This is a genomic window from uncultured Allobosea sp. (genome assembly GCF_945957345.1).
In the GTDB taxonomy this organism is placed as follows: Bacteria; Pseudomonadota; Alphaproteobacteria; order Rhizobiales; family Beijerinckiaceae; genus Allobosea.
Window position 1 is genome coordinate 1 of the sequence record NZ_CAMFKW010000046.1, and the last position, 43,794, is coordinate 43,794.

45 protein-coding genes are annotated in these 43,794 nt (G+C 66.3%); 25 read left to right on the forward strand and 20 right to left on the reverse strand.

The annotated features are described in order from the left end of the window. The first annotated feature begins 270 nt into the window (after window positions 1-270). From ffh to trmD, 5 genes are all read left to right on the forward strand, one after another. Entirely contained in the window at window positions 271-1,845 is a 1,575-nt protein-coding gene (gene ffh / locus Q0Q36_RS19630; RefSeq protein WP_293800613.1) for a signal recognition particle protein, read from the forward strand. A 48-nt stretch (window positions 1,846-1,893) separates the two neighbouring features. Further along, window positions 1,894-2,262, forward strand: coding sequence for a 30S ribosomal protein S16 (rpsP, locus tag Q0Q36_RS19635; protein WP_293800615.1), 369 nt, complete (start codon window positions 1,894-1,896; stop codon window positions 2,260-2,262). 99 nt (window positions 2,263-2,361) lie between these two features. After that, window positions 2,362-2,883, forward strand: coding sequence for a ribosome maturation factor RimM (gene rimM / locus Q0Q36_RS19640; protein ID WP_293800617.1), 522 nt, complete (start codon window positions 2,362-2,364; stop codon window positions 2,881-2,883). Further along, window positions 2,870-3,541: an HAD family phosphatase gene (locus Q0Q36_RS19645; protein WP_293800619.1), complete on the forward strand. Its 672-nt coding sequence runs from the start codon at window positions 2,870-2,872 to the stop codon at window positions 3,539-3,541. Before rimM ends, Q0Q36_RS19645 begins: the two co-directional genes overlap by 14 nt. Before the next feature lie 4 nt (window positions 3,542-3,545). Further along, window positions 3,546-4,277: a tRNA (guanosine(37)-N1)-methyltransferase TrmD gene (trmD, locus tag Q0Q36_RS19650; protein WP_293800621.1), complete on the forward strand. Its 732-nt coding sequence runs from the start codon at window positions 3,546-3,548 to the stop codon at window positions 4,275-4,277. A gap of 65 nt (window positions 4,278-4,342) precedes the next feature. On the opposite strand, the gene Q0Q36_RS19655 is transcribed toward trmD, so the two are convergent. After that, window positions 4,343-4,765 (reverse strand): rhodanese-like domain-containing protein, encoded by a 423-nt coding sequence (locus tag Q0Q36_RS19655; RefSeq protein WP_293800623.1) that lies wholly within the window; start codon window positions 4,763-4,765, stop codon window positions 4,343-4,345. 5 nt (window positions 4,766-4,770) lie between these two features. Beyond that, window positions 4,771-5,973 carry a pyridoxal phosphate-dependent aminotransferase gene (locus Q0Q36_RS19660; protein WP_293800625.1) on the reverse strand — a complete coding sequence of 401 codons (1,203 nt, stop codon included), beginning with the start codon at window positions 5,971-5,973 and terminating at the stop codon, window positions 4,771-4,773. A gap of 165 nt (window positions 5,974-6,138) precedes the next feature. On the opposite strand from Q0Q36_RS19660, the gene Q0Q36_RS19665 reads away from it, so the two are divergent. The 4 genes from Q0Q36_RS19665 to Q0Q36_RS19680 all read left to right on the forward strand — a co-directional run bounded on the left by Q0Q36_RS19665 (window position 6,139) and on the right by Q0Q36_RS19680 (window position 10,361). Beyond that, entirely contained in the window at window positions 6,139-6,618 is a 480-nt protein-coding gene (locus Q0Q36_RS19665; protein WP_293800627.1) for a YaiI/YqxD family protein, read from the forward strand. Window positions 6,619-6,784: 166 nt separating this feature from the next. After that, the gene (locus tag Q0Q36_RS19670; RefSeq protein WP_293800629.1) at window positions 6,785-7,759 is read left to right on the forward strand and encodes a tripartite tricarboxylate transporter substrate binding protein; all 975 of its coding nucleotides are present in this window, start codon (window positions 6,785-6,787) and stop codon (window positions 7,757-7,759) included. Between the two features lie 106 nt (window positions 7,760-7,865). Next, window positions 7,866-9,170 (forward strand): SAF domain-containing protein, encoded by a 1,305-nt coding sequence (locus tag Q0Q36_RS19675; protein WP_293800631.1) that lies wholly within the window; start codon window positions 7,866-7,868, stop codon window positions 9,168-9,170. Between the two features lie 57 nt (window positions 9,171-9,227). Further along, on the forward strand, window positions 9,228-10,361 hold the full coding sequence (locus tag Q0Q36_RS19680) for a PQQ-dependent sugar dehydrogenase (protein ID WP_293800633.1): 1,134 nt from the start codon (window positions 9,228-9,230) through the stop codon (window positions 10,359-10,361). Window positions 10,362-10,368: 7 nt separating this feature from the next. Here Q0Q36_RS19680 and Q0Q36_RS19685 read toward each other — a convergent pair whose 3' ends face one another. Together Q0Q36_RS19685 and Q0Q36_RS19690 are read right to left on the reverse strand one after the other, a co-directional pair. Continuing rightward, entirely contained in the window at window positions 10,369-10,671 is a 303-nt protein-coding gene (locus Q0Q36_RS19685; RefSeq protein WP_293800635.1) for a hypothetical protein, read from the reverse strand. A gap of 79 nt (window positions 10,672-10,750) precedes the next feature. Beyond that, a complete protein-coding gene (locus tag Q0Q36_RS19690; RefSeq protein ID WP_293800637.1) occupies window positions 10,751-11,008 on the reverse strand; it encodes a SemiSWEET family sugar transporter in 258 nt (85 codons plus the stop codon). A 126-nt stretch (window positions 11,009-11,134) separates the two neighbouring features. On the opposite strand from Q0Q36_RS19690, the gene Q0Q36_RS19695 reads away from it, so the two are divergent. The 7 genes from Q0Q36_RS19695 (at window position 11,135) to Q0Q36_RS19725 (ending at window position 18,217) form a co-directional block, all read left to right on the forward strand. After that, window positions 11,135-12,319, forward strand: coding sequence for a lytic murein transglycosylase (locus Q0Q36_RS19695; protein ID WP_293800639.1), 1,185 nt, complete (start codon window positions 11,135-11,137; stop codon window positions 12,317-12,319). Between the two features lie 77 nt (window positions 12,320-12,396). After that, window positions 12,397-12,786, forward strand: a complete 390-nt coding sequence (locus Q0Q36_RS19700) for a RidA family protein (RefSeq protein ID WP_293800641.1) — start codon at window positions 12,397-12,399, stop codon at window positions 12,784-12,786. A 91-nt stretch (window positions 12,787-12,877) separates the two neighbouring features. After that, the gene (locus Q0Q36_RS19705) at window positions 12,878-14,467 is read left to right on the forward strand and encodes an ABC transporter substrate-binding protein (RefSeq protein WP_293800643.1); all 1,590 of its coding nucleotides are present in this window, start codon (window positions 12,878-12,880) and stop codon (window positions 14,465-14,467) included. Window positions 14,468-14,611: 144 nt separating this feature from the next. Then, window positions 14,612-15,721 carry a 3-isopropylmalate dehydrogenase gene (leuB, locus tag Q0Q36_RS19710; RefSeq protein ID WP_293800645.1) on the forward strand — a complete coding sequence of 370 codons (1,110 nt, stop codon included), beginning with the start codon at window positions 14,612-14,614 and terminating at the stop codon, window positions 15,719-15,721. Between the two features lie 196 nt (window positions 15,722-15,917). Next, window positions 15,918-16,874: a protein-methionine-sulfoxide reductase catalytic subunit MsrP gene (gene msrP / locus Q0Q36_RS19715; protein ID WP_293800646.1), complete on the forward strand. Its 957-nt coding sequence runs from the start codon at window positions 15,918-15,920 to the stop codon at window positions 16,872-16,874. Between the two features lie 92 nt (window positions 16,875-16,966). Continuing rightward, entirely contained in the window at window positions 16,967-17,542 is a 576-nt protein-coding gene (locus Q0Q36_RS19720) for a methylated-DNA--[protein]-cysteine S-methyltransferase (RefSeq protein WP_293800648.1), read from the forward strand. Window positions 17,543-17,665: 123 nt separating this feature from the next. Continuing rightward, window positions 17,666-18,217, forward strand: a complete 552-nt coding sequence (locus Q0Q36_RS19725; protein ID WP_293800650.1) for an NADPH-dependent FMN reductase — start codon at window positions 17,666-17,668, stop codon at window positions 18,215-18,217. 566 nt (window positions 18,218-18,783) lie between these two features. Here the strand turns inward: Q0Q36_RS19725 and Q0Q36_RS19730 are convergent. The 3 genes from Q0Q36_RS19730 to Q0Q36_RS19740 form a co-directional block, all read right to left on the reverse strand. Next, on the reverse strand, window positions 18,784-19,674 hold the full coding sequence (locus tag Q0Q36_RS19730; RefSeq protein WP_079591033.1) for a LysR family transcriptional regulator: 891 nt from the start codon (window positions 19,672-19,674) through the stop codon (window positions 18,784-18,786). Window positions 19,675-19,818: 144 nt separating this feature from the next. Then, on the reverse strand, window positions 19,819-20,784 hold the full coding sequence (trxB, locus tag Q0Q36_RS19735) for a thioredoxin-disulfide reductase (RefSeq protein ID WP_293800652.1): 966 nt from the start codon (window positions 20,782-20,784) through the stop codon (window positions 19,819-19,821). Window positions 20,785-20,844: 60 nt separating this feature from the next. Next, the gene (locus Q0Q36_RS19740) at window positions 20,845-21,861 is read right to left on the reverse strand and encodes a mitochondrial fission ELM1 family protein (RefSeq protein WP_293800654.1); all 1,017 of its coding nucleotides are present in this window, start codon (window positions 21,859-21,861) and stop codon (window positions 20,845-20,847) included. Window positions 21,862-21,942: 81 nt separating this feature from the next. Between Q0Q36_RS19740 and Q0Q36_RS19745 the strand changes: the two genes are divergently transcribed. Further along, entirely contained in the window at window positions 21,943-22,407 is a 465-nt protein-coding gene (locus Q0Q36_RS19745; protein ID WP_293800656.1) for an Lrp/AsnC family transcriptional regulator, read from the forward strand. A 4-nt stretch (window positions 22,408-22,411) separates the two neighbouring features. On the opposite strand, the gene Q0Q36_RS19750 is transcribed toward Q0Q36_RS19745, so the two are convergent. From Q0Q36_RS19750 to Q0Q36_RS19770, 5 genes are all read right to left on the reverse strand, one after another. Continuing rightward, window positions 22,412-22,927, reverse strand: coding sequence for a hypothetical protein (locus tag Q0Q36_RS19750; RefSeq protein WP_293800658.1), 516 nt, complete (start codon window positions 22,925-22,927; stop codon window positions 22,412-22,414). Window positions 22,928-23,002: 75 nt separating this feature from the next. Beyond that, complete coding sequence (gene greA, locus Q0Q36_RS19755; RefSeq protein ID WP_047579718.1) at window positions 23,003-23,479, reverse strand: transcription elongation factor GreA; 477 nt, start codon at window positions 23,477-23,479, stop codon at window positions 23,003-23,005. Between the two features lie 101 nt (window positions 23,480-23,580). Then, entirely contained in the window at window positions 23,581-26,898 is a 3,318-nt protein-coding gene (gene carB, locus Q0Q36_RS19760) for a carbamoyl-phosphate synthase large subunit (RefSeq protein ID WP_293800661.1), read from the reverse strand. Window positions 26,899-27,041: 143 nt separating this feature from the next. Continuing rightward, a complete protein-coding gene (locus tag Q0Q36_RS19765; protein WP_293800663.1) occupies window positions 27,042-27,356 on the reverse strand; it encodes a hypothetical protein in 315 nt (104 codons plus the stop codon). An 81-nt stretch (window positions 27,357-27,437) separates the two neighbouring features. Next, the gene (locus tag Q0Q36_RS19770) at window positions 27,438-28,256 is read right to left on the reverse strand and encodes an MFS transporter (RefSeq protein WP_293800665.1); all 819 of its coding nucleotides are present in this window, start codon (window positions 28,254-28,256) and stop codon (window positions 27,438-27,440) included. 151 nt (window positions 28,257-28,407) lie between these two features. On the opposite strand from Q0Q36_RS19770, the gene Q0Q36_RS19775 reads away from it, so the two are divergent. The 3 genes from Q0Q36_RS19775 (at window position 28,408) to Q0Q36_RS19785 (ending at window position 30,458) form a co-directional block, all read left to right on the forward strand. Further along, a complete protein-coding gene (locus tag Q0Q36_RS19775; protein WP_293800667.1) occupies window positions 28,408-28,776 on the forward strand; it encodes a transcriptional regulator in 369 nt (122 codons plus the stop codon). A gap of 118 nt (window positions 28,777-28,894) precedes the next feature. Then, a complete protein-coding gene (locus Q0Q36_RS19780; RefSeq protein WP_293800669.1) occupies window positions 28,895-29,956 on the forward strand; it encodes a class I SAM-dependent methyltransferase in 1,062 nt (353 codons plus the stop codon). Between the two features lie 79 nt (window positions 29,957-30,035). Then, window positions 30,036-30,458, forward strand: coding sequence for a GtrA family protein (locus Q0Q36_RS19785; RefSeq protein WP_293800671.1), 423 nt, complete (start codon window positions 30,036-30,038; stop codon window positions 30,456-30,458). 30 nt (window positions 30,459-30,488) lie between these two features. On the opposite strand, the gene Q0Q36_RS19790 is transcribed toward Q0Q36_RS19785, so the two are convergent. The 3 genes from Q0Q36_RS19790 to Q0Q36_RS19800 form a co-directional block, all read right to left on the reverse strand. After that, complete coding sequence (locus tag Q0Q36_RS19790) at window positions 30,489-30,959, reverse strand: hypothetical protein (RefSeq protein WP_293800673.1); 471 nt, start codon at window positions 30,957-30,959, stop codon at window positions 30,489-30,491. 4 nt (window positions 30,960-30,963) lie between these two features. Beyond that, window positions 30,964-31,758, reverse strand: a complete 795-nt coding sequence (locus Q0Q36_RS19795) for a hypothetical protein (protein WP_293800675.1) — start codon at window positions 31,756-31,758, stop codon at window positions 30,964-30,966. Between the two features lie 133 nt (window positions 31,759-31,891). After that, window positions 31,892-32,587, reverse strand: a complete 696-nt coding sequence (locus Q0Q36_RS19800; RefSeq protein WP_293800677.1) for a class I SAM-dependent methyltransferase — start codon at window positions 32,585-32,587, stop codon at window positions 31,892-31,894. A 149-nt stretch (window positions 32,588-32,736) separates the two neighbouring features. On the opposite strand from Q0Q36_RS19800, the gene Q0Q36_RS19805 reads away from it, so the two are divergent. Then, window positions 32,737-33,990 (forward strand): cyclopropane-fatty-acyl-phospholipid synthase family protein, encoded by a 1,254-nt coding sequence (locus Q0Q36_RS19805; RefSeq protein WP_293800679.1) that lies wholly within the window; start codon window positions 32,737-32,739, stop codon window positions 33,988-33,990. Here the strand turns inward: Q0Q36_RS19805 and Q0Q36_RS19810 are convergent, their stop codons facing one another. Further along, window positions 33,991-34,899, reverse strand: coding sequence for an EamA family transporter (locus tag Q0Q36_RS19810; RefSeq protein WP_293800681.1), 909 nt, complete (start codon window positions 34,897-34,899; stop codon window positions 33,991-33,993). Between the two features lie 91 nt (window positions 34,900-34,990). Between Q0Q36_RS19810 and Q0Q36_RS19815 the strand changes: the two genes are divergently transcribed. Continuing rightward, a complete protein-coding gene (locus tag Q0Q36_RS19815) occupies window positions 34,991-35,923 on the forward strand; it encodes a LysR family transcriptional regulator (protein WP_293800683.1) in 933 nt (310 codons plus the stop codon). Between the two features lie 115 nt (window positions 35,924-36,038). On the opposite strand, the gene Q0Q36_RS19820 is transcribed toward Q0Q36_RS19815, so the two are convergent. From Q0Q36_RS19820 to carA, 4 genes are all read right to left on the reverse strand, one after another. After that, window positions 36,039-36,464 (reverse strand): group III truncated hemoglobin, encoded by a 426-nt coding sequence (locus Q0Q36_RS19820; protein WP_293800685.1) that lies wholly within the window; start codon window positions 36,462-36,464, stop codon window positions 36,039-36,041. Between the two features lie 50 nt (window positions 36,465-36,514). Next, complete coding sequence (locus tag Q0Q36_RS19825) at window positions 36,515-37,330, reverse strand: prephenate dehydrogenase (RefSeq protein WP_293800687.1); 816 nt, start codon at window positions 37,328-37,330, stop codon at window positions 36,515-36,517. A 171-nt stretch (window positions 37,331-37,501) separates the two neighbouring features. After that, entirely contained in the window at window positions 37,502-37,831 is a 330-nt protein-coding gene (locus tag Q0Q36_RS19830) for an NIPSNAP family protein (RefSeq protein WP_293800689.1), read from the reverse strand. A gap of 21 nt (window positions 37,832-37,852) precedes the next feature. Beyond that, the gene (carA, locus tag Q0Q36_RS19835) at window positions 37,853-39,061 is read right to left on the reverse strand and encodes a glutamine-hydrolyzing carbamoyl-phosphate synthase small subunit (protein WP_293800691.1); all 1,209 of its coding nucleotides are present in this window, start codon (window positions 39,059-39,061) and stop codon (window positions 37,853-37,855) included. 167 nt (window positions 39,062-39,228) lie between these two features. Between carA and Q0Q36_RS19840 the strand changes: the two genes are divergently transcribed. From Q0Q36_RS19840 to rpoD, 3 genes are all read left to right on the forward strand, one after another. Further along, window positions 39,229-39,690 carry a GatB/YqeY domain-containing protein gene (locus Q0Q36_RS19840; RefSeq protein ID WP_293800693.1) on the forward strand — a complete coding sequence of 154 codons (462 nt, stop codon included), beginning with the start codon at window positions 39,229-39,231 and terminating at the stop codon, window positions 39,688-39,690. 116 nt (window positions 39,691-39,806) lie between these two features. Next, the gene (gene dnaG, locus Q0Q36_RS19845; protein ID WP_293800695.1) at window positions 39,807-41,705 is read left to right on the forward strand and encodes a DNA primase; all 1,899 of its coding nucleotides are present in this window, start codon (window positions 39,807-39,809) and stop codon (window positions 41,703-41,705) included. A gap of 195 nt (window positions 41,706-41,900) precedes the next feature. Continuing rightward, on the forward strand, window positions 41,901-43,794 hold a 1,894-nt coding region (gene rpoD / locus Q0Q36_RS19850), incomplete at its 3' end, for an RNA polymerase sigma factor RpoD (protein ID WP_293800697.1).

Below are 43,794 nucleotides of genomic sequence, written 5' to 3' on the forward strand. Positions count from 1 at the left end.
CGTTTCGCCGACATCGCCGAAACCACATCCGCCGACCGGGCCGCGCAAGCCGCTTTCATGAGCCCGGAGGTCAACGCCCGACAGCGCGATTGCGCCCTCGGGCGCGAAACCGCTTGGCGATGAGGTTGTGGCGCTGAAGGCTCACGGATCACCGCGCGTCCGGGAGGACGCGGTCACGGTGGTCCATCCGATCGTTGGAGCATCGGATTCGCCCGAAAAGTGGTTTCCACTTTTCGGTCCGATGCTCCGGAGGCAAGCAGGCAGGTCCGCATGTTCGGCACGCTGAGCGACAGGCTCTCCGGCATCCTCTCGGGGCTGACCCGCAGGGGTTCGCTGACCGAGGAGGACGTCAACGCGGCTCTCCGCGAGGTTCGCCGCGCGCTCCTCGAGGCCGACGTCGCGCTCGAGGTCGTCCGGTCCTTCACCGACAAGGTGCGCGAGCGCGCCGTCGGCGCCGAGGTGCTGAAGTCGGTCACGCCCGGCCAGCAGGTCATCAAGATCGTCAACGACGTCCTGATCGAGACGCTGGGTGGCGAGGGCGAGGGCATCAATTTCGATGCCGTGCCGCCGGTTCCGGTGTTGATGGTCGGCCTTCAGGGCTCCGGTAAGACGACCTCGACGGCGAAGATCGCCAAGCGCCTGACCGAGCGCCACAAGAAGAAGGTGCTGATGGCGTCGCTCGATACGCGACGCCCGGCCGCCATGGAACAGCTCGCCATCCTCGGCAGCCAGGTCGGCGTGCAGACGCTGCCGATCGTCGCCGGCCAGTCGGCCGTGCAGATCGCGAAGCGCGCGGTCGAAGCTGCCCGTCTCGGCGGTTTCGACGTCGTGATGCTCGACACCGCCGGCCGCGTGACGCTCGACGACACGCTGATGGCCGAGGTCGCCGAGGTGAAGGCCGCGACCAATCCTCATGAGGTGCTGCTCGTCGCCGACGCGCTGACCGGTCAGGACGCGGTCAATACGGCGCGTGCCTTCGATGCCCGCGTCGGTCTCACCGGCATCGTCCTGACCCGTATGGACGGCGACTCACGCGGCGGCGCGGCGCTCTCGATGCGCGCCGTCACCGGCAAGCCGATCAAGCTCGTCGGCATCGGCGAAAAGGTCGACGAGCTCGACGAGTTCCATCCCTCGCGCGTCGCCAACCGTATTCTCGGCATGGGCGATATCGTTTCGCTGGTCGAGAGGGCGGCGCAGACGATCGATGCCGCGCAGGCGCAGGCCACCGCGCAGCGCATGGCCAAGGGCCAGTTCGACCTCTCCGACATGCGCGCGCAGCTCCAGCAGATGGAGAAGATGGGCGGCATCGGCGGCGTGATGGGCATGCTGCCCGGCATGAAGCAGGCGCAGTCGCAGCTCGCCAGCGCGGGCGTCGGCGACAAGATGTTCAAGAGCATGATCGCCGCGATCGACTCGATGACGGCGGCCGAGCGCAGGAATCCCGACCTGCTCAAGAACAGCCGCAAGAAGCGCATCGCGGCAGGCTCCGGCACCACGGCCGAGCAGATCAACAAGCTGCTGAAGATGCATCGCGGCATGGCCGACGCCATGAAGATGATGGCCAAGCAGAAGGGCGGCATGCTCGGCAAGCTCGGCTCGATGTTCGGGCTCGGCGGCGGCCTGCCGGCCGGCATGCCCGATCCCTCGAAGATGGATCCGGCGCAGCTGGCGGAATTGCAGAAGCAGCTTGGCGCTGGCGGCGGCCTGCCGTCGATGCCGCCGGGCGGTTTCCCGGGATTGCCGAAGGGCGTCACCCCGCCGGCCGGGATGATGCCGAAGCTGCCGGGCCTCGGCGGCGGCGGTCTGCCCGGTCTGGGCGGCAACCCGTTCGGCAAGAAGAAATAGCCTTCACCATTCAACCGACGTCACAGTCAAACCAAAGGAAGAAGACCCATGTCCCTCAAGATCCGCCTGACCCGCGGCGGCGCCAAGAAGCGCCCCTACTACCGCATCGTCGTCGCCGACTCGCGCTCGCCGCGCGATGGCCGCTTCATCGAGAAGATCGGCTCCTATGATCCGATGAAGGCCAAGGACGCCGCCGACCGCGTCGTGCTCGACATCGAGAAGGTCCAGGTCTGGCTCGCCAAGGGCGCCCAGCCGACCGATCGCGTCCTGCGCTTCCTCGACGCCGCCGGCCTCGTCAAGCGTGCCGCCCGCAACAACCCGAACAAGGCTGTTCCCGGCGAGAAGGCCAAGGAGCGCGCCGAGAAGAAGGCCGAGAAGGCCGCTGCTCCGGCTGCCGAAGAAGCCGCCGAGGCGTGAGCCTGATCGTCCGCACGTCGTTCTCGGGCGGAGCACTGCTTCTGCCCGAGCGTTTTCTCAAGGAGATGTCCGGCTCAAGGCCGGGCATGGCGTGCTGACATGAGCGACCTTATCCTGCTCGGTATCGTCGGCGCGCCGCATGGCGTGCGTGGCGAGGTCAGGATCAAGACCTTCACCGGCGATCCGCTCGGGATCGCCGATTACGGCCCGCTGACCGACAGCAAGGGCCGCAGCTACGAGATCACCGATATCCGCCCGGCCAAGGAAGTGGTCGTCGCCCGGCTCGAGGGCGTGACGACACGCGAGCAGGCCGAGGCGCTGAACGGGACGGAACTCTTCGTCGCCCGCGACAAGCTCTCGGCAGACGCTGACGAGGACGAGTTCCTGCATGCTGACCTGATCGGCTGCAGTGTGGCCGGACCGGACGGTGTCGTGCTCGGCACCGTCATCGGGGTCGAGAATTACGGGGCCGGCGACCTGCTCGATATCAAGACGCCGGACGGGCGCTTCGTCCTGATGCCCTTCACCAAGGCCTTCGCGCCGCGCATCGACATGGCCGCGCGCCGGATTGAGGCCGAGCCGCCATTGGGATTGTTCGAGCCTGACGATGACAAGCGATAAGCCTGCCCGCGCGCTGATCTTCGACATGGACGGCACCATCGTCGACAACATGCGCTTCCATGACGATGCCTGGGAGAGCTGGCATGTCAGCAACAGCCTCCCGTTCGACCGCAATACCTTCGCGGCGCGTACTGCCGGCATGGCCGGCAACGAGATCATTTCGTCCTATTTCCCGCAGGCAGCGGTGGCCGAGCTCGACGCGATGAGCGATGCCAAGGAGGCGCTCTATCGGGAGGCCTATCTGCCGCACGTCGCCGCGACACCCGGCTTCCTAGAGCTGATCGCGCGCGCCGAGAAGGCGGGCGTGCCGATGGCTGTCGGGACGGCGGCGCCCCCGGCCAATATCGAGGTCGTGCTCGATACGCTCGGCCTGCGCCAGCGCTTCGCGACGATCGTCTCGCCGAGCCAGGGTTTCCGTGGCAAGCCGCATCCGGACATGTTCCTGGCTGCGGCCGAGCGGATGAAGGTCGATCCGGCCGACTGCATCGTTTTCGAGGATGCGCCGCTCGGCGTCGAGGCGGCACGTCGTGCCGGCATGCGGGCCGTGGCGCTGTTGACCATGCTCGGGCCAGAGGGCTTCGCTGGCTACGACAACCTGATCGCCTCGGCCCGCGACTTCACCGCTCTGGACGGGTTGCCAGCGCTGCGCTTTGCTTGAAGGCATGTCCTTCCGCGCCTCGATCCTGACGCTCTATCCGGAGATGTTCCCGGGACCGCTCGGCATCTCGCTGGCGGGTGAGGGGCTGCGTAAAGGGCTGTGGTCGCTCGACACCCACCAGATCCGTGAGCACGGCATCGGCCGCCACCGCAATGTCGACGATAATCCGGCCGGCGGCGGCGCCGGCATGGTGCTGCGCTGCGACGTGCTGGCGGCGGCGATCGACGCGGCCGTGCCGGCAGACGATGCACGCCCGCGCCTGCTGATGTCGCCGCGCGGACGCCCGCTCAAGCAAGAGCAGGTGCGCGACTGGGCGGAGGGGCCCGGCCTCGTGATCGTCTGCGGGCGCTTCGAGGGCGTCGACGAACGGGTGATCGAGGGGCGCAACCTGATCGAGGTCTCGATCGGCGACTACATCCTCTCCGGCGGCGAGATGGCGGCGCTGACGCTGCTCGATGCCTGCGTGCGTTTGATCCCCGGTGTGATGGGCAAGGTCGCGTCCGGCGAGGACGAGAGCTTCGAGAACGGCCTGCTCGAATACCCGCATTACACCCGCCCGCGCGAATGGGAGGGCAGGGGCCTGCCCGAGGCGCTTCTCTCCGGCGACCACGCCCGCATCGCGAAATGGCGGCGCGAGCAGGCGGAGCTGATCACGCGGGAGCGGCGGCCTGACCTTCTTTCCCTTCTCCCCTCGGGGGAGAAGGTGTCTGCGAAGCAGACGGATGAGGGCCGTTAGCGTCAGTCTTCCCTCATTCGTTAGCGCTTCGCGCTGCCACCCTCGCCCCGAGGGGAGAAGGAAGGCTAACGATAGGCCGAAACCGGCAGTTTCTCGGCGAGCCAGCCGCCCGGCCCGAGCATGCCGCCTCTTACGCCCGCGAGATCGCGCCAGCCGCGCCCAGCGAGCTTCTGTGCGACGGCGACCGCCTGCGCGCCCGTGCGATCGATCAGGACGATGCGCTTGCCGGGATTGTCGAGACGCAAGCCCGCGATCTTGACCTCGAAGGCCGGCGCGTCGACATCCAGTGCGAGAGCGCCCTGCGGCAGGCCGGTATCGGCCCATTCCTGTGCATTGCGGATATCGATCAGCAGGATGCGCTTTGCCTGGGCCGCTTCATAGGCTTCGCGAGCCGAGAGCGTCGTTGTGGATTGCCCGAAAACGAAAGAGGCCGGGAGCATGAAGCCCCCGGCCAGAACGATCCGGCGCGTCGCGGCGCCCTTGGTCATCGGGCTCAGCGCAGCTCGGCGCAGAAGCGCTGGATGCGGCGGCAGGCCTCTTCCAGCTTCTCGTCCGAGGTGGCGTAGGAGATGCGGAAGTTCGGGCCGAGGCCGAAGGACGAGCCGTGCACGGCCGCGACGGCTTCCGTCTCCAGCAGGCCCATGACGAGGTCTTCGTCGGTCTCGATCTTCTTGCCGTTCGGCAGGGTCTTGCCGATCAGGGCCGAGCAGTCGGGATAGACGTAGAACGCGCCTTCCGGCACCGGGCATTTCAGGCCGCGGGTCTGGTTCAGCATGGAGACGACGAGGTCGCGGCGGCGCTCGAAGGCCTTCTTGAAGACCGGGATATGCTCCTGCGTGCCGTCGAGCGCCTCGACAGCGGCCCATTGCGAGATCGCCGAGGTGCCGGAGGTCTGCTGGCCCTGGACGAGGTCCATGGCGTTGATGAGCTGCTGCGGGCCCGCAGCGTAGCCGATGCGCCAGCCGGTCATCGCATAGGACTTCGAGACGCCGTTCATGGTCAGCGTGCGCTCGTAAAGGGCGGGCTCGACCTGCGCCGGGGTGACGAAGGTGAAGTCGCCATAGACGAGGTGCTCGTACATGTCGTCGGTGAGGATCCAGACATGCGGATGGCGCATCAGCACATCCGTGAGCTTCTTCATCTCGGCATGGCTGTAGGCGGCGCCCGAGGGGTTCGACGGCGAGTTCAGGATCACCCACTTGGTCTTGGGGGTGATCGCCTTCTCGAGATCCTCCGGCTGCAGCTTGAAGTCGTTCTTGAGATAGGTCTCGGCGAAGGTCGGCGTGCCCCCGCACAGTGCGACCATCTCGGGATAGGAAACCCAGTAGGGCGAGACGCAGATGACCTCGTCCCCGGGGTTCAGCGTCGCCAGCAGCGCGTTGTAGATGACGTGCTTGCCGCCGGTGGAGACGATGGTCTGGCTCGCCTTGTAGTCGAGGCCGTTCTCGCGCTTGAACTTGCGGGCGACGGCCTCGCGCAGCTGCGGGATGCCGGAGACCGGGGTATACTTGGTCTCGCCGCGCTTGATCGCCGCGATCGCGGCTTCCTTGATATTGTCCGGCGTATCGAAATCGGGCTCGCCGACGGAGAGCGAGATCACGTCCTTGCCCTGGGCTTTCAGGTCGCGGGCCTTCTGCGTGATCGTGATGGTCGCGGACGGCTTCACGCGCTTCAGGGCATCGGCAAGAAAGGCCATGGGACTGATCTCCGGGGAGGCGGAAGGATGCGCGCCGGAAGAAGGCGCGGGCGAGGTTTATGACTCACGGGCCATGATCGCAAGCGCAACTGATTGATGTCTGGCAGAAACGTCATGAATTGCGAGCGGTTTGCCCCTGCGGCCCGGACATGCGAAGGCCGGTCCATGACGAACGCTACCGGCCCTATCGCTGTTTATGTCGATGCCGACGCCTGCCCGGTGAAGGACGAGGTCTATCGTGTCGCCGGACGACACCGCCTGCATGTCTTCGTCGTCGCCAACAGCTTCCTCAACGTGCCGCGCGAGCCCTGGATCGAGCGCGTGACGGTGCCCGGCAATTTCGACGCGGCCGATGACTGGATCGCGGAACGGGTCTCGCGCGGCGCGATCGTGATCACGGCAGATATCCCGCTGGCCGATCGCTGCATCAAGGCCGGCGCCGATGTCATCGGGCCGACCGGCAAGCCCTTCACAGAGGCCTCTATCGGCATGGCGCTGGCGACGCGCGACATGATGGAGGATCTGCGCGCGATGGGCACCGTGCAGGGCGGGCCGAAGCCGTTCTCGCAGAAGGACCGCTCTGCCTTCCTGCAGGCGCTGGACCTCGCGATCCAGCGGCTGAAGCGGGCGGGCTTCTGCGCCTAGGTCGCCTGTTACGCGGCAGGCCGATCCGAACCGGATCGTTCCGCGCTTGCTGCAGATCAGTCGAAGCCAGGCCCGCCTTAGGTGCTGCTGGACGCATGACGCCTTTGCCCGTAAATCTCGCGGCAAAGCAGGCCTGCCATTCAGGCGGGTGTCCGGGAGGAATTTCATGTCGTTGACCCGCCGTTCCACGCTCGGCCTGATGGCCGGCGCCGTCTTCGCGCCGTCGATCGTGCGGGCGCAGAGCTTCCCCACCAAGGTCATCTCGCTGGTCGTGCCCTATCCGGCGGGCGGGCCGACCGATGCCATTGCGCGCTTCGTGGCGCAGGACCTGTCGGCCGCCTTCGGCCAGAACGTCGTGGTCGACAACCGGGCGGGCGCCTCGGGCGCCGTCGGCACCCGCGCCGTCGCCCATGCGGCGCCGGACGGCTACACCATCGTCTTCGGCAACAACCAGACGCATGGCAACAACATGTTCCTGCTGAAGGAGCCGGGCTACGACGCGGTGAAGGATTTCGCGCCGCTCGCCGGCGTCGGTGCCTTCGAGCACGCCTTCGTCGTCCGCAAGGACCTGCCGGCCAAGAACATCCAGGAGCTGATCGCGCTCGCCAAGGCCGATCCCGGCAAGCTCAACTACGGCTCGACCGGCGTCGGCTCCGGCTCGCATCTCGCCATGGAGCTGTTCATGCAGCGCACCGGCATCAAGATGACGCATGTGCCGTTCCGCGGCGCCGCGCCGCTGGTGCAGGAGATCGTCGCCGGCCGCATCGACATCGCCAACTCGACGCTGCCGAGCGTGCTGGAGCAGATCAATGCCGGCACGCTGCGTGCGCTGGCGCTGGCCAGCCCCGAGCGCAACCCGCGTGCCAAGGATATCCCGACGCTGCGCGAGCAGGGCGTGAGCAATGCCGATGCGGATTCCTGGGCGGCTTTCTTCGCGCCGGTGAAGACTCCGGACGACGTGCTCGACAAGCTGTCGAAGGCGGTGATCGCTTCGCTCAACAAGCCCGAGACGCGAGAGGCGATCCTGAAGCTCGGCTTCACGCTCAAGGTGCGCGATCCCGCGGCGTTCAAGCCTTATCACGCCCAGGAGATCGCGACCTGGAAGCAGATCATCGCCGATGCCGGCGTGAAGGCCGAGTAAGCTGCCTCAAGCGTCATTCCCGAGGCGGAGCGCCGACCCGGGGATCTCGTCGCAGGGATGCTCGGGTCGTGCCCGAACATGACGGCGCTCCGGACGGAGTGAAATCATGAACCTGATGCCCAAGCTCGCCGCCCGCCGCGAGGCGGGAAAGCCCGTGCGCGCGGCGCTGATCGGCGCCGGCAAGTTCGGCTCGATGTTCCTGTCGCAGGTGCCGCATATCGAGGGACTTGAAGTCGCAGTCATCGCCGATCTCGATCCCGAGCGGGCGAAAGCCGCCTGCCACACTGTCGGCTGGGATGAGGCCCGGATCGCACGGACCCGCTTCGTCGATGACGGCGTGCAGGCGGCGCGCGCGGACGGCGTCGAGGTCGTGCTGGAGGCGACGGGGCATCCCGCCGCAGGCGCGCGTCATGCGCTGGCCGCGATCGAGGCCAAGCGCCATGTCGTGATGGTCAATGTGGAGGCCGACGTTTTGGTCGGGCCGGTTCTCGCGCAGCGGGCGAAGGCCGCAGGCGTGGTCTATTCGATGGCCTATGGCGATCAGCCGGCACTGGTCTGCGAGATGGTCGACTGGGCACGCGCCGCGGGCTTCACCGTCGCGGCTGCCGGCAAGGGCACCAAATACCTGCCGGCCTATCACAATGTCACGCCGGACGATGTCTGGGCGCATTACGGCCTGACGCCGGAGGCGGCGAAGGCCGGCGGCATGAACCCGCAGATGTTCAATTCCTTCCTCGATGGCACCAAATCGGCGATCGAGATGGCGGCGATCGCCAATGCCTGCGATCTCGACGTGCCGGAGGCGGGGCTCGCCTTTCCGCCCTGCGGCGTCGACGATCTCGCCCATGTGCTGCGGCCGCGCGCCGTCGGCGGGCAGCTTGAGCGTGACGGCATGGTCGAGGTCGTCTCGTCTCTGGAGCGTGACGGGCGGCCGGTCTTCCGCGACCTGCGCTGGGGCGTCTATGTCGTGCTCAAGGCGCCGAACGACTACGCCGCGGCCTGCTTCAAGCAATATGGCCTGCCGACCGATGCGACCGGCCGCTATGCCGCGATGTACAAGCCTTTCCATCTGATCGGGCTCGAACTCTCGATCTCGGCCCTTAACGCAGTGCTGCGGGCCGAGCCGACGGGTACGACACGCGGCTGGCGCGGCGATGCCGTCGCCGTGGCGAAGCGCGCGCTCAAGGCCGGCGAGATGCTCGACGGCGAAGGCGGCTACACCGTCTATGGCCGGCTGATGCCGGCGGCCGAGAGTGGCACGCGGCGCGCTTTGCCGATCGGCCTTGCCCATGGCGTTCGGCTGACGCGCGACGTCGCCGCTGGCCAGCCGGTGACGGAGGCTGACGTTGCGCTGGACGAAAGCCAGCCGATCGTCTCACTTCGTCGTGAGTTGGCCGCAACGGCTTGGTGACCAGCGGCGTTCCCCGTTATCTCCGGTCTGCCGATCGGATGGAGCAGGGAGCGAATGATGTTGCGGTTCGGACTGGTTGGGGCGCTCGGGATCATTCTGGGGGTCGCGAGCCCGGCGCTGCCGGTTGCCGCGCAGAAGCGCTTTCCGTCGAGCGGCGGTGAACTGACGGTCGAGACAGTCGCGAGTGGGCTGGAGCATCCCTGGGGTCTCGCCTTCCTGCCGGATGGGCGCATGCTCGTCACCGAGCGTCCGGGGCGGCTTCGGCTGGTCGAGAAAGACGGTAAGCTCTCGCGGCCGATCAACGGTGTACCAAGCGTGATGGCGCGCGGGCAGGGGGGCCTGCTCGGCATCGCGCTCGATCCTGCCTTTGCGGATAACCGCCTTGTCTATGTCTCGTTTTCGGAGCCGCGCTCGGGGGGGAACGGCACCAGCGTGGCGCGGGGGCGCCTGAACGAGCAGGGCACGGCGCTGACAAGCGTCGAGGTGATCTTCCGGCAGATGCCGGCGGTCAATTCCAATCTGCATTTCGGCTCCCGCCTCGTCTTCGACCGGACGGGCGCGCTCTTCGTCACGCTGGGCGAGCGCTACAGCCAACGCGATCAGGCGCAAAACCCCGCCAACCATCTCGGCAAGCTCGTCCGCACCCGGCCGGATGGTCGCCCGCCCGCCGACAATCCGAAGAAGGACGGGTGGGCGCCGGAGATCTGGTCGATCGGCCATCGGAATGTCCAGGGTGCCGCACTCCACCCGCAAACCGGGCAACTCTGGACGGCGGAGCATGGCGCACGCGGCGGCGACGAGATCAACACGCCCAAGGCCGGGCTGAACTACGGCTGGCCGGTCATCACCTATGGCGTCGACTATTCCGGCGCGAAGATCGGCGAGGGCACGGCCAAGCCCGGCATGGAGCAGCCGCTGTTCTACTGGGACCCGTCGATCGCGCCCTCGGGTGCGGCCTTCTATACCGGGCCGGTCTGGCCGGCCTGGAAGAATTCGCTCTTCGTCGGGGCGCTGGCCGGGCAGATGCTGGTCAGGCTCTCGACCGAAGGCGAGAAGGTGACGGGCGAGGAGCGCCTGCTGACCGATATCGGCGAGCGCATCCGCGACGTCGTCCAGGGGCCGGACGGCTTCCTCTACCTGCTCACCGACGAGGATAGCGGGAAGGTGCGGCGGGTGCGCCCGGCCCGCTAGGTCGCGATCAGGGGCCGCAATCCCATTCGCGCTCCATGACGAAGACCTTGCGCGTGGCGAGGCTGCCATTGGGGTCGTAGAGGTCGCCGACATAATATTCGGCGCCGGCAGCGTCATGGGCGGAGTGCTCGACCTGGATCGACCAACCATAGCCGAGCTGCTTGCCGCCCTGCCAGTTGCGATGGATGGCGTTTGGCGAGGCCGCGGAGAGGATGCGGACGGTGTCGCTGCTCGGGCTGCAGGTCGGGCCGGCCAGGGCGGCGGCCGGGGCGAGTACGAGGCCGCAGAGAATCAGTGCCGTTTTTTGCAAGGCAGTCAGTCCTATCGAAGAGAAGGTGAAGCGCGGGCTCAGGCCTTGGCGTGGAAGATGAAGAAGGCGCAGGCGGCGTTCAGCCGAAGCGCAGCTTCATGACGATGATGGCGAGGACGAGCAGCAGGGTCAGGGCGTTGGCTGCGATGACCGGCCAGGACAGGATCTGGACGCCGTAAAGCAACCACAGCGTCGTCCCGCAAGCGAAGAGGAGTTGCGTCCACAACGAGATCGCGCGGGTGTCGCGCGTGCGCAACGTCCGCCACGCCTGCGGCAGCCAGCACAGGCTGGTCAGCGTGGCGGCGGCGAAACCGAGGAGTTCGACGACGAGGGGCAAGGGCGGGAGTTCCGGATGACGTGGCTCCCATAACCGGATTCGCGGCCCTGCCGCCAGATGGCATGGTTAACTTCCGTTAACGGCAACGCCCTAGTTTGGCGGGAATTCTGCGATTCGGTGGAGACCATGCGCGCAATTCACCTGGCCTTGCCACTCGTCCTTTTCGCTTCCTCCGCCTCGGCGCAGGGCAGCTTCCAATCCTGCCTGGCGGGCTTGCGTTCGGAGGCTGCCGCCAAGGGCGTCTCTGGTGCGACCTTCGACCGGGCCATGGCCGGCGTCGAGCCGGACATGAAGGTCATCGAAGCCATGAACAACCAGCCGGAGTTCAAGACTCCGATCTGGGACTATCTCGGCACGCTGGTCGATGACGAGAAGGTCGCCGAAGGCCGCAATATGCTGCGCCAATACGCTTCCGTCTTCGCTTCGGCCGAGCAGCGCTTCGGCGTCGATCGCCACACCATCGCCGCAGTGTGGGGCGTCGAGAGCGATTTCGGCAAGGCACGCGGAAAATGGCCGCTGGTGCAGTCGCTCGCGACCGGCGCCTGCCTTGCACCGCGCCGCAACGCCTTCTTCAAGGGCGAACTGATCGCGACGCTGCAGATCATCCAGCGCGGCGACGTGCGGCCCGAGCGGCTGTTCGGCTCCTGGGCTGGCGCCTTCGGGCACACCCAGTTCATCCCCTCGACCTATCTCCGGCTCGCGGTCGACGGCGACGGCGACGGCCGGCGCGACCTTGTCGATTCCATTCCCGACGCGCTGCATTCGACCGCGAATTTCATGGCCAAGGCCGGCTGGGTCACCGGGGCGACCTGGGGCTACGAGGTCCGTGTTCCCGGCGGCTATTCCGGTCCGACCGGGCGCAATCCCAAGCACCCGGTATCGAGCTGGGCTTCGCGCGGCATCGTCAAGTTCGACGGTTCCCCGCTGAGCGGCTCGGGCAATGCCGGCCTGCTGATGCCGGCCGGGCGCAACGGTCCCGCCTTCCTCGTCTTCAAGAACTACGATGCAGCCTACAGCTATAACGGCGCGGATTCCTATGCGCTTGCGATCTCGCTGCTCTCCGACCGCCTGCGCGGCAAGCCGGGCGTCCAGGGCGATTGGCCGACCGACGACCTGCCGCTGTCGCGCGAGCAGCGCCGCGAGCTGCAGCGCCTGCTGATCGCCCGCGGCTACAATGTGGGAGAGCCCGACGGCGCGGTCGGCTCGCTGACACGCGCCGCGATCAAGGAGATCGAAGCCAAGATCGGCATGCCTCAGACCGGCCGGCCGGGCGAGAAGGTCCTGCGCGCGCTCAAGGGCGGGCGGGTCTGACCGCGCAGAAAACGGGTGGCGTTGCGGGAGTGCTTCGGAGAAGCGTTTCCGCCGCATCTGAAGCTTTCGGAGACGCCATGACCCGCCGCCTGCTTTCCACCGGCTCGCCGTTCGAGCGCAATTTCGGCTATTCGCGCGCCGTGATCGACGGCGATCTCGTCTTCGTCTCCGGCACCACGGGCTACGATTACGCCACGATGATCCTGCCGGACGATCCGGCCGAGCAGGCGCGCAACATCTTCCGCACGATCAGCGCCGTGCTGGAGGAAGCCGGCTCCTCGCTCGCTCATGCCGTGCGGGCGCAGTATTTCGTCACCGATCGCAGCTATTGCGAGCCGGTGCTCGGCGTCTGCGGCGAGTTCTTCCGCGAGATCAGGCCCGCCGCCGGAATCTATGTCGTGGCCGGGCTGCTCAAGCCAGAGATGAAGGTCGAGATCGAGGTGACGGCCCGCATGCCGCGCGCTTGACGGCAAGTTGTCGACAAGCTGCCGACATTTGGTATATCCCTTGCTTGGCGGTGCCGTTGAGGCACTTGCCTAACAATGAGGGAGATTTGCCATGTCGATCCGCCGTCGCACTGTCCTCAAGGGAGCCGGGGCGCTTGCCGCGACGGCCTTCATGGGCAACCGGGCTTTTTCTCAAGGGGCGGCGGCGACGCTGCGCTTCAATCCTTCGACGCCGCTGCCTTCGCTCGATCCGATCACGGCCACCAGCTACGTCATCCGCAATCACGGCTATCTGATCTACGATACGCTCTTCGCGACCGATGCGAATTTCCAGATCAAGCCGCAGATGGTCGAGGCCTGGGAGACCGCACCGGACGGGCTGAGCTGGACGTTCCGCCTGCGTGACGGGCTCGCCTTCCATGACGAGACGCCGGTCCGTGCGCAGGACTGCATCGCCTCGATCGCCCGCTGGTCGAAGCGCGATGCCTTCGGCCAGACCTTCGCCACCTTCGTCGACGGTTACGACGTCGTTGATCAGCGCAGCTTCCGCATCCGCCTGAAGAAGCCGTTCCCGATGATGACGGCCGCGCTCGGCAAGCTCTCGTCGAACGTGCCCTTCATCATGCCGGAGCGCATCGCGCAGACCGACCATATGAAGAACATCACCGAGGCGGTTGGTTCCGGCCCGTGGCGCTTCATGGACAAGCAGTGGGTGCCCGGCCAGAACGCGATCTACGAGCGCTTCGCCAAGTACAAGCCGCGCGAGGAGGCGCCGTCCTGGGCTGCCGGCGGCAAGGTCGCGCGGATCGACCGTATCGAGTGGCTTGCGCTCACCGAAGCCGCTGCCGCGGCTGGCGCCCTGATGCAGGGAGAGCTCGACTGGTATGAGCAGCCGCCTGTCGACCTGATCCCGATGCTGAAGGGCAACAAGGACGTCGTCATCGAGAACGTGCCGCTCGGGCTGTTCCTGCTGATGCGCTTCAACCAGATGCAGCCGCCCTTCAACAATCCGGCGATCCGCCGGGCCGTGATGGCCGCCGTCAACCAGACCGACTACATGGAGGCCGTCGTCGGAGACAAGGCGTTCTACAGCCCCGCCAAGACCTTCTTCACGCCGGGCTCGCCGATGTCGTCGGGGGCGGGCGGGGCGGCCGCCATGCCGGGCAATCTCGAGAAGGCCAAGGCCATGCTCAAGGAAGCCGGCTACAAGGGCGAGAAGGTCGTCCTGCTCGCGCCGGCGGACCAGCCGATCGCCTATCAGCAATGCATGATCACCGAGGACCTGTTCAAGAAGCTCGGCATCAACACGGAGCTGGTCGCGACCGACTGGGCCAGCTTCATCGGTCGGCGTTCCAATCGTGGCCTGCCCGACCAGGGCGGCTGGTCGGTGTTCCATACGCTGTGGTCCTGCGCCGACACGCTCAATCCGGCGCTGCATCCGCTGATGCGGGCCAATGGCGGTTCGGCCTGGTTCGGCTGGCCCGAGGACGGTAAAATCGAGGAGCTGCGGGACGCCTGGATCGCGACGCCGGAGGAGGCCAAGCAGAAGGAAATCGCGGCGAAGATCGAGGAACGCGGCTTCGAGGTCGTTCCCTATGTTCCCTGCGGCCTGGTCCAGCAACCGATGGCGTTCCGCCGGAACCTGAGCGGCATGGTGCTCGCGCCGGCCCAGTTCTTCTGGAACATGGAGAAGAAGGCCTGAGCAGCGCTCACGGCGCCGGCGCATGGCCTGCCATGCGCCGGCTTCGCGCGCCTGCCGCTTGCGTCGCCACGGTTCCGACCGTAATCACCCGGCGAGGCCGGAAAACGGCCAAGCTGACGACATCAAGCGCGCGAGGCGACGACCATGGCGACCCACAAGCTCCTGCTGCTCCCCGGCGACGGCATCGGCCCCGAGGTGATGGGCCAGGTCGAGCAGATCGTCTCCTGGTTCGGCAAGCAGGGTCTCGGCTCCTTCGAGATCGAGAAAGGCCTTGTTGGCGGCGCCGCTTATGACGCGCACAAGCAGGCGATCTCCGAAGGCGACATGAAGCTCGCTCAGGACGCAGACGCCGTGCTGTTCGGCGCGGTCGGCGGCCCCAAATGGGCCGACGTGCCCTATCAGCATCGCCCGGAAGCCGGCCTGCTGCGCCTGCGCAAGGATCTCGGCCTGTTCGCCAACCTGCGTCCGGCGATCTGCTATCCGGCGTTGGCGTCGGCCTCGTCGCTGAAGCCCGAAGTCGTCGAGGGCCTCGACATCCTGATCGTGCGCGAGCTGACCGGCGGCGTCTATTTCGGCGAGCCGAAGGAGATCGTCACGCTGGAGGACGGCTCCAAGCGCGGCGTCGACACACAGCTCTACACCACGCCGGAAATCGACCGGATCTGCCGCGTCGCCTTCGAGCTGGCGCGCACCCGCCGCAACAAGGTCTCCTCGGCCGAGAAGCACAACGTCATGAAGACCGGCGTGCTCTGGAAGCAGACGGTCACGGCCCTTCACGCCGCCGAGTACAAGGATGTCGAGCTGGAGCATGTGCTGGCCGACAACTGCGCCATGCAGCTCGTGCGCTGGCCGAAGCAGTATGACGTCATCGTCTGCGACAACCTGTTCGGCGACATCCTCTCCGACGTCGCGGCGATGCTGACCGGCTCGCTCGGCATGCTGCCCTCCGCCTCGCTCGGCGCCGAGGATCCGGCCACCGGCAAGCGCAAGGCGCTCTACGAGCCCGTCCACGGCTCGGCGCCGGACATCGCCGGCAAGGGCCTCGCCAACCCGATCGCGATGATCGGCTCCTTCGCCATGGCGCTGCGCTACTCGTTCGGCGCGGGCGAGGCTGCGGATCGGCTCGAAGGCGCGATCGCCGACGTGCTCGGCTCCGGCACCCGCACCAAGGACATCGCCGCGCCGGGCGCCAACGCCGTCTCGACCAGCGAGATGGGCGCGGCGATCATCAAGGCGCTGGAAGCGCGCGGCTGATTCCAGTTCAGGCGTCATGGTCGGGCTTGTCTCGACCATCCACGACTTTGCTGATCGAGGGACGTGTTCAAGACGTGGATGCTCGCCACAAGGGCGAGCATGACGGAGGTTGATCCCGCGTCTCTCTCCCTCGTGAATTGCCGTGACCCCGCTTTCGTGGCCTAAGTCGGCCCGACGAAAACGGAGTATGTCCGTCATGCTGATCAAGCGCCGTGCCGGCTGGGAAATGCCGGAAAGCCAGGCCACGCCCGAGGACGCGTTCCTCAATCGCCGCCAGTTGATGGCCGCGGGCGCCGGACTGATCGCGGGAGCGGCCTTACCGGGCGCTGCGATGGCCGAAGGAGCCGATCCAACGCTCGATCTCTATCCGGCCAAGCGCAACGCCGCCTATGTGCTGGGCGTGCCGCAGACGGCGGAAGACGATGCCGCGAACTACAATAATTTCTACGAGTTCGGCATGTCGAAGGACATCGTCGACGCCTCGAAACGCTTGGCCACACGGCCCTGGAACATCCAGGTCGACGGTCTCGTCGAGAAGCCTTTCGAGATCGGCTTCGACGACCTCATCCGCAAGCTGCCGATCGAGGAGCGGCTCTATCGCTTCCGCTGCGTCGAGGCTTGGGCGATGGCGGTGCCGTGGACGGGTATCCCGCTCGCCTCCTTCGTCGCGCTGGCGAAGCCGCTTTCGGGCGCGAAATATATCCGCTTCGAGACCTTCATGAATCCGCGCGTCGCGCCGGGGCAGAACCAGCGCTGGTATCCCTGGCCCTATACGGAGGGGCTGACCATCGCGGAGGCGACGAACGAGTTGCCGCTGCTGGTCACCGGCATCTACGGCAAGCCGCTGCCGACGCAGCACGGCGCGCCGATCCGCCTGATCACGCCGTGGAAATACGGCTTCAAGTCGGTCAAATCGATCCGCAAGATCAGCTTCGTCGCCGAGCGTCCGAAGACGTTCTGGGAGGGCCTGCAAGCGTCGGAATACGGGTTCTGGGCCAATGTGAACCCGGCGGTACCGCATCCCCGCTGGAGTCAGGCGAGCGAGCAGGTGCTGGGTTCGCGCGATCGGCGCCCGACGCAGATCTATAACGGCTATGGCGAGCAGGTCGCAGGGCTCTACAAGGGGCTGGAGAGCGAGAAGCTCTTCATGTGAGAGCAGGGCACTCGGCAGGTTTCTGGTGCCGTCTCCTGCCGCTGCCGTGATAGACCTCCTGTCATCTCAAGTCGGAACGACACGGGTCGAGCATGGCCAATCAGCACTTCCACCTGTTCGGGACCACGATCGGCCCCTGCGCCGTCATCTGGGAAGGCGACCGCTTCATCGGCGCGCAATTGCCCGAGCGTGACGAAGCGCACGCCCGCAAGCGCCTCGAGCGGCGCTTTCCCGAGGCTGACGAAACGGAAGCCGAGGGCTTCGTCGCGGAAGCCGTGGCCGGCATCCGGGCGCTGTTCGACGGCGAGAAGCGCGACCTGTCGCGTCTGCCGGTGGCGCTGGAGAGCGTTTCCGAGTTCAACCGCAAGGTCTACGAGGTCGCGCTCGCCATCCCGCATGGCGAGACGCTGACTTATGGCGAGGTCGCGCAGCGCATCGGCGACCCCGGCGCGGCGCGGGCGGTGGGCGTCGCGCTCGGCCAGAATCCCTGGCCGATCATCGTGCCCTGCCATCGCGTGCTGGCGGCCGGCGGCAAGACCGGCGGCTTCTCGGCCGAGGGTGGTGTCGAGATCAAGCTGAGGATCCTGACCATCGAGAAGGCGCGCACCAGTGCCGAGCCCAGCCTGTTCGATGCGCTGCCGCTGGCGGCGCGACCGGGCCGTCATTGAGCGGTTGCCAACCAGCCGCACAGCTTGAAATCGCGCAATGTCGCTCTTGCAGCGCGAGCGCTTGCGCGGCGCAAGGTGCGGCCTCTACTGTGCCGGCCTTTCCACCCTCCATTGGGGACCAGCATGGCCAAACTGAAGCTCGCCATCATCGTGGGCAGCAACCGCCGCGAATCGATCAACCGCAAGCTGGCCCAAGCGCTGGCGAAGCTGGGCGAAGGCGCCTTCGACGCCAGCTTCGTCAAGATCGACGACCTGCCGATGTTCAACCAGGACCTGGAGCCGAACCGGCCGGAGTCGACGCTGCGCCTGAAGCGCGAGATCGAGGCGGCCGACGCGATCCTGATCGTCACGCCCGAGCATAACCGCTCGATCCCCGCCGTGCTCAAGAACGCGATCGACTGGGCCTCGCGCCCCTATGGCAAGAATTCCTGGGCGGGCAAGACGGTCGCCGTTACCGGCACCAGCGGCGGCGCCGTGGGGACGGCGGTCTCGCAGAACGAACTGCGCATGATCCTGACCAACCTCGCCGGTGCCGTCGTCGGCGGCCAGGTCTTCGTGACCTTCAAGGAAGACCTGATCGACGCCCAGCACAACGTCACCAACGAGGCGACGCGCGGCTTCCTGCAGGGCTTCCTGGACAATTTCGCGAAGATCGCCGGCAAGCTCGCTGCCTGATCGACGCGCCCTGCGCGCATGCGTGAAGGCGTCGCCTCCGGGCGGCGCCTTTTTCGTTTGGCCGGTGGTGAAGAAGAGGGAGCCCGATGGAGGCGGTCGCAGTCGGGCAAAAAAAGAGCCGGCGTCCCCGAGGGGAGCCGGCTTTGTAAGTTTGAAACATCTGGCGAAACGCCAAACATCTCAGAGGGGAACGGCTGAAACGAACTCAACGCCGGGAGGAGATTGCGGAGCCCGTTCCGAACAACCGTGAGTTCAATATCGGGCATGGCCTGCCATTTTGCAATGCAACATATCTTGGGTCCGCCATGCAATGGCTGCATGAACTAAGGGCAGATGGCGCGAATTTGAGCCTAAATGATTGAGAAATATGCGTTCATTGCAGGATGGAGGCTGCGCGGAGAAGTTGCAGGCCGTTCCGAAACCCGATTTTCGTCCGTGTCTGAACAGTTTTCAGGCGAACGGTCTGATTTTGGCGCATGCGAGACGGTCTCTTGGTCACAAAACCGCCAGAATTGAAAAGGGCGCCTTGCGGCGCCCGATTCCGTTCCGCCTGTGAGAAGGCGGCCTCAGTAGGTCCAGCGCTGGGCCTTCTGGATGAGGAAGTCGCGGAAGACCTGCACACGGGCGACTGACTTCATCTCCTCGGGATAGACCAGATAGCTCTCGAGTTGCGGCATCTCGGTCTCGCGCATCAACTGCACGAGCGGGGAGCCGGTCTCGATCAGGTAATCCGGCAGCACGGCGATGCCGGCGCCCGAATCCACCGCCCGCTTCATCGCCGTGATGTTGTTGACCGTCAGGTGGATCGGTCGCGGGTTGCGTTGGTCGCGCCCCATCGTGCCGAGCCAGTGCACCGCCGTCAGATAGGAGGGCGAGGTGCCCCCAAAGGAGAGGATGCGGTGGTTGTCGAGATCGTCGTAGCTCTTGGGCTCGCCGAAGCGCTTCACATAGGCCGGCGAGGCGTAGACGTGGAAGTGCACGGTGAAGAGCTTGCGCTGGATCAGGTCCGGCTGCTGCGGCTGACGCAGGCGGATCGCGATATCGGCCTCGCGCATCGACAGGTCGAGTTCCTCATCGGTGAGGATGAGCTCGACCCGGATGTCGGGATAGAGATCCATGAACTCGGACAGGCGCGGCGTCAGCCAGTGGCCGCCGAGGCCCCGGGTCGCGGTGACCTTGAGCTCGCCGGAGGGATGCTCGCGCGTCTCGGAGAGCTGCGAGCGGGTGCGCTCCAGCCGCTGCGTCATCTCGCGCGCAGCGCGCCACAGCAATTCGCCCTGTTCGGTGAGGATCAGGCCGCGCGTATGGCGGTGGAACAGCGGCGCGCGCAGCTCCCGCTCAAGCGCCCCGATCTGCCGGCTGACGGCCGATTGACTCAAGCCCAGAACATCGCCAGCTTTCGTGAAGCTGCCTGACTCCGCGACCGTATAAAAGATTCTAATGCGGTCCCAATCCACCGCGCTTCCCCCGCTATGCGTTTTTTGCATGATGGGGGATAAAGGCGTGATGCGTCAATGTCTGCGTGGCAGACAGTCACTGTTATTCGTCGTGAATCTGGTGACGCAACCCATCAGAGTCAGTGATGGGTTGCGACGAAACCGTCATTCCGCTGCTTCGCGGCGATCCAGAGCGCTGGCCGCGAGCCAGCGCTCGGCGTCGAGCGCGGCCATGCAGCCCATGCCAGCCGCGGTCACGGCCTGGCGATAATGCTCGTCGGTGACGTCGCCGGCGGCGAAGACGCCATCGACATTGGTCCGGGTCGTGCCAGCCTCGACATCGAGATAGCCGGATTCGTTCATCGCGAGCTGGCCGATGAAGAGCTCCGTCGCCGGCTTGTGGCCGATGGCGATGAAGACGCCGTCGGTCTTCAGTTCGCTCTCGGCGCCGGTCTTGAGGTTCTTCAGGCGTAAATGCGTGACGCTGGGCGGGGTCGTGCCGCCGCAGATCTCGGCGATCTCGCTGTCCCAGACCACTTCGATCTTCGGATGCTTGAACAGGCGCTCCTGCATCACGCGCTCGGCCCGCAGGCTGTCGCGGCGATGGACCAGGGTCACCTTGCTGGCGAGATTGGCGAGATAGAGCGCTTCCTCCACGGCGGTGTTGCCGCCGCCGACGACCGCGACCTCCTTGTTGCGGAAGAAGAAGCCGTCGCAGGTGGCGCAGGCCGAGACGCCGAAGCCCTGGAAGCTCTGCTCGGAGGGCAGGCCCAGCCACTTGGCCTGGGCGCCGGTCGAAATGATCAGGGCGTCGCAGGAATAGGTCTCGCCGCCATCGCCCCAAAGGCGGAAGGGACGCTGCGAGAGGTCGACGCGGGCGATATGGTCGGAGACCATGCGGGTGCCCATGTGCTCGGCCTGGGCACGCATCTGCTCCATCAGCCAGGGGCCCTGGATGACGTCGGCGAAGCCGGGATAGTTCTCGACATCGGTGGTGATCATCAACTGGCCGCCGGCCTGCATGCCGGAGATCAGCACCGGTTCCATCATGGCGCGGGCGGCGTAGATCGCGGCGGTATAGCCGGCCGGGCCGGAGCCGACGATCATGACGCGGGCATGGGTGTGGGCCATCGTCTCAGTTCCTCTCCTGCGGGCTTGGAGCCGCAGTTTCGATCCGTCAGATACGCAGGCCTAGCGCCGAAACAAGAGCGGTCGGGTTCGGGGGGGCGAGAACCCAAGCGCAGCCCGGTGGCGCAGCCAGCCTTGCCGTATCGCATCGGCTATGATCGGCGTTGAGTCTATCGGTTCGTAAGCCTCGCCTTCAAGGCGTCCACAGAAGCGATGCACAACGCCCTCGCGCTCCAGCGCCGCGACCAGCGCCGCGATCTTGGGATGGCCGCCCGTTGGCTCGAAGACCAGCACGGGCCTGCCGGCCGCGGCGGCCTCGCCGATCATGTTGGTGGAGTCGGCGGTGACGACCACCGCGTCGGCATTGGCGAGCAATGCGAGGAAAGGATTTTCGCCCGTTCCGTCCCACCACCAGCCGCCATGCCGCGCGAAGACGGCGGCGACAGCGGCAGCGAGCGCGGGCGAGGTCCGGCGCGAGGGCGAACCCATTAGGGCGACGCCTGACCTGGCGAGCGTGTCGAGCTGCGCCGCGAGGCGCTCGATATCGGCCGGCGTGAAGCGATGGTGCCGGCTGTCGCCGCCGACCAGCACTGCAACGCGGGGGCCGTGCAAGTTTGCGATGGTCGCAGGCGGCACAGCGCGGGCGGCGGCGAGCCTTTCGGGCGTCAGGCGATGCGGCGAGGTTGTGGTGACCAGGACATTGTCGCCGCGCAGCCTGTCATGGCCGGAGACCCAGATCAGATCGGCCGTGCCGGGGCCGGTGCGCGGGTCCTTGAGAAAGACGGTGTAGGTCGCGCCGTTCGAGGCCTGCTTCAGCGCGCGCAGATAGGCGACGGCGCGCCGGCCGGAGGCGATGGCGATGTCGGGGAAGGGGGGCTTGAGCGGGCTATCCGGCCGGTCGGGTGCCTCTCGCGGATCGATCGGCCCGCGCGGCATCAGCCAGGCCCAGAGCTTGCGCGGCTTGACCCGGCGGATTTCGGGTGTGACGCCGAGCCGTTCGGCCACGCCGAGGCATTGCAATTCGTCGCCGGCCTTGCCGTCGGTCAGGACCCAGACGGTCGGCTCCGGATTGTCGTGCATGGCTTTCTGCGCTCGTGGCATGCGCCTTGTATCGCTTGGCTGCGCCGTCTACACCAGCGCGACCTTCACGCGAGGAATTTCGTGCGCCCCAAACTCGACGATATCGACCTGCGCATCCTGCGCGAGCTTCAGGCCGATGGGCGCATGACCAATGTCGAGCTCGCGAGCCGCGTCGGCATCTCGCCGCCGCCTTGCCTCAGGCGCGTGCGCGCGCTGGAGGAAGCCGGGCTGATCCGCGGCTACCATGCCGATCTCGACGAGCGGAAGCTGGGCTACGAGGTGGTCTGTTTCGCCTTCGTGCATCTGGCGAGCCAAGCCGAGGCGGACCTCGTCGTCTTCCAGGAGCGCATGCGCAACTGGCCGACGGTACGGGAGTGCTGGACGCTGTCGGGCGATATCGACTTCGCCCTGAAATGCGTCGCGCCGGACCTGAAGGCTTTCCAGGACTTCGTCGCGGAACTGACGGCGATGCCGAATGTCCGCAACGTGCGGACCGCGCTCGCCCTCGACCGGGTCAAGGACGAGCCGATCGTTCCGTTCGGCTGACTGTTCAGCCGAGATAATGCTTGATCCACCAAGCGTTGTTGCGAGCCAGTGCCGCAAGCCGGCGCTCGCTGGCATCCGGCAGCGTCCACAACACGCTGCTGGCATTCTCTGTGGACCGGATCGGCCAGCTCTGGATCGTGCGGCCCGCGCGATCGTAGAGCGTCACCGTGCTTTCGAGATAGTCGCTGTCCGAGCCGCCGCCATCGCCATGGCGTCGGCCGCCGCCACCGCCATTGCCGCCGGCTGAGCTCGCGAGCCAGAGGCTGTTGACCGAGACGACCAGCCGATTGCCGGCGCCGCGCTGGAAGCCGGGGCCGAGGATGTTGGCCAGCGTCCGCTCCAGTTCGCTGCGGACCACGACGACATTGTCGCCCCAGCCCTCCCGAACGGTGGGCGAGAACACGACGCTGAGCGAGCCGATTGGCGCTCCTTGCGCAAGGGCGGCGGAAAGGCCGGCGGGGAGCAGGGCAAGCGATGCCCCGATGATGGTCGTGGTGAGGAAACTGCGGCGGGTGATCATGGCGTCGTCTCCGATGCGGTCGAAGACAATGTAGGGATGATGGCGCCGGTTTGCACCGGCGCCCTGACGGCATCGTTACCGGAAAACGACGCTGACGACTTCGTAGGACTTGCCGCCGCCGGGCGTGTTCACCTGGACGGAATCGCCGACCTTCTTGCCGATCAGCGCGCGCGCGATCGGCGAGCCGATCGAGACCTTGCCGGACTTCACATCCGATTCCGGCTCGCCGACGATCTGGTAGCTCTTTTCTTCCTCGGTATCGTCGTCGATCAGCTTGACGGTGGCGCCGAACTTGATGGTGTCGCCGCCGGCGAGCTTGGCGATGTCGATGATGTCGGCGCGGCCGATCAGCGATTCGAGTTCCATGATCCGGCCCTCGTTGAGCGACTGCGCTTCCTTGGCCGCGTGATATTCCGCGTTCTCGGAAAGGTCACCCAGCGCGCGCGCCTCGGCGATCGCGGTGATGATGCGCTGGCGTTGGACCTGCTGGCGGTCCTTCAACTCGGCCTCCAGGGCGGCGAAGCCGCCCGCGGTCATCGGAACCTTTTCCATACCTTCCGTCCCATAAGCTTCGAAAGCGCGGCTCACCGGCGGCATATCGACCGCCGGTTCCCGCGCTTCCACTCAATCTCTGAACTGCGACGTGCGGCCGGTCAGGCAGCGCGTTCGAAATACGACTGCAAGGATCGTACTTCGAGATCGCCGCTGCAATAGGCCTTGATGCCCTCCGCCGCCGCGATCGCTCCGGCCAAGGTGGTATAATAGGGCACCTTGTGCAAGAGGGCCGTGCGCCGGAGCGCACGGGAGTCCGCAAGCGCCTGCGGCCCCTCCGTGGTGTTGAAGACGAGCTGGATCTCGCTGTTCTTCAGCGCATCGACGACATGCGGGCGGCCTTCCAGAACCTTGTTGATCTTGGAGGCCGAGATGCCCTGCTCCTGCAGGTGGCGCAGCGTGCCGCCGGTCGCGAGGATGCGGAAACCGAGATCGGCGAGGATGCGGACCGCCGGCACGATGCGCGGCTTGTCCTCGTCGCGCACCGAGACGAAGACCGTGCCCTTGACCGGGACCTTCGAGCCGGCGCCGAGCTGGCTCTTGGCGAAGGCGGTGTCGAAGGAGCGGTCGAGCCCGATGACCTCGCCGGTCGAGCGCATTTCCGGCCCGAGCAGGACGTCGACGCCGGGGAAGCGGGCGAAGGGGAAGACCGCTTCCTTGACGCCGACATGGCCGAGCTTGGCGGGCTTCAGGTTGAAGCCGGCGAGCGGCTCGCCGGCCATGACGCGAGCGGCGATCTTGGCGATCGGCTCGCCGATCACCTTGGCGACGAAGGGCACCGTGCGCGAGGCGCGCGGGTTGACTTCGAGCACGTAGATCTCGCCGTCCTTGATGGCGTACTGGACGTTCATCAGGCCGCCGACATCGAGCGCGAGCGCCATCGCCTTGGTCTGGCGCTCCAGTTCGGCGATCGTCTCGGCCGAGAGCGAGCGCGGCGGCAGCGAGCAGGCCGAATCGCCGGAATGGATGCCGGCTTCCTCGATATGCTCCATGATGCCGGCGACGAAGACGTCCTTGCCGTCGCAAAGGCAGTCGACATCGACCTCGATCGCGTCCGACAGGTAGCGGTCGAACAGCAGCGGGTTCTTGCCGAGCACCGTGTTGATCTGGCCGGTCTTGTCGTTCGGGTACTTGGCCTTGACCTCGGAGGGGATCAGCGAGGGCAGGGTGCCGAGCAGGTAGTCCTCGAACATGATCTCGTCGCGGATGATTGCCATGGCGCGGCCGCCGAGCACATAGGACGGACGCACGACGAAGGGCAGGCCGAGCTCGCCGGCGATGATGCGAGCCTGCTCGACCGAATAGGCGATGCCGTTCTTCGGCTGCTTCAGGTGCAGCTTGTCGAGCAGGCGCTTGAAGCGGTCGCGATCCTCGGCAAGGTCGATCATATCGGGCGAGGTGCCGAGGATCGGGATGCCGGCCTCTTCCAACGCATTCGCCAGCTTGAGCGGAGTCTGGCCGCCGAACTGGACGATGACGCCCATCAGCGTGCCGTTCTGCTTCTCGGTCTCGAGGATCTCGAGCACGTCTTCCGCCGTCAGCGGCTCGAAATAGAGCCGGTCGGAGGTGTCGTAGTCGGTCGAGACCGTCTCCGGGTTGCAGTTGACCATGATGGTCTCATAGCCGGCGTCGCGCAGCGCGTAGCAGGCGTGACAGCAGCAATAGTCGAACTCGATGCCCTGGCCGATGCGGTTCGGCCCGCCGCCGAGGATCACGACCTTCTTGCGGTCGGACGGATTGGCCTCGTCTGCGGCCTTGCCGGCGAAGGGCATGGCGTAGCTCGAATACATATAGGCCGTCGGCGAGGCGAACTCGGCCGCGCAGGTGTCGATGCGCTTGTAGACTGGGCGGACCTCCAGCGCGCGGCGCGCCTTCCTGACCTCGGCCTCGGTCTTGCCGGAGACGGCGGCGAGGCGCTTGTCCGAGAAGCCCATCGCCTTGATCTGGCGGAAGGCGCCGGGCGTAGTCGGCAGGCCGATCGCGCGGATCTTCTGCTCGGTCTCGACGATCTCGCGCATCTGGGCGAGGAACCACGGATCGATCTTGCAGCTCTCGTGAATCTCCTCGTCCGTGAAGCCGGCGCGCATGGCCTGGGCGACATGGAGGATACGATCCGGCGTCGGGGTCGAGATCGCCGCCTTGATGGCGTTGCGGTCGTCGCCCTGGCCGAAGCCCTCGATCTCGATCTCGTCGAGGCCGTCGAGCCCGGTTTCCAGCGAGCGCAGCGCCTTCTGCAGCGATTCCTGGAAGGTGCGGCCGATCGCCATGGCCTCGCCGACCGACTTCATCGCGGTGGTCAGGGTCGGCTCGGAGCCCGGGAACTTCTCGAAGGCGAAGCGCGGGATCTTGGTGACGACATAGTCGATCGTCGGCTCGAAGGAGGCCGGCGTCGCGCCGCCGGTGATGTCGTTCTCGATCTCGTCGAGCGTGTAGCCGACGGCGAGCCGCGCCGCGACCTTGGCGATCGGGAAGCCCGTCGCCTTGGAGGCCAGGGCAGAAGACCGCGAGACGCGCGGGTTCATCTCGATGACGATCATGCGGCCGGTGGCCGGATCGATCGCGAACTGGACGTTCGAGCCGCCGGTCTCGACGCCGATCTCGCGCAGCACCGCCAGCGAGGCGTCGCGCATGATCTGGTATTCCTTGTCGGTCAGCGTCAGCGCCGGCGCGACAGTGATCGAATCGCCGGTATGGACGCCCATCGGATCGAAATTCTCGATCGAGCAGACGATGATGCAGTTGTCCTTCTTATCGCGGACGACCTCCATCTCGTACTCCTTCCAGCCGAGCACGCTCTCCTCGATGAGGACCTCGCTGGTGGGGGAGGCGTCGATGCCGCGCTCGACGATGTCGATGAACTCGCCCTTGTTGTAGGCGATGCCGCCGCCGGTGCCGCCCATGGTGAAGGATGGGCGGATGATCGCCGGCAGGCCGATATCCTCCAATGCGTCGAGCGCCTGGCCGAGCGTCTTGATATGGTGCGAGCGCGGCGTGTCGAGGCCGATCTTGGTCATCGCCTCGCGGAAGAGCTCGCGATCCTCGGCCTTGTCGATGGCCTCGGCGGTGGCGCCGATCATCTCGACGTTGAACTTTTCGAGCACGCCCATCTTCTTGAGCGAGAGCGCGCAGTTCAGCGCGGTCTGGCCGCCCATGGTCGGCAGGAGCGCGTCGGGGCGCTCCTTTTCGATGATCTTGGCGACGATCTCCGGCGTGATCGGCTCGACATAGGTCGCGTCGGCCAGGTCCGGATCGGTCATGATCGTCGCCGGGTTCGAATTGACCAGGATGATGCGGTAGCCTTCGGCCTTCAGCGTCTTGCAGGCCTGGGTGCCGGAATAGTCGAACTCGCAGGCCTGTCCGATGATGATGGGGCCGGCGCCGATGATCAGGATGGACTTGATGTCTGTGCGCTTGGGCATGATCTCGACCGGTCTTGGGCAGGCGCGCGCAAGGCCGGTCCGATCGGGCGAGCGGAGGCGAGGCGAGCGTCTGAATGAATGCTAGGCGCTCGCTATAGACGGCGAAGGCCGCGGGGGAAAGCTAAAAGCGCTTGTCCTTTCGCTCAACGCACAGGTCTTGGTTCGGGGATGATGAGATCGATCTCCAGCGAGCCGGGCTGCCGGCGCTTACGCCGCATGGCGAGGAAGAGCACCGCGAGCGCCGCGACCTCGCAGGCGGCGCCGACGAAGCCGAGCGGCCAGGTGCCGGCATGGCGCATCACCTGTTGACCCAGCGCCGCGCCGGCCGCGATGCCGAAATAGAGCGCGGAGGCATTGAGGGAGAGCGCGACCACGGTCGCATCCGGCGCCATCGCGGCCAGCCGCGACATCTGCGAGGGGTGGCCGGCCCAGCCCGCTGCGCTCCAGACAAAGAGCACGAAGGGGATCGGCCAGATCGCCAGGGAAGGCGGCAGGCTGACCGCGATCAGCGAGGCGGTGAAGAGCGCGGCCGCCAGGATCTACAGCACCACGATCAACGAGCGCTCGGGGCCGAAGCGGTCGCTGGCGACGCCGCCGAACTGGTTGCCGAGCGCCGAGCCGACGCCGGAGACGACCAGCGTGGCCGCAAGCCAGGGGCCGACAATGCCGGCATGATGGGTCAGGAAGGGCGCGATATAGGTGTAGAGAACGAAGGCGCCGGTGGTCCACAACATGGTCGTGGCGAGTGCCAGCAGCACGTCGCCGCGGCCCGCGACCTGAAGCCGCTCCCGCAGGGTGTTGGTGCCGCGAGGCAGGCCGCGCGGGAGCTTGGCCAGCAGGCCGACGAGTGAAAGCACGCTGAGCAGAGCCACGAGCAGGAAGGCAAGATGCCAGCCGCCGAAGCCGACCACGGCAGTCCCGATCGGGACACCGAGGATCAGCGAGACGGTCATGCCGCCGGTGACGAGCGCGATGGCGCGGCCGCGCCGCTCAGGGGCGGAGACCGCAACGGCGACCGCGTTGGCGGCGGGCATGAAGACGCCGGCCGAGAGCGCCATCACGATGCGAGCGGCCATCACGACCCAGAAGTCGGTCGCGAAGGCCGCGCCGAGATTGGCGAGGCCGAAGACGGTCATGGCGCCGGCGAGGACGAGCTTGCGGTCGGCATCGCCGAGCACGGTGGAGAGGATCGGCGAGCCAATGGCGTAGGCCAAAGCAAAGATCGAGATGAGCAGGCCGGCGGTGTCGACGGAGACGGCGAGGCCGGAGGCGAGATGGGGCAGGATGCCGGTGACGATCAGGCTGCCCGTGCCGATGGCGAAGGCGCCACCGGCGAGCGAGAGAAGGCGCGTATCCATGGGAGTAATCCTTGCGGATGGTCGCTGTGTCGAAGTCACGCTTCGAATTTCAATGATCGTTGAATTAATCCTGCCGGGCGATGACCGCAAGGCTAATTTCAATGGACGTTGAATATTGTCAGGGGCGACTGCATCGCCTATCTCGAAGGCCATGAAGCCGGTTTTTCACCCCGATATCGAGGATGTCGCGCCCGCCGACGTGTTCGCGGCGCTGGCCGATCCGATCCGCCTCGGCATCCTCGTCGCGCTCTCTGATGTCAACGAGGTCGACAAGGCGCGTTGCAGCCATTTCACCGCCTTCGCCTCGCCCTCGCTGCTGTCCTATCACTTCGCCAAGCTGCGCGAGGCCGGCATTACCCGCATGCGGGTGGAGGGGACCTCGCGCTATCTCAGCATCCGGCGCGACGAGCTGAACCAGCGCTTTCCGGGGCTGATCGACAGCGTGATCGAGACCGCGCGGCGCGACCCCAACCTTCCGCGGCTCGGGCCGGAATGGCTCTCCGGCAGCGGCGGGGCATAGGGACTGACTTCGCCTCGTTGACAGGTCTCCGGACAGGTTTAACGTCTTCGCTTCCGCGATGGCGTCGAGCCGGTTCGCGATACGGCACCGGCCACGCCCGAACCCGAGGAGCATGGCCATGCGTGCTGCCGACCCTCAGAAACTCGACACTTTGGTGGGGCGTCTCGTCGGTGATGTCGGAGCTTCCGTCACCGGCGCCCTGATCGTGCTCGGAGACCAGCTCGGCCTCTACAAGGCGATGGCGGATGGCGAGCCCGTCACCTCCCAGCAACTGGCGGAGAAGACGGGCTTCAAGGAGCGCTATCTGCGCGAATGGCTGGCCGGCCAGGCCTCGGCCGGCTATGTCGACTATGACGAAGGCAGCGACAGCTTCAGCCTCTCGCCGGAGCAGGCCATGGCTTTCGCCGAGGAGGAGAGCCCGGCCTTCTTCGCCGGCGCCTTCGAGATCATCCAGTCGATGTGGCTCGACGAACCGAAGGTCGAGGACGCCTTCCGCCACGGGGCTGGTCTCGGTTGGCACGAGCACAGCAAATGCCTGTTCCGTGGAACCGAGCGCTTCTTTCGGCCAGGCTACAACCAGCATCTGACGGCCGAATGGATTCCTGCTCTGAACGGTGTCCAGGCCAAGCTGATGGAGGGCGCGACCGTCGCCGATGTCGGCTGTGGGCATGGCTCCTCGACCATCCTGATGGCACAGGCCTATCCGCAATCACGCTTCTACGGCTTCGATTATCACGAGCCTTCGATCGAGCGGGCGCGTGAGGCGGCGGAAAAGGCGGGTGTTGCGGACCGCATCGTCTTCGAGCGTGCTTCGGCCAAAGACTTTCCGGAGCGGAAATACGACCTCGTGACGATGTTCGACTGCCTGCACGACATGGGCGATCCGGTCGGGGCGGGCAGGCATGTGCGGGAATCGCTCGCGCAAGACGGCAGCTGGATGATCGTCGAGCCCTTTGCGCATGACCATCTCAAGGACAATCTCAACCCGGTCGGGCGGATCTTCTACGGGGCATCGACGATGATCTGTACGCCGGCCTCGCTCTCCCAGGAGGTCGGGCTGGGCTTAGGCGCGCAGGCCGGCGAGATGCGGCTGCGCAAGGTCGCGATGGATGCCGGCTTCCAGCATTTCCGCAGGGCGACCGAGACGCCGTTCAACATGGTGTTCGAGGTTCGAGCCTGAGGCCGCCGCTTCCTGTAGCGGGGCAGTCGGAAGGAATAGCGGCGCGCAGGCGAAAAAGTCGTTTCGCCCGGCGCCGTCCATGATCTACGAAGCGCGGATGCCGCTTCGCCGCTATCCGCGCCAGTTCCGCCAGCTCGTCGCCTATGTCTTCGCGGGCGGGCTGACCGCCGTGGCGCATTACAGCGTGCTGATCGGGCTGGTCGAGCTCGGCCGCGTCGACCCGGTCCCGGCGACGCTCGCCGGCTTCATCGTCGGCGCGCTGGTCTCCTATGCGCTCAACCGCTGGATGACCTTCGACGCGACGCGCAGCCATGCCCAGGCCGGCTGGCGCTTCGCCCTGATCGCGGCCGGCGGCTTCGTGCTCACCGGCATCCTGATGCATCTCTTCGTAGCGCGGGCGGGCTTGCCCTATCTGCCGATGCAACTGGTCACCACGAGCGTGGTGATGGTGTTCTCGTTTCTCGGCCACAAGTTCTTCAGCTTCGCGGACAGGGCGGCGTGAGACCGGAAGCTCGCGCCGCCCTTTCCTCTGCTACTGCGTCGGAGCGACCGTCAGCGTGAGCTGCCTGCGGCCGATGCGGCCTTCCTTGTCGGTGGCCTCGATCTCGAGGATGTGGCTGCCGCTGGGCACCACGACGGAGGGGGCCTCGATGCCGGCCGGCGTGATGAACGGCTTGATCCGCTCGGTGATGTCGATCGGGGGCTGGCGCCGGTAGAAGACGCGCACGGTCGCCGGGTCGATCGGCACGCCGTTCGCCGGCAGGAAGCGCACGGACAGGCGGAAGGGCTTTCCGTCGACGCCCTTGTCCGGGGTCGGCAAGGTGTCGATGCCGGGGCCGCGCGTCAGGTTGCGAGTGCTGGCCGGGGCCTTGGGCGGCGCCGGCAGGCCTGCTTCCTCGCGGGTGATGAGCGGAATCGGGTCGGCTGCTTGTGCCGCCGTCAGCATGGCGGCGGCGGCGAGAACGGCAGGCAGAATGTGCCGGATGAGCACAGACTTCATCATCGTCCTATTTCACTCCCAGAATTGCGGCGATCAGGCCGGCCACCGCGGAAATGACGGTACCGGCCAGCAGGATGGTGGTTTCGATGGTCTTCAGCGTCTCCATCGGCACCTTGCCGTGGACCGCCAGAAGCCCTTTCCGCAGTTCCGGCAGCGAGACGAGGCCACGCGCGGCGAGCGCAGCCTGCGTCACGCGCAGCAACATCCCCGAGAACATCGAGGCGCCGATGCTCAGCGCGTAGAACGATGTCTCGCGCCAGGCTGCCGACCCCTGCGGGAGGAGCGGTATGTTGTCGTGCCAACTCAGCAACGCGTTCATGGTCACGACGGAAAAAATCGCGAAGACGATGGCGATGGCGAAATCGAAGGCGATCAGGCGCGGACGAATGCCGAAATAGATCAGTCCCGTGAAGAAGGGGATCGTGATCGAGGCGAGACGCAGGCTCCAGAGTGGCAGATCGAGCCAGAGGATGACCGCGCAATAGGCGAGCAGCAGCAGCACCAGCCCGAAGGGCAGCACCCAGAAGCGTCGGCGCGCAAGCGGCGGGGCAGCCGGTTCGGCATCTCGCGGGGCTTCCGCGGGTTCGATGGCGGCGGGGCTTCGGGGCTCGGCCAGTCGCGCGGCGAGCGCGGCGCTATCCTCCTCGGCGCGCCTTTCCGCGGCGGCGAGGCGCTCCTCCAGCGCATCGAGACGGCGCAGCAGCGGCAGCACGGGCGTGAGGTCCCGGCCACAGCAGCGGCACGAGAGCACGCCCTTGTTGAGCGCGGCATCGCAATAGGGACAGGTGAACTGATCCTGCACGGAAATCTCGCGCCTTTGGGGCAAGCCGCGCTCAAAGCCATATCTGAGGCGTCAAATCAAGGCGTTTTGCGAACTTCCGTAAGGGAATTTCGATGCAGATGTGCCGGCTTTCCGGCTTGAATTCTACTTTCGTCTATGTCTCGGACTTGGTGGCCCTGAAAGTCATCCGGTGCGGATTGTGTCCGAAATTCTGCGGCCGCTGCACATCGGCGAAGCCCGTTGCGCGGATCAGGTTGGTGATCGCTTCCGCCGTATAGGTCGAGAGGCCGTACTGCGCCCGGAGCTTGCGATAGTCCGAGAAGGCGGTGCGGACGAGGCCGCCGAGCGCCGCCAGGAAGAAGCCGCCTCGCCAGGCGAAGGCGAGCAATTGCGAGGCATCGGTCAGCGGGCTGACATCGGGCGGGATGACATCGGCGATGACCAGCGCGCCACCGGGCTTCAGCCGGTCATGCCAGGTTTCCAGCAGCACCTTCAGCTCGTCGCGCGAGAGATATTGCAGCAGCGAGTTGGCGACGACGAGGTCGAGCGAGGCCGGCGGCAGGGCCTCGACCTCTTCCGGCGAGACTACGACGATGTTGTCCGTGCGCCCGAACTGGGAGCGCAGCTTATCGCGCACGGTCGGCGCCGCCTCGCAGAGAAAAAGCTTGCCGCAGGCTGTGGCGACGCGTGCGGCATCGAGCGCCTCGCCGCAGCCATGGTCGAGGACGACCGCATCTGCTGACGGGATATGGCCGATCAGGTCGGTCGCGATGGCGCGGTAATGCAGGGCCTTGTGGCGCGGCGAGACGTAAATCGAATGCTCGCCATTCCAGAAATCGCGCCAGGACATGTGTTCGGTCGACCCTCGGGTTGTGGCCACTATTCCCGATGACTACGCACAAGGCGGGCGGCTCTGCAACCGCCGGGGGTTTCGAGCCGGCTGGGTTTCCGCTTTAGTCCTCGCATCGTCTGGCTACCGAATCGAGACGAGGAGCGCCCATGCTGCTGCTGCCGCGATTGCTCAAGCGGTTCATCCGCCACGGCCGCCTGACGGTCATCACGCCGGACGGCAAGCGACATGTCTTCGGCTCCGGGCCGACAGAGCTGCTCTTCGCCGGTGTCACCAAGACCGCTCCGGCCGTCACCGTGCGCTTCCACGACAACCGCGTCGAGCGCGAGCTTTTCCTCAATCCCGAACTCGCCCTGGCCGAAGGCTATATGGACGGGCGGATCGATTTCGAGGAAGGCACGATCCACGACCTGCTGACGCTGTTCTGGCTGCAGCGCCGCGAGATGCGCAAGGACCCGCTGCAGCAAGCGATCCGCAAGGTCCGGTTCAAGATCCGGCGCTGGCGAATGCATAACCCGCTCGGCGTCGCCGGCAGGAAGGTCAAGCATCACTACGACATCCCGACCGATTTCTATCGGCTCTGGCTCGACGAGACGATGACCTATTCCTGTGCGTACTGGCATAGCCCTGAGGTCGGGCTGGAGGCCGCGCAGAAAGCGAAGCTCCGTCACCTCGCCGCCAAGCTGAAGATTGAACCCGGCATGAGCGTCCTCGATATCGGCTCGGGCTGGGGTGAATTGGCGATCTACCTCGCCAAGGCCTGCGGGGCCAAGGTGACCGGGCTCAACGTCTCGCCGGGCCAGATGGCGGCGGCCCAGAAGCGGGCCGAGGCGGCCGGCGTCGGCGACGCCGTCACTTTCATCAACAAGGATTATCGCGAACTGGGCGGCAGGTTCGACCGCGTCGTCTCGGTCGGCATGATGGAGCATGTCGGCGTCGCGCATTACGGCGAGTACTTCGGGGGGATCCGCGACTTGCTGACCCCGGACGGGATCGCGCTGGTCCACTGCATCGGCCGCGTCGGACCACCCGGCTTCACCGGCCCGTTCTTCAACAAGTACATCTTCCCCGGCGGCTATGCGCCGGCGCTGTCGGAAGTGTTCGCGGCGCAGGAGCAGACAGGCCTGTGGGCCTCCGACTGCGAGTTCTGGCGCCGGCACTATCACTGGACGCTGGAGGCCTGGCGCGAGCGCTTCATGGCCAAGCGCGAGGAGGTCGTCGCCATGATGGGCGAGCGCTTCGCGCGGATGTGGGAATTCTATCTCTGCGCCTGCTCGATCTCCTTCGATATCGGCGGCGACATGGTGTTCCAGCTCCTGCTCGGCCAGCACAAGAGCGCCGTGCCCGTCATCCGCGACTATATCGCGGATGACGAGAAGGCGCTGGAGGCGAGAGGCTTCTGATCAGCGCTTCAGGTTAACGACGATCACCCCGGCGAGCGCCATGGCGCCGCCGATCAGGCCGAAGACAGTCGGCACCTCGCCGAGCCAGAAGAAGCCGATCAGCATCGCCATCGGCGGCACGGCGTACTGGAAATTCGAGGCGCGGGCGGCAGGTAGGCGAGACAGCGTGATTGCCCAGGTGCCGTAGGCGATCAGGCTCGGCACCACCGCGAGATAGACCACCGACCAGAAGGAGACGCTCGGCGCGACCTGCGCCTGCTCGATCGCCAAGGGCAGGAAGGGCAGCAGCACGAAGCCGCCGATCGCCATGTTCCAGGCGGCGACATGGAGGGGCTTGTAGCGGGCGAAGAGCGGCTTCTGCAGCACCGTGGTAATGGCATTGCAGAAGGCGGCGCCGAGGATCAGCAGCACGCTCATCCCGATCTCGACGTCGAGCCCCTTGCCGAGCGCGATCACGCCGATGCCGGCGAAGGACAAGGCCGTGCCGAGCCAGGCGGTCAGGCTGAAGCGCTCGCCGAGGATCATCATGGCGAGGACGGCCGTCATGATCGGATTGGTGTTGATGATGAAGGCGGCGGGGCCTGCCGGCACGACACGCTGGCCGAAATTCAAGAGCAGCGCATAGCCGGCGATGAAGATCACGCCGCCGACGAGGAAGCGCCAGATATCGCCGAGCTCGGGCAGCTTCGCCCGTGTCACGATGAGGAAGAGAGCGGCGGGGCCACCGGCAAGCGCGAAGCGCAAGGCGGCCATCTCGGCCGGGCCGAAGCCGGCCAAGCCAGCGCGGATCGCCGGGAAGGAGGAGGCCCAGGCCATGACCGTGAAGGTCACGGTGAAGACCAGCGTCGGGTCGAGGCGCTGGCTGCCGGAGGCGGCGAGGGCGGGAGAAGCGCAGCTTGAGGAGGACATGGCGTCGTTCCATCGGTGATGAGAAGTTGCTCCCGATAAGCGCCTCGGCGAGCTGATTGACAAACGAACAATTCGCGCATGAGCTGTGAGAATGGATCACAGCTCGAACCTGCCGCCGCTCGATACCCTGCGTGCCTTCGAGGCGGCTGCGCGCACCGGTAGCTTCTCCTCGGCGGCCGAGGCGCTGAACCTCACTCACGGCGCTGTCAGCCGGCAGATCGCCAAGCTTGAGCATTGGCTGGGCCTGCGCGTCTTCCTGAGGCAGGCGCGCGGTGTTTCGCTGACGCCGGAAGGCCAGCGCCTGCTCCAGCGCACGCAGGAGGCCTTCGCGCTGATCGCCGACAATTCCGAGCGCTGGCGCGAGGTGCGGGGCGCCTCGGTGGTGCGGGTCAGCGCGCCGCCTTCCGTCTGTGCGCTCTGGCTGATGCCGCGACTGGCTGTGCTGGAAGCGGGGATGCCCTCGCTACGGATCGTGCTGCAGGTCGAGCATCGCAAGGTGGATTTCGAGGAGGAGGGCGTCGATCTCGGCATCCGCTGCGGCCGCGGCGGCGCGCCGGATCGGCTTTCGCTCAAGCTGTTCGAGGAATGGTGCTTCCCGATTGCTTCGCCGCAGCTTGCCGAAGCGATCGGAGAGGGCGCGCCAGAGCGGCTGCTCGCGCAGCCGCTGATCCATGATTCCGATGCCGCCGGCTGGAAGGTCTGGTTCGCGGCGCAGGGGCTGGATTATCGTCCGCGCCCGCAGGATCGGCGGTTCGAGGACTACAACCTCGTGCTGGACGCTGCTGCGCATGGGCTCGGTATCGCCCTGGCGCGGCCGCCGCTGGCGCGCGAGCAACTGGCTGTGGGGCGGATCGTCAGGGTCGATGAGCGCGAGGCGTTGAATCCGGTCTCCTACTGGCTCGACCGGCCGCTTGGCGCACTCAGGCCATCGGCGGCGGCCTTGGCCGAGCGGATCGCGCTGGAAGCGGGAGCCGATCGCGGAGAGATCGCGACGTTCCTCAGCCGGGAAGCTAGGGCGGCTTGATCCGCCTCGCGTCATGCTCGCGCTCGTGGCGAGCATCTCCGTCTTGAACACCGCCTTCGACCAGCGAAGACGTGGATGGTCGGAACAAGCCCGACCATGACGCTGCGGACTGCATTCAGCGCAAGCTATGCCGCGGCGCCGCGAATTCGCCGCGCTGGCTGGCTCGGGCCATCTCGAAACTGTCGGCGATGCGCCGCGCCCGGATGATGAAGGCCTGCGCGATATCGGGCGGGCAGACCTCATGCGCCGTGATCTCGAACAGGTCGAGCCAGCGGTCGAAATGCTTGCCTTCCAGCGGCAGAATCAGATGCGGGCGCATCGGGCGGCCATCGTAACGACCAGTGCGCAGCATGACGCCGCTCCAGAAATCGGTGATCTTGCCGATATGGTGGTCCCAGTCCTCGACGGCGGCCTCGAAGACCGGGCCGATCAGCTTGTCCTGCCGGGCCCGTGCATAGAAGGTGCGGACGAGCTGCGCGATCATCGGCTCGCGCAGGTCGGGATGGGCGGCGCCCGGGTAGAGCAGGGGATTGTCGGTCATCGCAGGAACATTCGCGTTTCCGGTATTCTCTTAGGCGAGAGGCGCGAAGGCTAGGCCTGCGCGACCTCTGCGACCTTGTGAGGCAGGGTCGTAGATGGCGCCGCTTCGGCATGCCCGTGCTCCAGGAACAGCCGCATCTCTTCGGCCAAAGCGAAGAAGCGATCCCGCACCGCCTTGGCATGCGGATTGGCGCGCTCGATCGCCATGAAGACGTTGGGCGCGTCGTAGCGGACCATTTCGGTCGCCTGCATCAGCAGATCGAAGCTCGCGGTGGTCATGGTGCGGGGCAGGGGCTCCATGCGAACCAGGATCTTGGCGATGAGATGGGTCAGGCCCTGCACCATCGCTACCTCGCGGTCATGGGCGTCGGCCGTAGTGACGATCACCTTCAGCTTGAGAACACGGCGCAGGAAGGCGGCGATGCGCGGCGTGCTGTGGCCCCTGATGGGACACAGCGCGATCTTGAGGTCGGCAAGCCCGTTGCGGGCGCTTTGTGGGCCGAAGAGCGGATGCGTGCCGATGATCTCGATATCGTCGGGGAGTGCGGCCTGCATCGCGCGGGCGGGGCCGATCTTGACCGAGCCGACATCGAGCACGATCGCGCCGGCCTTGAGATGCGGACGCAAGGCCGCGATCGCCTCCGGGATTGCCGGGACTGGCACCGCGAGGATGACGAGATCGCAGGCAGCGACTTCCGCCGCGCTGCCTGGCTGCAATCCTTTGCCGCTCGCATCGGCTGCGGGCGCGTTGACGGGATCGCAGACGCGCAAGGCGAAATGCGATTGGAGATGGCGGGCCATCAATCGCCCGAAGGCGCCAAAGCCCATGATGCCGATAGTGGAGATGGTTCTGATCGTGGAGGACATCGTTTTCGCTCGATGGAGCCGCGATGCCGGGTGATCTGCCTGAATTCAACCGCCAGCGCGGCGGTTGAACATGGGAATGCCACCGCCTCTATGAGAGCGGGGCGTAATAGCCGTGAAGGAAGGCGAGCAGGCTGATCATGCCCTGCTTAAAGCGCGCGAGGCCGGCTCTTGTCAATCGAGCGGCGGCGAATAGGCCGTGGGTGTGAGAACGCGGTCCTCGATGGCGCCGACCATGTCGCCATGCTCGATCTTGGTCACGCGCTTGATCTCGCTCCATTCCGGGTCGGCCATGAAGCTCGCCCAGGCCATGGTCTTCGTCTCGGTATCCGGCCAGGCGAGGATATAGGCGAACTCGGTGCGCCCGGCACTGGCGGTTTCCCACATCGCGATGATGTGGAAGCCGTGGCGGGCCATGATGCGCGCGGCATGGTCGCGGAAGCGGGCATGGAAGGCCGCCTTGTTGCGCTCGAAGATCTCGTAGATGCGCAACTGGTGGATCATGCCCGTCTCCTTCGGCGGCCCTCAGGCCGCCTTCTTCGCCTTCTCGGCCGCCATCAATTCGGTGAAACGGGTGAAGAGATAGTGGCTGTCCTGCGGGCCGGGCGAGGCTTCCGGGTGGTGCTGGACGCTGAAGGCCGGACGGTCGGTCAGCGCGATGCCGCTGTTCGAGCCGTCGAAGAGCGAGACATGGGTCTCGACCGCATTCGCCGGCAGGCTGGCGGGATCGACAGCGAAGCCGTGGTTCATCGAGACGATCTCGACCTTGCCGGTGGTCTTGTCCTGCACCGGGTGATTGGCGCCGTGATGACCCTGCTTCATCTTCATGGTCTGGCCGCCGATGGCGAGCGCCATCATCTGGTGCCCCAGGCAGATGCCGAAGGTCGGGACCTTCTTCTCAAGCAGCTCCTTGATGACCGGCACGGCGTACTCGCCGGTCGCGGCCGGATCGCCCGGACCGTTGGAGAGGAAGATGCCGTCCGGGTTGAGCGAGAGGATGTCGGCTGCGCTTGCGGTCGAGGGCACGACGGTGACGTCGCAGCCGGCCTTGGCGAGCAGGCGCAGGATGTTGCGCTTCACGCCGTAATCGATGGCGACGACCTTGAACTGGCTGCTGTCGCGCTTGCCGTAGCCGGCCGGCCAGATCCAGGGCGTCTCGTCCCAATCATAGCGCTGCGCGGCGGTGACCAGCGGGACGAGATCGAGGCCGGCCATCGAGGGTAGGCTGGCCGCCTGCTTCTTCAGGCGCTCGATGTCGAAGACGCCGTCCGGGCTGTGGGCGAGGATGGCGTTCGGCATGCCGTTGTCGCGGATCAGGGCGGTCAGCGCGCGGGTGTCCACGCCGCAGATGCCAACGATGTTGCGGGCCTTCAACCAGGCCTCGAAATGCCGGTTCGCGCGCCAGTTCGATGGCTCGGTGATCGCGGCGTGGAGCACGCAGCCGCGCACGCCGGACGAGGCGGCGGCGTTCACCGTCTCGGTGTCCTCCTCGTTCACGCCGACATTGCCGACATGCGGGAAGGTGAAGGTGATGATCTGACCGGCATAGGACGGGTCGGTCAAGATTTCCTGATAGCCGGTCATCGCGGTGTTGAAGCAGACCTCGCCCGGCGCCTCGCCGACGGCGCCGAGGCCGAAGCCTTCCAGCACGGTGCCATCAGCCAGCACGAGGAGCGCGGTCGCGCGCGGTTCGGTCCAGCCGCCTGCGGCGGGGTTTCCTTCGGAAGCGGTCATGTCTATGTCTCGGTCCAGTCCGCTTGAGCGGAAAAATGCGGGGGCGGGGCTGCGGCAATCCACTCCGCCGGTCTGGAACGCGAGCCTTAAAGAGCCGGGCGCTGCCCGTCAATCGAAGCTGGCGCAGGCCGCACAGGACAAAAGAGCAAGAGAAAAGGACGAAGACGATGACCAGCCTGCGCGAGCGCTTCACGGCCGACATGAAAGAAGCGATGAAGGCCGGCGAGAAGGCGAAGGTCGCGGCGATCCGCCTGATCAGCGCCGCGCTGAAGGAAAAGGACATCGAGGCCCGCGGCGCCGGCAAGGGCGAAGCGACCGCCGACGAGATTCTCGGCGTGCTCCAGAAGATGATCAAGCAGCGCCAGGAATCGATCGCGATCTATGACGCCAACAACCGCCCTGAGCTTGCCGAGGGCGAGCGCGTCGAGGTCGCGGTGATCTCGTCCTACCTGCCCAAGCAGATGTCGGACGACGAGGTGAAGGCCGCGATCGACAAGGCCGTGGCCGAGACCGGTGCGACCGCCGTCAAGGACATGGGCAAGGTCATCGGCGTGCTGCGGGCTGCCTATGCCGGGCAGATGGATTTCGGCAAGGTCAGCCCGATGGTGAAGGCCGCACTCGGCGGCTGAGCTCACTTCGGCGGCCCTATTCCGGACCGCCGTCGTCTCTGTGAATCACGGGTGAAAGCCAATCGCCGGCACGATCGGTGGTTGGCTTTCGGCTTTCGCAGGTCCACATAAGGTCGATGAAATTCCCGCCCTCCGTCCTTGAGGAAATCAAGGCGCGGCTGCCTGTCTCGGCGGTCGTGGGCAAGCGCGTGCGCCTGCAAAAAGCGGGGCGCGAGTGGAAGGGGCTGTCCCCCTTCAATGCCGAGAAGACGGCCTCCTTCTTCGTCAACGACCAGAAGGCGTCCTTCTTCGATTTCTCGTCGGGCAAGAACGGCGACATCTTCAAGTTCGTGATGGAGACCGAAGGGCTCTCCTTCCCCGAGGCCGTCGAGAAGCTCGCGGCCGAGGCCGGCGTCATCCTGCCCAAGATCACGGCGGAGGCGCAGGTCCAGGAGGAGAAGCGCAAGGGGCTGCACGAGGTCGTGGAGCTGGCGGCGCAGTTCTTCGAGGCCGAATTGATGGGCGATCGCGGCGGCGGAGCCCGGCGCTATCTCGCGACGCGTGGGCTCGACGGCGAGGCGCGGACGCGCTTCCGGCTGGGCTATGGCCCGGCCGACCGGTTCGCGCTGCGCGATCATCTGGCGGGGAAGGGCGTCCCGGCCGAACTGATGATGGAGGCGGGGCTGCTCGTGCATGGCGAGGAAATCGCCGTGCCCTATGACCGCTTCCGTGATCGGGTGATGTTCCCGATCCATGATGCGCGGGGACGCGTGGTCGCCTTCGGCGGGCGGGCGATGAGCGCGGAGGTAGCGGCGAAATACCTGAACTCGCCGGAGACGCCGCTCTTCCACAAGGGCCATCTGCTGTTCAACCACCACAATGCCCGCAAGGCCGCGCATGACACCGGGCAGGTCGTGGTGGTCGAGGGCTATGTCGACGTCATCGCCATGTCGTTATCGGGCTTTCCGCAGACGGTCGCGCCGCTCGGCACGGCCCTGACCGAGGACCAGCTCGGCCTGCTCTGGCGCATGGCCGACGAGCCGGTGATCTGCCTCGACGGCGACAAGGCCGGCCGCAAGGCCGCGAGCCGGGCGATCGATCTGGCCTTGCCATTGCTGGAGCCGGGCAAGTCGCTGTCCTTCGCCTTGCTGCCGGACGGGCAGGATCCCGACGATCTCGCTCGTTCAGGCGGGCGGCAGGCGATCGCCGAGGTGATCGCGGCGGCGCGCCCGCTGGTCGACATGCTCTGGCAGCGCGAGGTCGAGGCCGGCCCGCTGGATACGCCGGAGCGCCGCGCCGCCTTCGAGCGGCGCCTGAAGGAGCCGCTCGGGCAGATCCGCGACGAGACCACGCGCAAGCATTACCGCCGCGAGATGGACGAGCGGCTGGCGCAGCTCTTCGCCAGCGCGGCGCCGGCGCGGCCGGAACGCGGCGGAGGGCAGGGCAATTTCCAGCGCGGACGCGGCGGGGCGTCCCAGCGCGGCGGGTTCGGACGGCAGGTGCCGCCCTGGCTTGCCGGGCCGCTCAAGGCTTCGAGCGCGCTGACGCAGTCGCGGCTCGTGGCGAAGCTGCGCGGCGAGGACCAGCGCGAGGCCTTCATCCTGCTGGCATTGGCGAGCCATCCCGATCTGATCCTGCGCTGTGCCGACGAGATCGCCGATCTCTCGCTGGACGGGCCGGCGGCCGAGCGCTTCCGGCAGGCGTTGCTCGATTCCGTCGAGGAGACGCTCGATCGCGAGACGCTGGCGAATCGGCTGGAGCAGCCGCGAGTCAGGGAAGCGCAGGGCCATCTCATGGCCGTCACGGGGCCGGCCGAGCGGCGCAAGCTTGCGCAAGATGCTGATCCTGAATCGGTTTTTGACTCGATTCATCAGGCCATCGTCTTGCATCATCGCGCGCGAACGCTAAATAGCGAGTTGAGAGCAGCCGAGCGCGCATTGGCTGACGACGCGACCGAAGCCAATTTCGCCTGGATCAAGGACGTGAAGGCCCGCCTCGAGACGATCGAAGGCACCGAGGCCATGTCCGAGGATTGAATACCCAGCGAAGGGTGGACGCGAGTCTGGTGCGCGCAAGCTGTGGGGTGGTTCACGATTCGTCAACGACGTCTGGTGCCATCTGCAACTGGATTTGGGTGGGTGAGCGCGCCGGGCCTGCGGTCGCGCCGCCCTTTTATGCGTCGGTATATGGCTGTCTCGGCCATGGCCGGTGCGAGTGCGGAGCGCTGATTGATGGCGACTAAAGCGAGCGAACGGGAAAAGACCGATCAGGTCGCGCCGGATGCCCCCCCGACTACCGACGGCCCGTTGCTCGACCTGACCGATCAGGCCGTAAGGCGCATGATCAAGCTCGCGAAGAAGCGCGGCTATGTCACCTATGACGAACTGAACGAAGTTCTGCCCTCGGAGGAGTTCTCCTCCGAGCAGATCGAGGACGTGCTCGGCCAGCTCAGCGAGCAGGGCATCAACGTCGTCGACAACGAGGACCCGGAAGCTGCCGGCGAGGAGCGCGCCAACCGCAAGGACGGTGGCGCCGACGAGGAGGAGGCCGAGGGCGGCGACATGGTCGACGCCTCGCGCCAGACCCTGCCGGTCGAGACCAAGCGCAACCTGGAGCCGACCGAGCGCACCGACGATCCGGTGCGCATGTATCTGCGCGAGATGGGCTCGGTCGAGTTGCTTTCGCGCGAGGGCGAAATCGCCATCGCCAAGCGCATCGAGGCCGGCCGCGAAGCGATGATCGCAGGCCTCTGCGAGAGCCCGCTGACCTTCCAGGCCATCATCATCTGGCGCGACGAGCTCGTCGACGGCAAGGTGCTGCTGCGCGACATCATCGATCTCGAAGCCACCTATGCCGGCCCCGACGGCAAGAATCCCGCCGTCGCCGGCGAGGAGGAAGGCGAAGAGGGCGAGCAGGCCGAGACTCCGGAGGGCGAGACCCCGCCGGACATGGACGACGACGACATGGAGAACAACGTGTCGCTCTCGGCCATGGAGGCCGAGATCAAGCCGCGCGTGCTCGAGACCTTCAACGCCATCGCCGACGACTACAAGAAGCTGCGCCGCCTGCAGGACCAGGACATCGCCAACCGGCTGGAGAACACCAAGCTCTCGCCCTCGCAGGACCGCAAGTACAAGAAGCTCAAGGACGACATCATCACCGCGGTGAAGTCGCTCTCGCTCAACAACAACCGCATCGAGGCGCTGGTCGAGCAGCTCTACGACATCAACAAGCGCCTGATCGGCCATGAGACGCGCCTGCTGCGCCTCGCCGAGAGCTATGGCGTGGCGCGCGAGGACTTCCTCAAGCAGCATGTCGGCGGCGAGCTTGATCCGAAATGGGTCCTGCGCGTCTCCAAGCTTGGCTCGCGCGGCTGGAAGGAGTTCGTCGCGGCGGAGCTGGAGCGGATCAAGCAGCTGCGCGAGGAGGTTCACACGCTCGCCTCCGAGACCGGCCTGGAGATCCAGGAGTTCCGCAAGATCGTGCTGATGGTCCAGAAGGGCGAGCGCGAGGCCCGTCAGGCCAAGAAGGAGATGATCGAGGCGAACCTGCGTCTCGTGATCTCGATCGCCAAGAAGTACACGAACCGCGGCCTGCAGTTCCTCGACCTGATCCAGGAAGGCAATATCGGCCTGATGAAGGCGGTCGACAAGTTCGAGTACCGCCGGGGCTACAAGTTCTCGACCTACGCGACCTGGTGGATCCGGCAGGCGATCACCCGTTCGATCGCCGACCAGGCCCGCACGATCCGCATTCCCGTCCACATGATCGAGACGATCAACAAGATCGTGCGGACCTCGCGCCAGATGCTGCACGAGATCGGCCGCGAGCCGACTCCGGAGGAGCTGGCCGAGAAGCTGGCCATGCCGCTGGAGAAGGTGCGCAAGGTCCTGAAGATCGCCAAGGAGCCGATCTCGCTGGAAACGCCGATCGGTGACGAGGAAGATTCGCATCTCGGCGACTTCATCGAGGACAAGAACGCGATCCTGCCGATCGACGCCGCGATCCAGAGCAATCTTCGCGAAACAACGACGCGCGTTCTCGCGTCGTTGACCCCGCGCGAAGAAAGAGTGCTGCGCATGCGCTTCGGCATCGGCATGAACACCGACCACACCCTCGAAGAGG

Bases quoted from the DNA above. Each gene is read 5' to 3' on its own strand.
- Q0Q36_RS19770 (WP_293800665.1), bottom strand. From the start codon at position 28,256: ATGGATACGCGCCTTCTCTCGCTCGCCGGTGGCGCCTTCGCCATCGGC.
- Q0Q36_RS19825 (WP_293800687.1), bottom strand. From the start codon at position 37,330: ATGTCCTCCACGATCAGAACCATCTCCACTATCGGCATCATGGGCTTT.
- Q0Q36_RS19675 (WP_293800631.1), top strand. From the start codon at position 7,866: ATGAACCTGATGCCCAAGCTCGCCGCCCGCCGCGAGGCGGGAAAGCCC.
- Q0Q36_RS19705 (WP_293800643.1), top strand. From the start codon at position 12,878: ATGTCGATCCGCCGTCGCACTGTCCTCAAGGGAGCCGGGGCGCTTGCC.
- leuB (WP_293800645.1), top strand. From the start codon at position 14,612: ATGGCGACCCACAAGCTCCTGCTGCTCCCCGGCGACGGCATCGGCCCC.
- Q0Q36_RS19810 (WP_293800681.1), bottom strand. From the start codon at position 34,899: ATGTCCTCCTCAAGCTGCGCTTCTCCCGCCCTCGCCGCCTCCGGCAGC.
- greA (WP_047579718.1), bottom strand. From the start codon at position 23,479: ATGGAAAAGGTTCCGATGACCGCGGGCGGCTTCGCCGCCCTGGAGGCC.
- Q0Q36_RS19805 (WP_293800679.1), top strand. From the start codon at position 32,737: ATGCTGCTGCTGCCGCGATTGCTCAAGCGGTTCATCCGCCACGGCCGC.
- Q0Q36_RS19750 (WP_293800658.1), bottom strand. From the start codon at position 22,927: ATGATCACCCGCCGCAGTTTCCTCACCACGACCATCATCGGGGCATCG.
- carB (WP_293800661.1), bottom strand. From the start codon at position 26,898: ATGCCCAAGCGCACAGACATCAAGTCCATCCTGATCATCGGCGCCGGC.
- Q0Q36_RS19655 (WP_293800623.1), bottom strand. From the start codon at position 4,765: ATGACCAAGGGCGCCGCGACGCGCCGGATCGTTCTGGCCGGGGGCTTC.
- trxB (WP_293800652.1), bottom strand. From the start codon at position 20,784: ATGGCCCACACCCATGCCCGCGTCATGATCGTCGGCTCCGGCCCGGCC.
- Q0Q36_RS19800 (WP_293800677.1), bottom strand. From the start codon at position 32,587: ATGTCCTGGCGCGATTTCTGGAATGGCGAGCATTCGATTTACGTCTCG.
- ffh (WP_293800613.1), top strand. From the start codon at position 271: ATGTTCGGCACGCTGAGCGACAGGCTCTCCGGCATCCTCTCGGGGCTG.
- Q0Q36_RS19790 (WP_293800673.1), bottom strand. From the start codon at position 30,959: ATGATGAAGTCTGTGCTCATCCGGCACATTCTGCCTGCCGTTCTCGCC.
- Q0Q36_RS19775 (WP_293800667.1), top strand. From the start codon at position 28,408: ATGAAGCCGGTTTTTCACCCCGATATCGAGGATGTCGCGCCCGCCGAC.
- Q0Q36_RS19780 (WP_293800669.1), top strand. From the start codon at position 28,895: ATGCGTGCTGCCGACCCTCAGAAACTCGACACTTTGGTGGGGCGTCTC.
- Q0Q36_RS19660 (WP_293800625.1), bottom strand. From the start codon at position 5,973: ATGGCCTTTCTTGCCGATGCCCTGAAGCGCGTGAAGCCGTCCGCGACC.
- Q0Q36_RS19815 (WP_293800683.1), top strand. From the start codon at position 34,991: ATGGATCACAGCTCGAACCTGCCGCCGCTCGATACCCTGCGTGCCTTC.
- trmD (WP_293800621.1), top strand. From the start codon at position 3,546: ATGTCCTTCCGCGCCTCGATCCTGACGCTCTATCCGGAGATGTTCCCG.
- Q0Q36_RS19700 (WP_293800641.1), top strand. From the start codon at position 12,397: ATGACCCGCCGCCTGCTTTCCACCGGCTCGCCGTTCGAGCGCAATTTC.
- Q0Q36_RS19720 (WP_293800648.1), top strand. From the start codon at position 16,967: ATGGCCAATCAGCACTTCCACCTGTTCGGGACCACGATCGGCCCCTGC.
- Q0Q36_RS19840 (WP_293800693.1), top strand. From the start codon at position 39,229: ATGACCAGCCTGCGCGAGCGCTTCACGGCCGACATGAAAGAAGCGATG.
- Q0Q36_RS19670 (WP_293800629.1), top strand. From the start codon at position 6,785: ATGTCGTTGACCCGCCGTTCCACGCTCGGCCTGATGGCCGGCGCCGTC.
- rpsP (WP_293800615.1), top strand. From the start codon at position 1,894: ATGTCCCTCAAGATCCGCCTGACCCGCGGCGGCGCCAAGAAGCGCCCC.
- Q0Q36_RS19680 (WP_293800633.1), top strand. From the start codon at position 9,228: ATGTTGCGGTTCGGACTGGTTGGGGCGCTCGGGATCATTCTGGGGGTC.
- Q0Q36_RS19665 (WP_293800627.1), top strand. From the start codon at position 6,139: ATGACGAACGCTACCGGCCCTATCGCTGTTTATGTCGATGCCGACGCC.
- Q0Q36_RS19830 (WP_293800689.1), bottom strand. From the start codon at position 37,831: ATGATCCACCAGTTGCGCATCTACGAGATCTTCGAGCGCAACAAGGCG.
- rimM (WP_293800617.1), top strand. From the start codon at position 2,362: ATGAGCGACCTTATCCTGCTCGGTATCGTCGGCGCGCCGCATGGCGTG.
- Q0Q36_RS19740 (WP_293800654.1), bottom strand. From the start codon at position 21,861: ATGCACGACAATCCGGAGCCGACCGTCTGGGTCCTGACCGACGGCAAG.
- carA (WP_293800691.1), bottom strand. From the start codon at position 39,061: ATGACCGCTTCCGAAGGAAACCCCGCCGCAGGCGGCTGGACCGAACCG.
- Q0Q36_RS19725 (WP_293800650.1), top strand. From the start codon at position 17,666: ATGGCCAAACTGAAGCTCGCCATCATCGTGGGCAGCAACCGCCGCGAA.
- dnaG (WP_293800695.1), top strand. From the start codon at position 39,807: ATGAAATTCCCGCCCTCCGTCCTTGAGGAAATCAAGGCGCGGCTGCCT.
- Q0Q36_RS19695 (WP_293800639.1), top strand. From the start codon at position 11,135: ATGCGCGCAATTCACCTGGCCTTGCCACTCGTCCTTTTCGCTTCCTCC.
- Q0Q36_RS19820 (WP_293800685.1), bottom strand. From the start codon at position 36,464: ATGACCGACAATCCCCTGCTCTACCCGGGCGCCGCCCATCCCGACCTG.
- msrP (WP_293800646.1), top strand. From the start codon at position 15,918: ATGCTGATCAAGCGCCGTGCCGGCTGGGAAATGCCGGAAAGCCAGGCC.
- Q0Q36_RS19645 (WP_293800619.1), top strand. From the start codon at position 2,870: ATGACAAGCGATAAGCCTGCCCGCGCGCTGATCTTCGACATGGACGGC.
- Q0Q36_RS19785 (WP_293800671.1), top strand. From the start codon at position 30,036: ATGATCTACGAAGCGCGGATGCCGCTTCGCCGCTATCCGCGCCAGTTC.